Source organism: Caballeronia sp. LZ043, assembly GCF_031451075.1.
Lineage (GTDB): Bacteria > Pseudomonadota > Gammaproteobacteria > Burkholderiales > Burkholderiaceae > Caballeronia.
The window spans coordinates 207,991-265,661 of sequence record NZ_JARUXT010000002.1 but is presented as its reverse complement, the minus strand read 5'-3'; the positions used below and the strand labels follow the sequence as shown (position 1 = coordinate 265,661).

Here is a 57,671-nt window from a genome sequence, read left to right as displayed (position 1 = left end):
CGCGCGGCTCGCGCAGACGAGCATGCGCTGCAGCGGATGACGCGCCGCCTCGCCTTTCTTGTAGACGGCGCTCTGCATCAGCCGATCCTGCCGGTGTATTGTTCGAGCTTCGCCCACAGCGTGTCGCCGAAGCGCTTCTTCCAGTCGGCATAGAAGCCCGCGCTCTTCAGGCGATCGCGGAACGCCGCGTGATCGACTTCGTTGAACTGCAAGCCGTGCCCCTTCAGTTGTGTGATCAGCGAATCATTGAGCGCCTTCACGTCGGCGCGCTCCTTGAGCGCGGCGGCGTTCACATTGCGGCGCACGATCTCCTGCATGTTCGGCGGCAGCTTTTTGAAATTCGCCGTGTTGCCGAGGAACCAGAAGCCGTCCCACATGTGATTGGTCAGCGCGCAGTATTTCTGGACTTCATAGAAGCGCGTGGTGTCGATCAGCACGAGCGGATTCTCCTGCCCGTCCACCACGTGCGTCTGCAACGCCGAGTACACCTCTTCGAGGCTCAGCGTCGTCGGCGACGCGCCGAATGCGCGAAACACCGAGGTCCACAAGGGGCTCGACGGCACCCGGATCTTCAGGTCCTTCAACTGGTCGGGCTGCGTGATCTGGCGCGTGCTGGTGGTGATCTGGCGATAACCGCCGTCGAAGATCTTCTCGAAGGCGAACAGCGGCGTAGCGTCGATCTTCTGGCGGACGTAGGCGCCAAGGTCGCCGTCCATCGCTTTCCACACTGCGTCATAGTCCGGAAACGCGAAGCCGACGCCGCTGATCTGCGCGTCCGGCACCATCACGCCGAGCGAGAGCGGCGAGTACGTCAGGAAGTCGATGGAGCCCGCCCGCAGCTGCGAAAACATGCTGACATCCGAGCCCAGCTGCGCATTGGGAAAGACCTGCAACTCGACGCGCCCGTTCGATTCCTCGCGGATCTTCTGCGCCATCTCCTTGACGCGCACGGTCATCGGATGCGTGACAGGCTGGAAGTTTGCGTACTTGAGCCGGAACTCCGCCGCGCTGGCCCTGCCCGACCAGCCCGTCATGGCGCCGGCGGCGGTCGCCGCGGAAACGGTCTTGAGGAAACTGCGCCGCGTCACTGATTGCATGTCGTCTCCATTTATTCTGTGGCGATGCAGCCTGCAAAACCGCAGCCCGTCATCGCCTTCCGATGGCAACCGCTTTGTTGTATGACGAAGTTATCATATAAGTTGGTACGGCAAATCTACGGTATTTCCCGTAGTTGCGATGCGGGTACGTGCGGATGACGGACGTGCGAAAGCGACGCGCTGACCTTGCGGCCCGCGCGTCGCGTGTTTGAGCGTGAAAGTGAGAGAGTGAGCGAGGAGCGCGCCGCCCGGCGTCACTCGCCCGTCCAGACCGGCGGCCGCTTCTCCGTGAACGCCGCGACGCCCTCATGAAAATCGCGGCTGCCGTAGCACTCGCGCACGAGATCGTCGCCTTGCAGCGGCAGAGCGGCGAGCATGCGCGAGATGGATTGCTTGGTCACGCGCATCGTGACTGGCGCATTGCGCGCGAGCCGATCCACATGCGCGGCGGCACGCGTATCGAGCTGATCCGGCTCGCAGCTTTCGAACACAAAGCCCGCGGACAGCGCGTCATCCACGTTCAGCATGTCGCCCAGCACGAGCATGCGCTTGGCGCGCCCGATGCCGAACTCGGCGACGAGCCGCGCCGTATTGCCGATCGCGAGGCAGTTGCCCAAGGTACGCGCGATGGGCACGCCGAACTTCGCGTTGGGCGTTGCGATGCGCAGGTCGCAACAGGCGGCAATCGCGAGCCCGCCGCCCACACACCAGCCATCGACGATGGCAAGCGTCGGCATCGGCAATGCATCGATGCCGCCGAGAATGCGCTCGATGCGATGCTCGTAGTTCACGCCGTCCTCGCCGCTTTCGAACGCGCCGAACTGCCGGATGTCGGTGCCCGCGACGAAGGCCTTGCCGCCCGCGCCGCGAAACGTCACCACGCGCACGTCACGTGACGCGGCGAGGCGTTCGCAGATCGCTTCGAGTTGCTCGTACATGTGCCAGGTCATCGCGTTGTGCGCGGCCACGCGGTCGAACACCACGTGCGCCGCCGCGCCCTCGATGACGAGACGGACGTCGCCGTCGCTGCTTGCATCGGTCTGAGTCATGCCGTGTCCCCGTTGTCGATGATCCGCTTCAGCCGAGGCGCGCCACCACCGCGCCGCCCACTTCGCTCGTGCTGGCCTTGCCGCCGAGATCGCCGGTATGCGGGCCGTCCTTCAGTACGTCGGTGATGGCGGCGAGGATCGCGTCGTGCGCCTGCTGCTCGCCGAGAAACTCGAGCATCATCGCGGCGGACCAGATCATGGCAATCGGATTGGCGATGCCCTTGCCCGCGATATCCGGCGCCGAGCCATGGACCGGTTCGAACAGCGACGGGAAGTCGCGTTCCGGATTCATGTTCGCCGACGGCGCGATGCCGATCGTGCCCGTGCAGGCCGGACCCAGGTCCGAAAGAATGTCGCCGAACAAGTTGGTGGCGACGACCACGTCGAAGCGGTCCGGGCTGAGCACGAAGCGCGCGCACAGGATGTCGATGTGCTGCTTGTCCCACGTCACGTCCGGATACTGCGCGGCCACTTCGGCGGCACGCGCGTCCCACCACGGCATGCTGATCGAGATGCCGTTGCTCTTGGTGGCCACGGTGATTTTCTTCGCGCGGCTCTGCGCCAGGTCGAAGGCGAACTTGAGCACTCGTTCCGAGCCCTTGCGCGTGAAGATGGACGTCTGCGACACGAACTCGCGCTCCGTGCCTTCATACATCACGCCGCCCACCGACGAATACTCGCCCTCGGTGTTTTCCCGCACGATCATGAAGTCAATGTCGCCGGCCTTGCGCTTCGCCAGCGGCGAAGGCACGCCTTCGAACAGGCGCGCGGGCCGCAGGTTGATGTACTGGTCGAACTCGCGGCGGAACTTGAGCAGCGAACCCCACAGCGAAATGTGATCCGGCACCTTCGCGGGCCAGCCCACCGCGCCGAACAGGATGGCGTCGCAGGCTTGCAGTTGCGTCTTCCAGTCGTCGGGCATCATCTGGCCGTGGGCTTCGTAGTAATCGCAACTGGCCCATTCGATATGCTCGTATTCCAGCGCAATGCCGAAACGCTTGCTCACGGCATCCAGCGCGCGCAGCGCTTCGGGCATCACTTCCACGCCGATGCCGTCTCCCGGAATCACGGCGATGCGATAGGACTTGCTCATGCTGCTCGTCTCCTTGATGGTTCGATGGTGGCCATTCTAGTCGCCGCGCGTCCGCGCTTCGACCGCATAACGGTGAAGTGATTCTGCACGAAGTGTGAATAATCGGCTGACGGTGCCGGGGCGCGCCCGCGCTAGAATCGGCACGTTCCTTTCATCAGGCAAGCCATGACGCGCCGCTCCGACCGCATCCAGTTCGACCTGAAGACGCTGCGCCTGTTCGAGGCTACCGCGGAACTGGGCGCGATCACCAAGGCCGCCGAGCGCCTCGCGCTGGCGCCCGCTGCCGCATCACGGCGCATCAGCGAAATGGAGACGCAACTCGGCGTCGCGCTGTTCGAACGCCGTCCGCACGGCATGACCCTCACCGACGCAGGCCGCGCGTTGCTGGCTCACGCGCGCAGCATGATCCACACCGCCGAGCGCATGCATGAAGATGCCGCCGCGTTCCGGCAAGGCGCGCGCGGCGTCGTGAAGATCGCGGCGTGCACGTCGGCGGTCTTGCAGTTCCTCGCCGAGGACGTGCAGCGCTGCCATGCGGCGCATCCGGGTATCGACATCGACTTGCAGGAAGCCAACAGTCACGGCGTGATGCAGGCGCTGACGCGCGGCACGGTCGATATCGGCATCTATGAAGCCTCGCTCGGGCGGCTCGATCTGCCGACGCGCCCGTATCGCGAAGACCGGCTGGTCGTGCTGACCACCGCCGATCATCCGCTCGCCGCGCACACCGAAGTGCGCGCCGCCGACCTGCTCGACTGCGACGTGATCGGCCTTACCGTAGGCTCGGCCATCTCGATCGCGCTCAGCCGTCTCGCCAGCCAGATGGACCGGACCCTGCACATGCGCATTCGCGTCGGCAGCTTCGACAGCATGACGGCGATGGTCGCGGCGGGCGTCGGCATCGGCGTGATGCCGCTGGGCGTGGCGCGCGTGCTGGCCGACGGGAAGCGCTTCCGCATCCTGCCGATCGAAGGCACGTGGCCGGTGCGCCAGATGCTGCTGTGCCATCTTCCCGCCGATGAGCTGTCGTCCTCGACGCTCGCCGTGCTGGACCTGCTGGCGCAGCCGGTTTCGCAAAAGGCGAAACCTGCATAAGCCAATGAGCGATGGCGTGAGCGCGTGTTTGTCCTTAACGTAAGGACTTTCCGCTCGCAAGAAGCGGAGCGTTCCCACTGTCATCGCCGGAGCTTCATGACTTCAACTCCCGTACGCATTGCGCTCAGCATCGGCGACCCCGCCGGTATCGGCGCGGAGATCATCGCGCGTCTGCTGGCGGATCCCGCCACGCGCCAGCGCGCCCACGTCACGCTGATCGGCAACCGCGACGCCCTCGCCCGGGGCGCCGCCGCCGCGAACGTGCCGGTTCCGCAGGCCAGCGACTGGCTCACAATCTTGCCGTGGGCCGGCAGCGACACCGTGTTCGAGCCGGGCGTCATCAGCGAGGCGAGCGGCCGCTTCATGCTCGATTCATTGCGGCTCGCCGTGCAGCACGTCACCGAAGGCCATGCCGATGCCGTGTGCTTCGGCCCGCTCAACAAGAGCGCGCTGCGCGCCGGCGGCATGCAGGAAGAAGACGAGATGCGCTGGTTCGCGAAGCTGCTGGACCATCGCGGCGTGTGCGGCGAACTCAACGTGCTGGACCCGCTGTGGACCGCGCGCGTGACCTCGCACATTCCATTGCGCGAAGTGTCCGAGCGGCTTTCGCCGGAAGCGGTGGCGGACGCCATCGGCATGCTGACGGCGGCGCTGCGTGCGGCGGGCGTTGCGCAACCGCGCATCGGCGTGTGCGGCCTCAATCCGCATAACGGCGATCACGGCAACTACGGCAGCGAGGAGACCGACATCATCGAGCCGGGCATGCGCCTCGCCGCTGAACGCGGCTGTGCCTCCACCGGCCCCTATCCCGCCGACACCATTTTCCTGCGCGCCCGCGCCGGCGAACTCGACGGCATCGTCACGATGTATCACGACCAGGGGCAGATCGCGACCAAGCTGCTCGGCTTCGAAGTGGGCGTGACCGTGGAAGGCGGCCTGCCGATCCCGGTGACGACGCCCGCGCACGGCACCGCATACGACATCGTCGGACAGGGACGCGCGAGCGGGACCGCCATGGCGCGCGCGTTCGATCTCGCCTGCCGCATGGCGCACTCGACGCAAGCCGCCACCGCCTGAGCAAGGCAATGTGAATAGAAGGGCCGGCGGCGCACGCACGCGCCGACACGGCCATCGCATCTGGAGGAGACATGGTTTCGCAATCGCTGCGCGCCCCGCGCACGCAGGTTCAGAAAGTGGTGCTCGCGCTGCTCTGCGCGATGTCGTTCATTCTTTATCTCGACCGCGTGAATCTCGCCGCGGCCGCCGGGCCGATCAAGGCCGAGCTGGGCTTGTCAAACACCACGCTCGGCGTCGCGTTCTCGGCGTTCGGCTATACGTATGCGATCTTTCAGATCGTCGGCGGCTGGCTCGCCGACCGCATGGGCGCGCGCCGCACGCTGTTCGTCTGCGGCGCGATCTGGGTGGTCGCGACCATCGCCACCGGCATGGTCGGCGGACTGGCCTCGCTGTGCGCGGCGCGTCTGTTGCTCGGCATCGGCGAAGGCGCCGCGTTGCCCGCGCAAGCGCGCGCCATCGCCAACTGGTTCCAGATGAAGGACCGCGGCTTCGTGCAGGGCATCACGCACTCGTCGTCGCGGCTCGGCAATGCCGTCGCGCCGACGCTTATCGCGCTGCTCGCCACGCTCTATTCATGGCGTCTGTCGTTCGTCATCGTCGGCGTGCTGACGGCGATCTGGATCGTCGTGTGGGTCTGGTACTACCGCGACGACCCGCGCGCGCACCGGCGCATCAACGAAGCCGAACTGGCGCTGCTGCCGCCCGCCGCCGATCCTTCGCAGGCGCGCGCCGCGACGCCCTGGCGGCGCATCTTCGGCCGCATGTCGCCGACCATCTTCGTGTACTTCTGCCAGGTATGGAGCAACACGCTGTTCTTCAGCTGGGTGCCGCTGTTCTTCCTGCATGGCTATGGACTCAACCTGAAGGAGTCGGCCATCTTCGCGTCGGGCGTGTTTCTCGCGGGCGTGGTCGGCGACGTGACCGGCGGCTTCCTCAGCGACCGCGTGCTCAAGCGCACCGGCAGCCTCAGGAAGGCGCGTCAGGGCGTGATCGCGTTCAGCCTGCTGGGTGCGCTCGGCTTCATGATCCCGGTGATGCTGAGCCGCGACCTGACGGTGGCCACCACGTGTTTGTCCGGCGCGTTCTTCATGCTCGAACTGACGGTGGGCCCGATCTGGGCCGTGCCGATGGACATCGCCCCGCTCCACGCCGGCACCGCGAGCGGCATGCTGAACACGGGCGCCGCGCTCGCGACGATCATCTCGCCGGTCGTGTTCGGCGTGGTGATCGACGCCACCGGCAACTGGAGCCTGCCGTTCGTGGGCTCGCTGCTGTTCCTGCTGCTGGGCGCGTTGATGACGCTCAGGATTCACCCGGACCGCACGATCGACGATGCCTCCGAGCGGCACGGGCTTAACGGCGGAGATGCGGCTACGGTCGTGGGGCGGTCGGGCTGAAAGCTGAAGGCTTCAGCCGTCGGCGATGAGCCGCCCGAACGCCTCCCTGACAGCATCGCAGAAGGTATGCGCGACGGCCGGAATCGGTTGCGAGGCGTTGGTCACGATGTAGAAATGGTCCGGCACGGCAGGCGTGAAGGGCTTCACCGCCACGCGCGGCCGGGCATAGGCGGCAGTCACCGGATCGATCAGCGCCACGCCCGCGCCGTTCGCCACCAGCGCGACGATCGCTTGCGACAGTTGCGCCTCGATCACGAGGTCGCGGCTCACGCCTGCCTCCACGAACACGCGGTCGATGGCGCTGCGTGCGTCGAAGCTCTGCGGGAATGACACGAAACGTTCGCCGCGCAAGTCGTCCGGCTTAAGCGACGCGCGCCGCGCCAGCCGATGTCCGCGCGGCACGATGCAGCGCATGACGGCGTTGCCGAGCCGCTCGCTTTTCACGGCGGGATGCGGAATGGGCTCGGCGATCAAGCCGACATCGCATTGTCCCGACGCGATCTTCTCCACCACCGTCGTGGCGCTATGTGCGAGCAGGATCACGTCGATGCCCGGATAACGCTCGACGAAGCGCGCGATCACGGCCGGCAACAAGTCCAGCGCCACCGCGGGCGATCCCGCCACGCGCAAGGAGCCGCGCCGCATGGCGCGAATCTGCTGCGCGGCCTGCGCGATCCGGTCCATGCCGACGAACGCCCGCTCCACTTCCTCGAACAGCACGCGCGCTTCGGCCGTTGGCGCGAGCCGGCCCTGCTGACGCTCGAACAGCACGAAGCCCACGCGTTCTTCGAGATCGGCAATGAGACGGCTCACGGCGGGTTGCGAGATATGCAGCGATTCGGCGGCGCGCGTCACGGTATGCCTCAGCATCACGGCGCGGAACGCTTCGATCTGGCGGATCTTGAGGTCGGAGGAGGTCATAACACTGGATTATAGGTGACGGACAAATCGACATTTGACGGCGTATTTTGCCGCCGTCAGAGTTCGTCCTTGATCCGTAAAAGCAGGCAGGAAACCTCATTCATGCAGGACAAACCGGTCCATAACACGGCGCGCCGCTTCGATCACGTCGTGGCGGGCGGCGGTCTCGTGGGCATGGCGATCGCTTACGGACTCGCCCGCGCGGGCAAGCGCGTGGCCGTCTGCGACGGCGCGGACTCCACTCATCGCGCGGCGCGCGGCAACTTCGGGCTCGTCTGGGTGCAGGGCAAGGGCGGTCGCTGTCTGCCCTATGCGCAGTGGTCGCGCCAGTCGTCGGAACGCTGGGGTGCATTCGCGGCGCAACTGCGGCGCGAGACCGGCGTCGATACCGGCTTCGAGCGGCCTGGCGGCATCGAGCTTTGTGAAACCGCCGAGCAACTCGAAGCAGGTGCAAACCTGCTCGAATCGATCCGCGCGCAGGACCCGTTACTCACTTACGAGGTGCTCGACCCTGCCGCGTTGAAGGCGCGTGTGCCGGCGGCGTCGGACCGGCTCGCGGGCGCGCTCTACTCTCCCCACGATGGCCACGCCAGCCCGCTCTACACGTTGCGCGCCCTGCAGCAGGGCTTTGCGCTGCTCGGCGGCACTTACCTGCCGCGCAACGAAGTGCGCGAGATCCGCCCGCGCGCGGACCGCTTCGAGATCGATACATCCGGCGGCACGCTGGAAGCAGAACGCGTCGTGCTCGCTGCCGGGCTCGACAACCGCCGCCTCGCGCCGATGGTCGGCATGCACGCGCCCATCACGCCCTTGCGCGGACAGATCATGGTGACCGAGCGGCTTGCGCCGTTTCTCGACTATCCGACGCTGGTCGTGCGGCAGACGCCCGAAGGCTCGGTCCTGCTGGGCGATTCCGCCGAACCGGTCGGGTTCGACGACGGCCAGACCCGCGCCGTCATGGCCGACATCGCGCGGCGCGCGCGCACGGCGTTTCCGTTGCTTGCGCACGCGCGCATCGTGCGGGCGTGGGGCGCGCTGCGCATCATGACGCCCGACGGCCTGCCGGTCTACGAGGAATCGCGCGCGCATCCGGGCGCGTTCCTCGCCATCTGTCACAGCGGGGTGACGCTGGCTGCCGCGCACGCGGACGTCATCGCGCCATGGATCGCGGGCGGTGCGCCGCCCGCGCTGATTCACCCTTTTGTCGCCACGCGCTTTTCGAGTTCCGCCGATGTCCACGCTCTTTGAATCCCTCGCCACCGGGCCGACGCCGATGGTGTCCGTCGACCTCGACGGCACGCTCCGGCGCGTGCCGCCGCATTACACGGTGGCGGCGGCGCTGCTCGAAAGCGGTCTCGCCGCGTGCCGTACCACGCCGGTCAGCGGCGCGCCACGCGGCCCGTTCTGCATGATGGGCGTGTGCTTCGACTGTCTCGTCGAAATCGACGGCGTGCCGAACGTGCAGGCCTGCATGACGCGCGTGCGCGACGGCATGCGGGTGCGCGCAATGGACGGCCGGGCGAGGCTCGCATGACGCAACTGTCGACGCAGCCGCTCTGCGACCTGTTGATCGCCGGCGCGGGACCGGCGGGCATGGCGGCGGCCATCGAGGCGCGCCGGGCGGGTCTCCAGGTGATCGTCGCCGACGAGGGCGAAGCCCTGGGCGGGCAGATCTACCGCAACCTCGGGCACTCGCCGCTCGCCGACGCCCGCGTGCTCGGCGACGATTATCTGGCGGGGCGCGATCTGATCGAACGTTTCGACGCCAGTGGCGCGAGGCTGCTGTCGCGTGCGTCCGTATGGCAGATTGCCTTCGAGGACGGCCGCGCGGTCGCCATGCTGACGCGCCGGCCGCACGGCGCCGACGCCGGCGGCACGCTGGACATCGCGGCGCGCGCCGTGCTGGTCGCGACCGGCGCGCAGGAGCGTCCGTGGCCGGTGCGCGGCTGGACCCTGCCCGGCGTGATGGGCGTCGGCGCGGCGCAGACGCTGCTCAAGTCGTCGGGGCTCGCGCCGTCGCGGGATGCGGTGCTGGCCGGATGCGGACCGTTGCTGTGGCTTTTCGCGTCGCAGTTGCTGAACGCGGGACGCCAGGTGCGCGCCATCATCGACACCACGCCGCGCGATGCCTGGCGCGCCGCCTTTCCGCACGCCCTGCCCGCGCTCGCGGGCGCCGACTATCTGCTCAAGGGCGTCCGCATGATGCGCGCGGTAAAGCGCGCGGGCATTCCGGTGCATCGCGGCGCGCGCGTGGTGTCCATCGAAGGCGAGGCTCATGCGGAGCGCGTGCGTTTCGTCGACGAACATGGCGTGCCGCGTGCCATCGACACATCGCTCGTGCTGCTGCATCAGGGCGTGATTCCTTCCACACAACTGGCGCGCTCGCTCGGCTGCGAGCATCGATGGGATACGGCCTCGGCCTGCTGGCGGCCGCGCACCGATGCACGCGGGCGCAGCAGCGTCGAGCGTGTCTGGATTGCCGGCGATGGCGCGGGCATCGGCGGCGCGAAGGCGGCGGCGCTCGCGGGCACGCTGGCGGCGCTGGAGATCGCGCGGGAACTGGGCGTGCTGGACGCGCCGACGCGCGATGCGCGCAGCCGCCCCGCCTTGCGTGCGCTGAAGCGGCACCTTGCCGTGCGGCCGTTGCTCGATGCGCTCTACACGCCACGCGCCGCGCTGCGCCGTCCCGCCGACGACGTGATCGTGTGCCGCTGCGAGGAAATCACGGCGGGCGAAGTGCGCGGCATCGCGGCGCTCGGCTGCCAGGGCCCGAACCAGATGAAGGCATTCTCGCGCTGCGGCATGGGACCGTGCCAGGGCCGCTGGTGCGGCACGACGGTCGGCGAACTGATCGCGCAAGTGCAGGAGCGTCCGGTTGCCGAGGTCGGCTACTACCGCATCCGCGCGCCGATCAAGCCGGTCACGGTGGACGAGATTGCCGACTCCATCGCCCTCGACGAAGACTTCACGCGCGGCGAATTCCCAAGTTGAGCGCACGGCCCGAACATTCAATCAACGACACCACCCACACGGAGCCCACATGAAAATTACCCGCGCCCGGACCTTGCTGAACGCTGCCGCGTTTGCCCTGATGGCCACGGCCACGCTGGCCCAGGCCAAGGAATGGAAGACGATCCGCGTCGGCGTCGATCCGACCTATCCGCCGTTCGAATCCGTCGCCAAGGACGGCAAGGTGCAGGGCTTCGACATCGACCTCGGCAATGCACTGTGCGCGCAGCTGAAGGCGCAGTGCGCGTGGGTGCAAAGCAGCTTCGACGGCCTGATCCCCGGTCTGCAGGCGCGCAAGTTCGACGTGATCCTCTCCTCGATGGCGGCGAACGAAAAGCGCCGCCAGCAAATCGATTTCACGGACCGGCTGTATCGCAACCAGACACGCCTGATCGCGAAGGCAAGCGACCATCTGCTGCCCGAGGCGGCCAAGCTGTCCGGCAAGCGCATCGCGGTCGAGCAAGGCACGGTGCAGGAGACCTACGCGCGTGAAAAGTGGGCGGCGGCGGGCGTCGAAGTGGTTGCGTACCCCAGCTATGACCAGGCCTATGCGGACCTGACGGCCGGACGCGTGGATGCGGTGCTGATGGACGCCGTGCAGGGCCAGCTCGGCTTCCTTTCGACGCCGGCGGGCAAGGGCTACGCGTTCGCGGGCAACGTGGTGTATGACGCGAAGATCATGGGCGACGGCGACGCCGCCGGCGTGCGCAAGTCGGACCCGGACTTGCGGGACGCGCTGAACGGCGCGATCGCGCAGATCCTGAAGGATGGAACGTATCGCAAGATCGAGGCGAAGTACTTCGATTTCGACATGTACGGGAAATGAGGCACGCCCGCAGGTTTGCCGATTTTCGATAACGCCCGACGCACTGCCCTGCTTGACATGGACTGATCGCGATCAGTCCAGGAGCCGCCGTGTTTCCGTCCGCGCGTCATCGGTGCGATCCGCAAGGCTTCGTGCAGGCGCTGGCGCGGCCGTTGATCGAAGCAAGACGTTGCGCCCGCATGGAGATTGCCACGCTCAACGCAAGCGTGCGCGGCATCGAGATCGGTACGGCGGATGGGCGCGGCATCCCCGCGGACCGCGTGGTGCTCGCGGGCGGGCCGTGGTCGGCGCAACTGATCGCAGGGGAACGCCCCGCGCTGCTGGAACGGTTCTCGGCGAGGCGCTTCGCGTAGCGCGAACGCCCCTGCCGCGCGGGCTCGTTCAACGCTCAGGCCAGCACCGCCGCCCCCACCTTCGTCTTCCAGTCCGACATGACCTGGTGCGAATTGAGCGCGTGATTCAACAGTCCCTGCACGCTCTTGATGGCCGCCTTCTGCTTCGTGGTTTCATCGCTCGTGTGCAGGATCACTTCCTTGCGCTCGCGCGCCTTGAACGAGAAGCCGGAATCGCGCATGTACTTCGCCGCGTAGTGCTTCAACGCGGAAAAGTAGTCCGTACCCGCGTCATAGCTGCGCTGCGAGGTATCGCCGAGATCGTTCACCATGCGGATCATCGTCATCAGGCTGCCGCAGATGCCGGTGTTCAGCGTGAGCATCGGGATGATCGCGCTGGCCTTGCAGCCCTCCTTGAAGAACTCGGTGAAGCGCGCCGTGTCATGCACGAGGCCGCCACGGTCCTTGGCCGCCGGCGCGAAGTTGCCCGTCTGATAGTTCTGACGCGGCTCGCGGTCGTACATCTGCCGCGCGAGCTTCAGGAAATCGCCGATACGATGCGCTTCCGCCAGACGCATGATGGTCTTGACCAGCCATTCGATCGCCGTCATCACCGCGCTGACGAGCGCGCCCGCGCCCGGCAGGAAGATCTGCGCCGACAGGCCGCCCACGCCCTTCAGCACGTCCTTGACGCCCGCGCCGATATCCATCTCCATCTCTTCTTCGATGGCGCGTGCGAGTTCGGCCGGATGTCCTTCGCGCAATTCGAACTTCTTGCGCAAGGACACCATGGAGAACTTCTGGGCCACGGCCGCGAAGGTCTTGGCGAGCCCGGTGAAGATCTCGATGCCCGAGCCGACATACGGCGCGGACGCCTGGCAGATCGCCACGACCGCCTTCTCGATCAGCGCCTTGATCGCGCTGCCGGCCAGCGACGCGGGCCAGTCGCCGTCCGCCAGCATCTTGGTGCGCAGGGTCTCGATGACGCCGACGATCTTGTTGTACACCCATTGCTTGAACTTCTGCCACTGCTCGGCAAGCTTGAACGGCGTGTCGGGTCTGAACGCTGCGCCGAGCACCCTGTCGTCCTTCTGGTTGGTGCCGTCCGTCGATGCAATCGTCTTGCCGAGACCGAGCGCCCCGCCGCCTGCGCTGATGAACGTCGATGCATTCTGGCTCGGCAGCTTGCCCATCCCGACCGACTTCGAGGTCATCTTGTTGCCGGTCGCGCTGAAAATGGCGTTGCCGCTGTCGCCAGACAGCTTGGTCGGATCGTTCTTTGAGATGTCGAAGGTCGTGCCGAGCGAAACCGCCGTGCCCGCCACGCTCAGGCCTTCGAACGCCATGCTTGCGTAGTTCGCCGCGCTCAGTTCGACCGAGATGTTGGAGAGCAGGTACAGCACGCCGAAGCGCGCATGCGGAATCTCTTCGCTATCGATCTTGGCCAGCGCCGCCGCATGCCCGACCGACGGCGCCACCGCCACGCTCTTCTCCAGCGCCTTGAAGAGATCCGCCATGAAGCCCTTGCTGGCCTTGTTGCGCTCGCACTTGCTCCACATTCCATGCTTCTCGCGCAGATAGACCTTCATCTGGTTGTAGAGCAGGTGCGCCGCGTAGCGTTCCTGATCCGGCGACTTGTTGACCTGCGCGTAGAACGCCTTGTAGCACTCGTCCATGGCGAGCGTAGACGAACTGCGTTTCGAGAACGTCAGCGAAGTCTTCTTGATCCATTCGTCGGGGCTCGGCAAGGCGCCCAGCGTGGGCGTGAGCGACGAAATCCTCGGAAAGCTGGCAGGCATGTTCATGACAGGACCCGTTGGTCAATGATTGTTGTCTTGTTGATGGAGCGAACCCATGGAGCGAACCCATGGAGCGAACCAGCGTCATTCGATGCCGAGCATCGACAGATAACGGGCCATGTCGCCTTCGCTGCGCACGACTTCGCGCATCAGTTCGGGCAGCGGCATCTTGCCCCAGGCCACCGCGCGCCACAACAGGAAGGGCGTCGGGCTGTGCGGTTCCTGCTCGGCGAGATAGTCCGCCACGAGTTCGAGCAACTGATACGCATGCGCGCGGCTTTCCACGCGCGAGAGCGGGACGGCGCACTCCACGCTCAGCGGCATCGCGGGAGCAACGGGCGTCGTCGGGAGTTCGTGCAACACGGTGTCCATGGCGTGCTCCTGCGAGGCAAATTGAGTGTGGGCGAGTGCAGCGCCGACATGGATCGGCTCGGCCGGCGCCGGCCGCGCGTTGTCGCCGAGCAGGCTCGTCACCGCTTGCAGCACGCGTCCGAGCGTGTCCGCGACGCGCCCCAGATGCGGCGCGTCGTGTCCCAGCCGCTCGTCGAGCCGCGCGCTGAAGGTACGCCACACGGCCTGCGCGGTCTCTACCTGCTGATGCAGCGACACCAGCGCCGCGAGGTTGCCGGCGCGGCGCACGTGCTTGTCGAGCAGATCGCGCGTGAGCGTGGCGCCCTCGCCCGCCTGCGACGTGATGACGTGCTGCCATTCGTCGAGGTTCACGTACTCCGGCTCGCGATCCTCGATCATCAGCAGCGGCAGATGCACGGTGAGCACGAGCGGCAAGGCTTCGTTGAGCCACGCGAACGGCGCAGTGCGCGCGTCGGCGTCGCCGGGTTCGAGTTCGGGCCATGCGTGCGGCCAGTAGCGGTCGGCAAGCGCAATCATCAGCCGCGTGCCCGCGATCAACCCCTCGACGCGATGCATCCGCGTCCACGCCTCGCACAGCCACGCCGCCAGCTGGAAGTCCTTGCTGCGGGTGGCGAGCGCCTCGGAGCACAGCGCCGCGACGCGCTTCCAGTCCGCCTTGACGAGCGGCCGTTCCCATTCGCCCATCGGCAGCGTGGCGTCGTCGTGACGGCGCGCATCGCGGATCTGCTGATACACCGGGTCATAGCGCAGCGACACGCCCGCGCCGTGGTTGTCGTCGTCGTTGCTGACCGGTTCGAGCAGCGCGTCGAAGTCGATCACGACCGTCGCTACGGTTTCCATCGGATAGGCCTGTTTCATAGTGCGCTCCATTCGGGTGCCCGAACCGGGAAGCTGCCGGGCCACGGCAGCGGCGTCTTCTTGCCCGCGGGCATCAGCGTGACGCGCATGAAGAGGCGCCCGCGCGCCTGCTTCGGCAACAGCGAAAGATCGGCCGGGTTGGCCGTGCTCAACGGGAATTCGAGGCGCAGCAGTTGCGACATGCGGTCGCCGCGCGGCCCCGCATCCGCCACGCGCTCACGGTTCACGAACGAGATCAGCGCCCACGGATCGTTGAACTGCCAGGTCAGCGTGCGGCCATCGGTGCTGTAGCCGCGTTGCTGCGGATCGGCGGCGGCGGCCAGCGGCGAGTCCTTCGCGAAGTGCACCGTGAGCACGACCGGCGTGCCGAAGTCCCAGTGCAGCGTGCGCGGCGTGTCGTTCATCGACAGGCTTTGCGAGCCGGTCGTGAGCGTCCAGTCGATCATCTGGTTGCCGGCCACTTCGGCGTTGCGGTTCACGCGGAACTCGACGTTCAGGTCATAGCCGTTGGGTGCGCCGTCGTCGGACGGATAGAGCGGCGCGAGCAGCGTCTTCACCTGATCGAAGTTGTCGATGAACTGGCGCACCTTGTTGTTGGTCAGCGACGCCGTGGAGCCCGAGGCATGGAAGGTCTCCGACACGGCGTCATAACGCTTCAGCACCTGCCCCAGTTCGCCGAAGTCCGCGACGGTCGGCGTGGCCGCGTTCGCGCGCGCCGCCACCGGCTGCATGCTGGCGCTCTCGAACGGCAGGCGGCCCGCGACGCTCTCGTTGAACGCGCTCGCGAAATTGCCCCATTCCTGCCGCAGGTCGAACACGTAGCCCGAGCGGCAGCGCGCCAGCAGACGGTCATAGAGACGCGCATGCAGGGTCGCGAAGTAATCGTCGCCGCCGCCGCTCGACACGCGGCCCGAGAACTTCGACATGCAGCCCGCGCCATTCGGATCCGCCGCCACCGACAAAGCAAATTGCTCCAGACGCAGGAGGCTGCTGTTCGGGTTCTTGAGCCGATAGCGTTCGAGATCGCGTTCGATGGCCTGCCAGCGCTGCGCGAGCGGCGAAGCGGCATCGGCGCTATCGAGCGCGGCGAGATAGGTCGCGGCCTGCTTGCCGAGCGCCAATGCGCGCTGCGCCTGCTGATCCAGATACGGCGCGAGACCGGCCGCATCGTTGACGCCGAAGGCCGCTAGAATCGGCGCACGCGTGCTGTGCGCGGTGTCCGGCAGGTCCTGACGCGTCGCGTACAGCTCGGATTGCGAGAGCCCCTCGTCGACCCGCTGAAGGTGCTGCATCGCATCGTCGGACACGAGCGAATTCAGTTCGTCGATCTGCGCGCTCGCGCCGAGCTCCGTCAGCAACGCGCCGATGCGCGCGATCCGCGCGCGCGCCGCGTCGAAGGCGGCGGTGTCGGCATCGCTCAGCGGCGCTGCGGGACCGATGTTCGCCGCCGACGCCGTCTGCGCAATCAGCAAGCGCGCAAACTGCTGGTCGAGCGCCGTCTCGACAGCGGGACGCGCCGTCGCCGGCAGGTTCACGAGGCCATCGGTCAGGAAGCGCTTGCGCATGTCGCCGAGCGCGAGCGCCTGATCGAGCTGCGTGCGGTCCCAGACGATCGCGGTGCCATCGACGAGCGTCGGCAGTTCGCGGTCGCGCGGCGCGATCATGAACGGCTGGTTCAGCAGGTTCGACAACGCATCGCGCAGCGCAGCGCGGCCCGGCGACACCGTGTAGCGCGCGTCCTTGTCCGACCAGACCACGCCGCTGTCCGCGCCGCCGAAACGCAGCGCCAGTTCGCTGCGGAAGGCCTGGAAGCCGGTGTCGTCGCGCTGGCGCATCTGGTTCGCGAGATCGGCGCCGAGCAGGCGGTTCTGCGCGATACGCGAGAGCGTGCGGTCATACACCGCGCCCGGCATGAACTGCGCCTGATGCAGCCAGCCGCCCTTGCCCGAGGCCAGCAGTTCGCGCTGCGTATCGACGCCCGCCACCACCGCGCGATAGCCCGCCGCGATACGCGTGATGTCGCCGGCGTTGCCATCGGCCATGCCGAGTCCATTCAGATGCTCGCTGATGCCGCGTTCCGCCGTGAGCAGCGGATTGTTCGCGAACAGGCCGTTGTCGAGTTGCTGCGCGCCCTTGTCGAGGGTGCAGCGGAACGCCTGGCGCACCGCATTCACGTCGACGCCCGCATCCGTGCTCGCCACGCCGTCGCGGCCCGCACGGGCGCGATGGAAGTACGGCACGCTGTCCGCGACGCTGCCCTGCAACTCCGCGCCGAGCGCATAGCGCACGACGAGCCGCAGCGCGTCGGCGTTGCCCGACGAGGGCTGCTGCAAGCGTTGCAGCGCCTGCAGCGCGGCGTCGAACTGATCGACGTTGTTCACGTACAGCTGAAGCGCGCGCATCTGGGGCAGATCGTCGATGGCGAGGCTCGCGGGCGCGAGCGCATCGCTGCGCGCGCCGGCGGGCGCGGCGCAGTCGTCGCCGATGATCAGTTGCCCCGTGCTCGGGTCGCGTCCCACGCCGGTCAGCGTGCTGACGCGCGCGACCATCTGGCGTTCGAGCGCGGCCACCGCAATCTCGCCGAACTCACGCTCGAAGCGCTCTTTCACGCGCGCGTTGAGATCGTCGATGAAGGCCCACGAGCCCGGCATGAACACGGTCCACCCCGTGCCGGTCTTGATGTTCTGATTCAGCGCGATCAGGCCGAGCGCCTTGCGCCGGTACCAGTCGGCGGGCATGTCCTGGCCTTGCTGCGCGGCGGCGGCACGCTCGGCCGCATCGCGATGCAGCGAACCGAGCGCCGCGACGAGTTCGCCGTTGCGATGACTCAGCTGCGCCGTCGCCACTACCAGTCCGATGCCCCAGCCGCCCAGCAGCGCCACGCCGCCCCAGCGCAGCGCGCGATTGAGCACCGGCCGCGTCAGATGCTGCGACCGCGAAGGACGCGTGAGGCCGTACTCGGAGAAGATCTTCTTTTCGAACAGATCGCGCAGGAACGCGGGCTGCAACATCAGGTCGTTGATGTGCGCGTTCGGTTCGCGGCGGCCATCGCCGAGTTCGTGTTCTGCTTCGGGCGCTTCGTCTCCCGGCAATGCTTCCGGTGCGGCGGTCATGGCGTCCTGAGCCACGCTCCACTGCGCGAACTCGCTCGCATCGCCGGTCAGGTAGATGCCGCGGAAGAAGAACGGCTCATGGTACGCGCTCGCGCGCAGCAGTTCATCCACGTAGGACTGAAGCTGCGCACGCATGGCGTCGATGCGCGAAGGCAGTTGCAGGAACTGGCGTGCATCCAGATGCGCGGGATCGAGCGCGAACAGTTCCGCGCTCGCATCCGACACCGAACGCATCACGCTGTTCATCGCGGTATCGACCCAGCCGGGCTGATACGTGGTCGAGAGATCGTAAGGCGACGACCAGCCGAGCATGCTGGCGCGCAGCGGCTCCGGCAACGCGCGCGCGAAGGTCGCGAAACCCGGCAGCGCATCGCAACCGGTCACCACGACATACACCGCGAAACGCATCGCGAAGCGGTTCTGCGCGAGCCACAAACGGCGATGCGCAAGCTTCGCGTGGCGCACGAGTTCGAGGCGCGCATCGGTGTCGTCGGCGAGCAGGGTTGCTGCGGGCACCGTGATGACCACCGAATCGAACGGACGCTGCGGCCGATAATTCCGGCACAGGCTCAGGAACTCGTCCCACGGCTTGCCTTCGTCGTCATCCGGCGAGCCGAGATAGGCCGCCTTGATATCCACGACGATGCCGCGATCGAAGAAGTGCCACGAGATGCCGTCGGTAGCCGCGAGACTCGACGCATCCGCGCCGAGCACGCTCGCCACGCCCGCCTGCGCGATCGGCAGCGGACGCGGATCGTCGCCTTCGTTGAGGATCATCACCCACGGAATGTTGTAGCGTTCCGCGCGCGTGGCGATATTGCCCTCGATCAGTTCGACCGCCTGCCGGAACGCGCTGCGCAGCGAATCCGAGCGCAGCCGCACGATCTTGCGCTCGGCCTGCGGCTTCGCATGCGAACCATGCAGCGCGAAGTAGACCACCGCGCCGAGCACGGCCAGCACGACCAGCGTGAGCACGCCGATCGACAGCAGAAAGAGATTGCTCGTCAGCATGGCCGCGCTCCTTGCTGCGCGCGGCGCGCCGTGTTCATCGGGGAAATCAGGCGCTTCATTGGCTCACTCCCGCGACCGGATCGGCATGCAGCGCTTCGCGCACGGGCCACGACTGCCACAGCCACAACAACTCCGACACCGCGAGCAGCGACACCGCCGCCAGCATGACAATCACGGCCCAGCGGCTCACGGTCGGCAGCTTGCGCGGCGCGACGTGCGACAGCGTGTTCGCATACGCGGCCTCGGACAGCACGCGGTCGCGCCCGCCGAGATCCGCGCGGCGCTGATACACGAACTCATACAGTTCCTCGCGATAGCTGCGCAGGCGCGCGGCGGCATCGGTGCCGCGAAAACGGCCCTGGAAGCCCATCGCCAGCGTGAACAGATACAGCCGCGCGATATTGCGGCGCGACGGCTCACGATCCGACAGCAATTGCTCGATACGGCGAAACACCAGGTCGCCCGCAACATTGGTGCGGAACAGCGTCGATTCGAGCAGATACGCGGTCCAGCGCTCCTGCCCGGCCCACGGGGTGTTGAGCAGCAGTTCGTCGGCGAGGACGGCCTTCAGATAGCGCGCGTCCGACACCGTCTCCATCTCGAAGCGCGTCGTGTCGCGGCGCGATTGCAGCGTCTGGATTTCGAGCAGATTGATCAGGTGCCGGCTCATGCCTTGCGCGGCGAGGTCCGGATCGGCGTCGGGCAGTTCGGAGAGGCGCGCCTGAGCCTTCACGAGTTCATCGAGAAAGGTACGGAACTGCTCCGTGACGACGTCGTCTTCTTCGGGTTCGGGTCGGTTGCGTGCCATGCTTAACCTGCTTTCGTCTCTGCTTTCATCTATGTGGATGCGCTGCGCGTCAGCCCTTCACGAACAGCAGCATTTCCTGCGGGCGCTGCGCGCTCGCGCCTTCATTCGGGTTGCCGATCACGAGCAGTTCGCTGGCGAGCACCAGCGCCGGCTCCGCCATCAGCTCGAACAGCAGATAGCCCGAGCCCGAGCGCAAGCCGAGATCCTCGGCATAGTCGATCCCGCGTCGAGCCGCGCCGAGCACACGCCGGCTGCGCAGCGACGCATACACCGACTGCGAGCCGATCACCGCGCCGTCCATCCACGCGAGCAGGTCGCGATCCGACTGGCCGCGCAGGCCCACGACGAGCCGCTCGCCGATCCAGTCCGGATCGAGCGCCAGTTCGAACGCGCCATGACGGAACTCGAACTTGTGCTCGCGATATTCCTCGTTCACTTCGGACATCGATTCGCGCAGCGAGCGCAGCAGCGGCGTGAAGACGCCCAGAGGATCGGCGTGATCGTAGTCGGGCGGCGCGGGCGGCAGGCCGCCGGGCTTGAGCGTCGCGAGCGAGCCGTTGAGCGCCGCGAGCGCGTGATACAGCCCGAGCGGATGCAGATGCGGCGTGCGCAACACGGCTTCCGCGAGCGGCAGCGCGCTCATCAGGCTGCGCAGGCGGTCCTTCAGTTCGAGCTGTGTCAGACGGTCATCGACCTTCGACGAAGGATTCGCCGTCTGACGCGCGACGAAGGCGGCCTTGCCGCGCAATTGGCCCAGCAGCGATGCAACGCTCGTCCACAGCGGATTGTCGCGGGCGATTTCGAGCAGCGGCGGCTGATGCTCACCGAGATGCACGACTTCATTGTCCTTGTAGAGCGAGCCGAGGCGCAGCCACACGTGCATCGCGGAAGGCACTTCACCTGCCGAGAGCGCGAGGTTCGGCACGAGGCGCGGGATATCGGCGGGCGGGGCATCGGAGACCTGGTCGTCCACCGGCTCGCCGGACGTCGAACGGAAGCGGCGCACCTGCGCGGCGCGGCGCATCGCGCCTGCACCCGGCAGCGTCAGATAGAAGTCCAGCGGCCCGTTCGACAGCTGCTCCGCGAACGGCTCCAGCGAAAGTTCGAGGCGCGCGCCGTCGCTGTGCTGCGCGTCGTAGGTGACGGCGGTGCCGTCGGGCAGGATCGCGTCGAGTTCGAGCACGCGCAGCAGGCCCGCGGGCAGCAGGCCCTGATCGAATCTCAGTTTGCGCACGCCCCAGCTGAACGGCGCGGCGGCGAGCGTCTGCCACGCGACGAGCGTATCGACGCGCGCAGCCATCTGCTGGAAATGCTGCGGCGAGAGCAGCATGCCCTCGTACCACTCGATACGCTCGGTCACCGCCGGCGTGCGGTCATGCATCATTTCGAATCCGTCACGATAAGGTTGTTGGCATTCAGCTGCACGACCATGCGGCCGCTGAAGCGCTCGATCCGCACGCGATGCGCGCCCGGATCCCGATAGTTCGCGAACACGAATGCGCCCGCGACGCGCGGCCCCGCAAACGTCTCGCCGTTCACCTCGATGCGAAAGCCCGGCACGATCTCCCAGCTTTTGTAGCGCAGCGCCTTCGGGAAGGTGCGCGCGAGATCCTCGCGGCCCGCGAACCACTTCGACGCGGGCAGTTCCGCGATGCGCGCGAGCATCGCCTCGTCGCTGACGAGCACGATGTCCACCGCGACCGGGCTGTTGTTGTTGATGTCGTCGCTCGCGTCGAGCGTGACTTCCGACCACTTCGCCTTTTCGCCCGACAAGCCCAGCGCGCCGCAGCCCGAAAGCGCGGCCGCCAGCAGCAGCATCACGATCAGATTCACCTTCTTCATCTTGCTCCCACTCCAATTCCCAGCAGCACGATCAGCGAGGCCACCGTCATCAGGCAGCCGGTCGCGAGCGCGAGCTGGCCGCGCGTGAACGTGAAGCGCAGTGTCGTATCGAGGCGCGCCACGCCGCCCGTCGCCTCGACCGCCGCATGGCGCTCCGAAGGCAGGCCCGCCGACACCAGCGCGATCACCATGCACGCCGACAGCAGGCTCAGCGCATTGCGCGGCCCTTCGCAGATGAGGTCGAGCGTCACGAACAGCACGCCGGCCGCTTCCACCGGCAGGTGCAGCATCGACAGGACGATGCCCATGTAGCCCACCGACGCCACGCCGCCCTGTCCCGCCGACACCAGCGCGGCGATCACCGACGCCGCGCAGACGATCAGGATCTCGCCCGCGCCGAGCGGCCGGTTGTAGAGGTTCGCGACGAACACGGCGGCGAGCGCGTAATACAGCGCGGCGCCGGCGCGCACGAACACGGAGCCGAACGGCACGACCAGTTCCACGACGCCGCGCGAGAAACCCAGCCGCTGGCTGAGCGCTTCGATGGTGTGCGGAATCGGCGCGGTCGCGCTGCCCGACGTGAGGCCGACCAGCAGCGGCGCCTTCAGCTGGCTCAGCACCTGCATGAAGGGCTGGCCGGCGCGCACCGCGATGGTCACGAGCGCCAGTCCGCCGAGCGCGCACGAGGCCAGACCGAAGCACACGAGGAAGCTGCTCATCGCGTGGAGCGTCGCGGCTTCGGTGTTCGCCACCAGATGCGCGGCGACGCCGAACGCGAGCACCGGCAGCAGCAGATTGGCGCGCGCAATGATGGTTTCGAGCGCGCGATACACGCCTTCAAACACGCTGCTCAGCGTGCCGGTCTGTTCGCGCGACAGCGCCGCGAACGCGAGGCCGAACAGGATGGTCGCGGTGAAGATGCCGAGCGAATGACCCTGCGCGAGCACGCGATAGAAGTTGTCCGGAAAGATGTCGCCGACGCCGACGAAGCTCGCACCCGCTGCGGCCGCCGCGCCGTGGTCGAACAGCGCGACCTGCACGTCCTCGGCGCTGCTGGCGCTTTGCAGCACGAGGCGGCCGAGTTGCGCGCGCGCTGTGGCGGACAGGTCCTGACCCGGGCCGGCCATCACGCCGATCAGCGTGCCCGCCACGCTGCCCAGCACCACGAGACCGAACGCGACCAGCAGCATCATGCCGATGCGGGTACGCGGACGCGGCAGCGCGATTACCTGGCGCAGCCCGAAGAAGGTCGCGACGACGAGCAGCGGAATCGCCGCCATGTTCACCACCGCGAGATACATCTGGCCGACGAAATACGCCGCCGCGCCGGCCGGCTCCGCAAAGACGCCGCACAGCGCGCCCACCGCGATACACACGATGAGCCCGAGCGTGCTTTGCGAGAGCGTATGCAGTGCCTTCATTGCGGGCGGTTCCAGCCGCGTTCGCACGCGTAACGGACGGTGGCGCGCGCGAGTTCCAGCGTGCTGTCGATCAGCGTGACCGGCGGCTTCCCGATGCGCCGGGCCGCCAGTGGAATCTCGGTGCAGGCCATCAGCGCCGTGCCGATGCCCTGTTCCGCGAGCAGCGTCAGCGCGGCTTCGAGATGCGCGGCGGCGGCATCGAGATCGCCGGCCTTCACTTCGCGGATGCAGTCGCGCACCAGCGGCTGCATGGCCGCGTCCGGCACGACGGGTTCGATGTCGAGCTCGGTCAGCGCCTGCTGGTAGAAGCCCGACACGAGCGCGCCGCCGGTCGCCAGCAGCGCCACGCGGCGCGCCGTGCGCGGCACCGCCGCCACGCAGGTCTGCGCGATGTGCAGCACCGGCGCGGCGCTGCGCGCGCGCATCGGCTCGTACCAGTGATGCGCCGAGTTGCACGGAATCGCGATCAGGCCCACGCCGTTGCGGTTCAGCAGGTCGATGCCGTCCAGCAGCGCCGGCAGCGGATCGGCGCCGTTGTCGATGATCGCGCTCGACCGGTCGTCGATATGCGGCAGGTTCGCGACGATCATCGGCAGATGGTCCTGGTCGCGGCTTGCCTGCGTGAGCCGCACGACCTTGTCCATGAAGTCGACCGTGGCGAGCGGTCCCATGCCGCCGAGAATGCCGATCAGTGCCATGACGGTGGGCTCCTGGATTCCTAGATCTTCAGCGGACGCGGGCAGATCACCGAAACCGCCGCCGCGTTGCCGATCACCAGCACCAGCGTGCGCAGCATGTCGCAGATCGGATCGACGGCGAGGAACAGGATGAACGCGGCTTCGAACGGCAGTTGCAGGTACGAGCAGGTCATGCCGACCAGCGACACCGTGACGAGACCCGTCATGCCCGCCGACGCGAAGCCCGCCAGCACCGACGCGAGCAGCACCGTCACGATCTCGACCACGCCGAGCGAATGCCCGTACAACTGCGCGATGAACAGCGTCGCGCACACGTAGTACACCATCGGGCCGACGCGCAGCAGCGAAATGGTCAGCGGCACGAGCAGCTCGACACGCGAGCGCGCGAAGCCCAGGTCATCGACGAGGCTCTCGATCATGCTCGGCATGCAGGCGGCGCTGTTGCGCGTGGCGAGCGCCAGCGCGAACGGGGCGCGCAGTGCGTCGAGGGTCTTGCCGAGGCTGTGATTCGAGCGCTTCCAGATGATCGCGGCGGCCAGCACGATCAGCAGCGCCGTCGCGATGACGAACGCGATCACGAATTGCAGCATCGCGTGCAGCGGGCCGACGCCCGACTTGCCGAGTTGCGTCGCGCTCATGCAGAACAGGATCAGCGGCAGCGGATAGCTGAGCCAGTGCATCAGCTTCTGGCACGCGTGATAGACGGTTTCGAGCGACTGGCTCAGGCCCACCGAAATGCGCTCCGGCACGCGGCCCACCGCGAGGCCGAACAGCAGCGCGAACACCAGCGCCTTGAGTGCGTCGCCGCTGGCGAGCGCCGCGAAGATGTTGGTCGGCACGAGGCTCGACAGCACGTCGGCCAGGCTCAGCGTCTTCTGCGGCAGGTCGGCGCCGTAGAGGTTCATGACCGTGTCGCTCGACGAGCTGTCGCTGCCCACCATCAAGCCGAAGGTCTGCATCGTCGCCGTCGAAATGTTCGCGCCCGGATGCATGACCAGCAGCACGATGGCGCCCACCGCGGCGACCGTCGCCGACGCGCCGAGGAACACCGTCAGCACGCGCACCAGCAGGCGCGAGGTGCCGCCGTCGCGGAACAGGCGCTGCAGGCTGAAGATCACCGCCGAGATCATGAAGGGCAGCGTGGTCATCTTGAGCAGATCGACATAGATGTCGCCGAGCAGGCCGAGCTTCTGTGCTTCGGCGGGCATCAGCAGACCGAACGTGCCGCCGAGCGCCAGGCTGCCGATCACCACCCACGGGTTGAGTACGAATGCGTAGATCCTGCTGGAATTCATGGCTTTCTCTTAGGGAAGTCTTATGGTCTCGTCGCGTACCGCCAACGCTCAGTGGTCCGTCGCCTGAAGTACCGAACTCACGTTCAGCTTCACGCTGCGTTCCGAGAGGAACTGGTTGATGAAGGACAGCAGCGCCGGGGCGTTCACATTCACGCCGATGGCGAGCGTATCTTCGAGGTCCTGCAAGGTCACGACGCGCAGGCGCAGCGAAGCGGTCGGATCGACCTTGAGCACGCGCTTGACTTCGAACTCGTCGCGGTATGCGGCAGTGATTTCGCCGGCATTGAGCGCCTTCAGCACGTCTTCCCAGGTCGCGAAGCTGCGCACCTGCGCATGCGGGAAGTTGTTGACCACATAGCCCGCATACGACGAATTCGCGACCACGCCGATGGTGCTGTCGTAGTTGCGGATCACTTCCGGCACCGAGCGGCCGTGCGCCAGTTGCGCGAACTTCACGCGGTTCAACAGCAGCGCGCGTTCGAGGCGCAGATAGGGCGTGCTGAAGGAGATCACCGTCGCGCGCGTCAGCGTGCGGGAGAGCTTGCTCACGGCGATGTCGGCCTGGCCGCGCGCCAGCAGATCGACGACTTCGTCGAAGGTCTTCGCGTCGCGGTTGAAGCGGACCTTCACGCGCAGCTTTTGCGCGATGTCCTTGGCCAGATCGATGTCGAGGCCCGTGAGCGTGCCGTTTTTCTCTTCGAAGAACGGCGGCTGATCGACGCTCAGCACCGCGACCACCAGTTCACCGCGCCCGATGATGCGTGCGAATTCCGGCGCGAGCAGGCGTCCGTCCGGCATCTGCACGAGGCCGGTCGAGGTGAGTGCCTGCGGTGCGGCGGGTGCGGCTGTCGTTACGGGAGCGGCGAGCGGAGGCGTTGCAGCGAACACGCTTGCCATGGCAAACAGCATCGGCACGGCGGCGGCCAGCGCGCCGATGCGGCGAAGGTGTGTCGAAAGCAGGCGGATGAAGGTCAACGGCATGAAAGACGGTCTCAATTGGAAGAAGCAGAAGCGCTCGACGCCGCGGACGGATCCTGCGGCGGCAACAGGTCGGTGGGCGCGGACGCGGCGATGGCGGGCGTTGGGCTTGCCGACACCGCCGCCGGATGCCCCATGCGCGCGCCGATCTCGACGCCCAGCAGGAACAGCAGCACACACAGCAGCAACGCGCTCGCCGCGGCGATTGTCACCATGCGCGAGGTCATCGAAAAAACGTATTGCATCGTCGGTCCTCAGGCGGTCATCGTCGTGACCTGGGCGGGCGCGACCACCTGGATCACGCCGGCCCACATGCACATCAATTTCGAAGAGTTCTGCAACGCGGGCAGCGAGCCGATCAGCACCGTCGGCGAACCCGGCGCCCACGGCGCGGTGGTGGCGGGCACGCACGGCATCGGCGTCAGCGCGCCGAGCGCGGCGGCCGTCGCGGCGGCCACGACCGGATTCGCCATCGAGGTGCAGGTGCCGAACGGCAGCACGTTGACCATCGGCACGTTGTCCATGATGGTCGCCGCCGGCGTGCCGCACAGCACGCGGTTCACGGGCAGCACCTGCAGCGTGCCCGGCGCCGCGCCAAAGCTGCATTGCAACGTCGCCCCCGCTGTCACCTGGATTCCCATGTCCCTGTTCCTCGTTCTCGTGCGGGCCGATCAGCCGCGCACCCACTTTTCCAGCTTGTTCACCAGACGCGGACCGCGCGCGCCGTCGCCGGGCTGCGCCCCGGCCTCGACCGCGCGCCATTCGCCTTGCGGCTTGCCGAGCTTGTAGCTGCGCTCGTGCGTCACCGCGCCGTCCGGCGCGTAGCGGCGCGCCGTGCCGTGCAGCAGTCCCGCGCGATACGGCAGGCTCGCCGCGAGCCCGCCGTGCATGTCGTACTCGCGCGTCTCGCCTTCGAACTGGCCCCGCGCGTAGCGCACGCGGCGCGTGACCACGCCGTCGTGCATGAACACCGCTTCGCCGTCGGGCTTGCCCGCTTCCATCTTCATCCGCGACGTCACCAGACCCGACGGCGCATACGTCACGCTCTCGCCGTGCAGCACACCGAGCACATAGTGCTGACGTGCCGCGAGCCGCCCGTCCTGATACAGCGACATCACGCCGTCCAGCCTGCCGCCGCGATAGTGCGACGCCTGCACCGGCGCGCCTTCCGCGTCGAAGGTCTGCGTCGGGCCGTCCAGCACGCCGTGCGCGTACATCGCGCGCAGCAGCGTCGTGCCTTCCGGCGTGCACTGCATGGCCTCGCCATGCGGCACGCCGTTCGCGAAGTGCATGTGGCCGACCCGATTGCCGAGCGCATCGCGCGTTTCGACCAGGGTGGTGTCCACCGCAGCGGCTTCCTTCATCACACGCCTCAGTTCAACTGCACGACGCCGCCCTTCAGGGCCAGCTGCGCCGATGCCTCGACGGTCTGCGTCGCCGAAGCCTTGTGCGAAATCATCGCGCCCTCGGTGCTGAGCGTCGTCGCCGCCTTGCTGGCGTGCGTCGTGCCCGCTTCGGTCGCGAACGAGGTTCCGGCCTTGATACTGACGGAGCCTGTCACCTCTATCGTCAGATTGCCGCCGACCTTGAGCGTGTAATTGCCATTCACCGTGTGGGCGTGGTCGCCGCTCACGGTGTGGGTGAACTTCGCGTCGTTGGTATGCGCTTCGTCGCCGGTCACGGAGAGCGTGCGCTTGCCCTTCACCGAGTGCGTTTCGTTGCCTTCGCTCACCGCCACCGTGCGGTCGCCCTTCGACACCGTGTGGGTTTCCGCGCCCGCCTTGACCGTCGTGGTCAGCGCGTTCTCGATATCGACCTTCATGTCCTTCTGCGCGTGGAAGAACAGCTCTTCGGCATCGAGCTTGTCTTCCATGCGGATCTCGTTGCCCGCCGCGCCGTTCTTCGACGAGCGCGAGCGGATCACGCTCTGCGTCTGGTTGGCCGGCAGCGTGACGGGCGGCGCGTTCTGGCCGTTGTAGACGCAGCCGGTGACGATGGGCCGGTCCGGATCGCCGTCGACGTAACTCACCACCACTTCCTGGCCGATGCGCGGCAGGAACAGGTGTCCCCAGCCCGCGCCGGCCATCGACTGCGCCACGCGCACCCAGCACGAGCTGTCTTCGTTCGAGCCTGCGGAGCGGTCCCAGTGGAACTTGAGCTTCACGCGACCTTGCGAGTCGGTCCAGATTTCCTCGTCCGACGGCCCGACGACCTTCGCCGTATGCGTACCGGCCACCAGCGGACGCCGGCTCGCGTGCGGCGCGCGGAACGGCACGGTGGCCGGGAACACGTCGAAGGTATTGCGATACGACGCGTTCGACGCCGTGTGCCGCACCGCGCGCACCACATAGCTGGTGTTGAGCGCGGCGCTCGGATGGCCGCTCAGCGTGAACTTCGCGCCTGCCGCGAGGCTGTAGCAGCCGCCCTCGCCATGGCCGGTCTGCGCTTCGAGCGTATGCGCCTTCAGGTGCGTGCCGATCAGCGCGCCGCCGCGCGTCGTGTCCGTGTACTTGCCCGGAAATAGGTAGCGCGGCGCGGTCTGGATGGTCGAGCTGCCTTTGTCCGTCGTCAGCAGCGCGACGTCCGGCGCCGTGTAGTCGTAGTCGCCCGTGATGTGCTCGCCCGCCGTCACGCCCTGCGACATCGAGAAGCGGCCCAGATGCTGCGCCTGCGACACCTGGCTCTCGGGCATGTAGTAAAGCGTGCTCACGGGGCCGTCGAGGTGCGCGGAGGTGTCGTCGGCGAGCACCAGCGTGTGCTGGTCCGCCGCGAACTCGAAGAAGAAGAAGATGCCTTCCTCTTCCATCAGCCGCGACATGAACGCGAACGGGCTCTCGTCGTACTGCACGCAATATTCGCGCGCCGTGCTGCCCGCGCTCTTGGTGCGGTCCGCGAAGGTCACCGCATACGTGTTGAGCAGCTGCTTGATGATGTCGAGCGGCGTCTTGTTCTGCCAGATCACGCGGTCCTGGCCGAGCGCGAGCAGCCACAGGCGCGGCGCGAGTTCGGCGGAATAGAACGCGTGATTGCCATCCGCGCCCGCATGCGCGAAGCGCGTCACGATGCCATTGAAGCAGCGCGGCGTGCCGCTGCCGTCCTTGAGCGTCACGGTGACGCTCTTGCCGACGATCTGCGCCGCATCCAGCGACATCTCCGTCGAACGCATCCGCAGGTCGAAGCGAAACAGCTCCGACAGCGCCTCGTGTCCGCCGAAACCGTCGAGCAGCAGCACATCGGCTCCGAACGGCGTGGAGACGGTGGCGAAGCTGTTGGTCTGGGTCGGCGTGGACATGCGCTTACGCCTCCGCCGGGGCGAAGCGGAACACGATCTCGTCCGCCGCCGACAGCGTCAGATGCACGCCGCCGAACGGCTCGGAGATCGAGATCCGTTCCAGCACCTGTTGCGCGAGTTCCGGCAAGACGGCCTGCGTCAGGATGTGATCGACATTGCGCGCGCCGCTGTCCACTTCCTTGCAGCGTTGCGCGATCAGCGTGGCGACGCTCTCGTCCCACGTCAGCGGCGCATGATGATTGCGCTCGAAGCGCTTCGCGATGCGCTCCAGCTTGAGCGTCACGATCGCGTTGATCTGCGCGTCGCCCAGATGGTAGTAAGGCACCAGCACGAGCCGGCCGAGGAACGCCGGGCTGAACTGGCGCAGCAGCGCCGGGCGCAGCTTCTCGATGATCTCTTCCGGCGGCGGACGGCGGCCGCCCCGGCAGGCGTCGGTGATGACGTCCTGCGCCGCGTTCGAGGTGAGCAGGATCAGCGTGTTCTTGAAGTCGATCGGCACGCCTTCGCCGTCTTCCATCACGCCCTTGTCGAACACCTGGAAGAAGAGTTCCAGCACGTCCGGGTGCGCCTTCTCCATTTCGTCGAGCAGCACGACGCTGTACGGACGGCGCCGCACCGCTTCCGTCAGCACGCCGCCGCGCCCGTAGCCGACATAGCCCGGCGGCGCACCCTTGAGCCCGGACACGCTGTGCGCCTCCTGGAACTCCGACATGTTCACGGTGATCATGTTGCGCTCGCCGCCATACAGCATGTCCGCGAGCGCAAAGGCCGTCTCCGTCTTGCCGACGCCGCTCGGCCCCACCAGCATGAACACGCCGACCGGCTTGCCCGGATCGTCGAGATCGGCGCGGAAGGTGCGCACGCGGCGCGCGATGGCGTCGAGCGCTTCGTCCTGCCCCACGACGCGTTCCGCCAGCTTGTCCTGCAGATACAGCACGGTATGCAGTTCGTCGGCGAGCATGCGGCCCACCGGAATGCCGGTCCAGCCCGAGATGACCTTGGCGACCGTCTCCGAATCGACGCACACCGGCACCAGCGGCTCGTCGTTCTGCACCGCTTCGAGACCCTTCTCCAGACGCGACAGATTGGCGGTCAGCGACTCGGCGTCGTCGCCGTCCTCGTGCGCGGCGGGCGTGTCCTGCTCGACGAAATCGCGGATCTTCTTGCGCCACGCGAGGATTTCATCGACAGCGCGCTTTTCGGTGGCGAGCTTGTCGGTCAGGCGCGCGCGCTGCGTGCGCTCCTCTTCCAGCGTCTTCGACAGCGCCGCGATGGCTTCCGCGCGGTCCGTGCCCGTCGCCGCTTCGTGGCGATAGATGCGCAACTGGTTCTCGGCGGTATCGATGGAGCGGCCCAGCGCCTCGATGTCCTCCGGCACGCCGTTCTGGCCGATCGCGACGCGCGCGCAGGCCGTGTCGAGCACGCTGATCGCCTTGTCCGGCAACTGCCGTCCCGAGATATAGCGATGCGACAGCTTGACGGCGTCGCGCACGGCGTCGTCGAGAATTTCCACGCCGTGATGTTCTTCCAGCTTGCGTACCATGCCGCGCAGCATGTCGATGGCGACCGCCTCGCTCGGCTCCTCCACCTTCACCACCTGGAAGCGCCGCGCGAGCGCCGGATCGCGCTCGACGTACTTCTTGTATTCGGCCCACGTGGTGGCTGCAATCGTGCGCAGTTCGCCGCGCGCCAGCGCCGGCTTGAGCAGATTGGCGGCATCGCCCTGCCCTTCGCTGCCGCCCGCGCCGATCAGCTGATGCGCCTCGTCGATGAACAGGATCACCGGCACCGGCGACGCCTTCACTTCCGCGATCACGGACTTGAGCCGGTTCTCGAATTCGCCCTTCACGCCCGCGCCGGCCTGCAACAGCGCGAGATCGAGCGAACGCACCGAGACGTTGACGAGCGCGGGCGGCACGTCCCCCTGCACGATGCGCTGCGCGAAGCCTTCGACCACCGCCGTCTTGCCGACGCCCGCCTCGCCCGTGAGGATCGGGTTGTTCTGGCGGCGGCGCAGCAGCACGTCGATCAATTGACGGATCTCGCTGTCGCGGCCGCGGATCGGATCGATCTTGCCTTCGCGCGCGAGACCGGTCATGTCGACGGTGAACTGGTCCAGCGCCGACTGCCGGCCGTTCGCGTTCGGCGCCATGGTCGGCATGGCTTTCGCCGTTTGGGCATCGGGTGCGGCTGCGGGCGTTTGTGCGCCGCCCGCATCTTCCGCCGATCCCGCAAGAATCGCCGCGAGCCGCTCGCGCAGGTTCGCGCGCGGGATGTTCAGCAACGCGGGCGCGGATTCGAGCAGCATGCCGCGCAGGCTGTCCACTTCGAGCAGCGCGAGCGCCAGCGTGCCCGAACGGATCTGCTGTTCGCCGAGCAGCATCGAGCTGAGCAGCCACGCTTCCTGGAACAGCGGCGAAAAGTTCGGCGACAGCGCGGGCGTGCGGCCATTGCCGCGCTTGAAGGCATCGACGGCTTTTTGCAGCTGCGCCGTCAGCGTCTCCGGCTTGATGCCGAAGTGCCCGAGGATCGCCTTCAGGTCGGGGGCGTCGGCTTCGAGCAGCACCAGCAGCAGATGCTCGACATCAACGTTGTAATGGGTCTGGCGCACGCACAGTTGCGCGGCCTGCTCCATGGCGAGCTTGCATTCGGGATTGAGACGGCCCAACAAGGTGCGGATATCGATGTCCATGCGCTTCAGGAGTTCGTCGGCGCGGCTGCGGGCGTCTCGCGCAGGGCGAGGCGCACCGGAGCCGGCGCGTGATCGGACCCGCGCGAACCGCCGAGCCACGAGGTCCAGCCGAGGCGGGACGCACGCGGGCCGCCGGCCTCGCAGGCAGTGCGTTGCGGCGCGAGATGCAGAACGAAATGCACCTCGAGGTCCTGCTGGAGATACGCGCGCGTCAGCCAGGCAGCGAGCGCGTGAAGGCGTCCGCCGGGCAGGAGCGCGTCGAAGTGTTCCTTCGACAGATCGGGAAACACGAGACTGATGCCGCTCGCCTGATCCCACGTCCGCTGGCCGAGCACGGTGTAGGACGTGAGACGCGGCGCACCCGAGCCGGCGCGCGCAAGGCGCAGCGCATCCGCGCGATCCAGTTCGCGCCAGCCGCCTTCGAACTGCGTGCCGCGCACGGTCAGGCCGAGCCGGTCGGACAGCAGCGCGACGAGACCGCTCATCGAACGCGGCGCGGCGCTCATCAGGCCCGCGTGACGCATCCAGAGCCGCACGCCTTCCGGGCCGCGCACGCCCGCGCGCAAGCCGAGATTCGACAGTGCGTCGAGCGCCCCCGCCAGCGCCGATGCATGCGGCGAACGCCAGTTCAGACCCGGCGCGTGCTTCTTGCGGCTGCGGTACAGGAACGACAGGAAGCGGTGATTGAAGATGTCGAGCAGGTCGGCGGTCGCGTGATCGCGCTTCGCGCGGCGTTCCAGCACGAGTTCCGTGAACGACACCGGCAGCGGACCGTTCGCGCCCGCCAGCGTGAGCACCGGCGTGGTCAGCGTCCAGGCGGCGCGCGGCGTGTAGTCGGGCGTGGCGGCATCGGCTGCGGTGTGCGCCTGCACGCGCCGCACATCGCTCGGTTCGAACGCGAGCGACACATGCCCCGTCAGCCGCACGCCTTCGCCAAGACCGTTGCCGCGCCCGAGCGGACGCGCGGACGGCACGGCGCGTTCCAGGAGACTGATCGCCTGGAACAGATCGAAACGCTGCGGATTCGCCTGGAGACGGGCGATCAGAGCAGCTGCTGGCAGCCGGTCATCGGCTCCCATTGCTTCCATGTCTCGTCTCCGCGGCGCACGACCAGCCGCACGAATGAATTGACCGAGGTGTACATCGCGAAGAAGCGCGCGAGCACGGCGCCCATCAGCAGCGGCGAGCCGCCCACGAAGGTGTCGGGATCGAACTCGACCGCCACTTCGGTGCCACGGCAATAGCCCCGCCACGCGTCGCTGCCGACGTGCGCCGTCACGCTGCGCGCCTCAACACTGCGGATGCCGCGAATCTGTTCCTGCTCGCGGGTGGTTTCGGCGGCGAACAGGCGCAGCATTTCCTGCAACTGCGCGCGGCCCGTCGCGCCGCTCACCAGCGAGTGATAGTTCAAAGTGAGCAGCGAGATCAGGCGCCACAGCGTTTCGCTGCCGAGCGCCGGACTGCGCTGCGCGGTGGGCTCGTACAGGCAGCGCACGCGGGCGTTCTGCGAAACCTTTTCGACGAACATGCGCGCGCCGATCGGCACGTGTTCCGCGAGGCGCCGGTTGGTACAGAGCACGTTCGCGTAGACCACCGGCGCGCCGGGTTCGGCGAGCGCGCTGGCCGCGTTGACGAAGCTCAGGAAGGTGTCGGTGCCCTGCACGTTCTCGCGCAGGCTGTGCTCGCGCCGCGCCGACCAGAACACGGTCTCGCCATCGGCTTCGACGTGGTCGATCGCGGAAAAGCACGGCACGGTTTCCGCGCGTTCCAGCGAAGGATCGGACGCGACGACCGAGACCACCGAATGAATCTCGGTGATCGACTCGCGGCGCTGATCGGCGACGAGGCGGTATTCGTAATGACGCTGATCGACGACGATCGGCTCGCTCGTCTGCGAGAACAGGTTGATGACCGGCGTGCAGCCCAGCTGGAAATTGCCCGCGTTCAGCATGCCGAGACCGCGCGGCGCGCGCGTCAGGTGCAGGATGACTTCGCAGCTGCGGCCACGGCCGAGACGCCCTTGCAGATGATGCAGGTCGAAGAAATGGAACTTGCGCGGGAACGCGAAGTATTCCTGCATCAGCGCGTAGGCCGGTTGCGCGTTCGGCGGACGCGGCAGCACGTCGTCGTGTTCGCCGTAGCCCACTTCGCGGAACGCGCGCGCGGGCAGCAGCGTCGCGGCGCGCGCGGCTTCGGGCCGCACCGAGACATCGGCGACGCCGGACACGAGCAGCTCGTAGAGCGGCATCGTCACCATCCAGTCGCCATGCAGATGCACGCGCAACTGCGTCAGTTCCAGTTCGCTGAAGTCCGCGCCGCCCGTGCATTCGAGCGTGAGACGCAGCGTAGCGTCGTCGCCGAACTGCGCGCGGCTTATGACGAGCGGCCACAGCGTGGTATCCCACGCGGTGCGGAAGCGGCACACGTCGCCGCTTTCGGTATGGGCCTGCAAAGACGTATGGCGCGGCACGGCGAAACCGGCCGTCACCTTGCCCTGGCTCGGATCGAGTTCGAAGTGCGCGACCGTCATCGACGGCACCGGCTGCACGAGCGTCGGACAGACGTTGTCGAGCAGCGCCGACGCCACTTGCGGAAACTCCTGATCCAGGTCGCGATGCACGCGCGCGGCGAGAAACGCCGTGGCCTCGATCAGGCGTTCGGTATGCGGGTCCAGCGATTCCGTGCCATGCAGCGCAAGCCGCGCCGCGATTTTCGGATAGCGGCGCGCGAAGTCCGCGCCCTGGATCCGCAGATAGGACAGCTCGCGCTTGTAGTACTGAAGGATGTCGTCGGGGGCCATGTCAGACCGCTTCCGCTTCGCGGACGGCGAAGGCGTCGCCGTCGGCGGCCAGTTCGAAGGCCACTTGCTGGACGTTGCGGCCGGCGCGCAGCTCGCCGCCCACCGAGACCACGGCGCGCGCGTCGAACTTCACGCTGACATTGACGAGACGCGGCTCGAACCGCGCGATGGCTTGCTTCACCGCGGCGGCGATGGCCTCGCGGTCGAACGCCGATTGCAGCGAGCGATCGGAGAAATCAGGCAGGCCGTAGTCGAGCACGGTGCCGTCGCTGGCGGCGAAGGCGTCGAGCGTCAACGGCGAGCGCGTATTGAACAAGCGGCCGAGTTCGCGCGCGACCGACTCCCGCAGCGCATCGGCGCCCGAGAGCTGCGCCTCGCCGTCGCCGGCGAGGCAGTCGAACAGAGGCATCGGTGAACCGCTTGCTGCCGGCATGGCGCGCGTACTCCAGAAAACCACGACTGCGCGGCACGCTTCGCTGGTGCGAGGCGCGCCGCGTTGGGACAGGATCAGCTTGCGGCAGGCGCAGCGTCGGCGTCGGCGGCGACATCCCAGCCGAACGACGTCTTGCCCTTCTGCGTCGAGTCGGTCTTCTGCTGCGTGTAGACCGCCGTGATCTTCGAGTAGCCGATCGCGAATGCATCGCTCGGCTGGCCCGCGCCCGACGTGTTGACGTTCGAGATCATCGCGTCGGTCAGCACGTAGGTCATCAGCTCCATGAACTTGCCGTTTTCCGTGCGGCCGATGCTGATGGTCGCGTCGCCCAGCTTGTCGCCGGCGGCGCACGCGCGGTACAGCGACGGCGTGGCCAGGTCGGTGATCTTGGTGCAATGCACTTCGCTGAACATCGCGCGGCCGAGCGTACGTTCGGTCGCCGAGGGATCCGGGTTCATCGGCAGCTGGATGCCGAACGAATAGCTGCTGAGGATGATCTGGTCGGCGTGGCCGGTCAGCGCGCTGTTGCCCTTGATCTTGTCAATCTTGAGGAGAATCGTATCCATGACCAATTGTTATCAATGAAGTGGAATCGGGTCGGCGCGCGGCATGAACCGCACGCCGTGCCATCACGCTGCGGCTGCGGGCAGTTCCGCGACCAGGCGAATCGAAGCGGTCAGCTCTTCCATCTGGAAGTGCGGCTTCAGGAAGCAGGTGGCGCGATATGCGCCCGGCTTGCCGGGCACTTCCGTCACGTCCACGCGTGCTTCGCCGAGCGGGAAGCGCGCCTTCTGCGCCTGCGAAGCCGACGGGTTCAGCAGCACGTAGTCGGCGATCCAGTTGTTCAGATACGACTCGATGTCGCTGCGCGTCTGGAAGCTGCCAATCTTGTCGCGCATCATCACCTTCAGGTAATGCGCGAAACGCGAGGCCGCGAGCACGTACGGCAGACGCGCGGACAGTTGCGCGTTGGCGTTGGCCGAGTCCTTGTTGTAGACCTTCGGACGGTTGGTCGTCTGGCCGCCGAAGAAGGTCGCCGAGTTCGAGCCCTTCGAGTTCACCAGCGCGATGAAGCCGAGGTCGTTCAGTTCCTTCTCGCGGCGATCGGTGATGGTCACTTCCGTCGGGCACTTGAGGACGATGTCGCCCTCGCCGGTCTTGAACGCGTGCGCCGGCAGGCCTTCCACCTTGCCGCCGCCTTCCACGCCGCGGATCGCCGTGGACCAGTTGTACTTGGCGAAGGCATCCGTGATGCGCAGGCCGAGCTGATAGGCCGAGTTGGCCCACAGGTACTTGCCGTGCTCGGTGCCGTCGACGTCTTCCTCGAAGCTGAAGCTGTCGACCGGATTCGTCTGCGCGCCATACGGCAGGCGTGCGGCATACGAGGGCAGCACGAGCGACACATAACGCGAGTCTTCCGAATCGCGGAAGCTGCGCCAGCCGGCGAGTTCGGCGCTTTCGAAGACCTTCGACAAATCGCGCGTCACGCCGAGTTCGGTGAACGACTTCAGGTCGAACAGGCTCGGCGCCGCTGCTGCGACGAACGGTGCGTGCGCGGCGGCGGCCACCTTCGAGATGCGCTCGAGCAGCGCGATGTCCTGCGGATGACGGCCGAACGTGTAGTCGCCGATCAACAGCGAGTACGGCAGGCCGCCGAACGTGCCGTATTCGTCTTCATAGACCTTCTTGAAGAGCGTGCTCATGTCGTGATCGACCGCGGTTTCGAGGTCTTTCAGCAGTTCCTTCTTGGTCACGTTCAACAGGCGCAGCTTCAGCTGCGGGCCCGTTTCCGTGCCGTAGACCATGTCGTGCAGGCCGGTCCACGACGCTTCGAGCGCCTGGAATGCCGGGTCGTGCATGATCGCGTTGAGCTGGTCCGTGAGCAACTGGTCGATTTCGGCGACGCGCTCGTTGATCATCGCGACGACGCTCTTGTCCGGGCTCGTGCGCATGCCTTCGTCGAGGATCTGCGATGCGAGCTGGCCAATCAGTTTCTTCGCGTAGCCGCTTTGCGACGGCTCCACGGCCATGTTGCCTTCCTGGACGATGCGCTCCAGGAGGCTCAGTTCGGCGGTGGCCGCGTCGAGCGTCCGGGCTTCGCTGCCGGCCGCGCCGGCTGCAGTCGTGCTTTCCATCTGAATCACCTTTGCAAGTTCGTTGCGCTCACGATCGGACGCTTCTCGTCCCGATCGCGTCTGCTATGCGGGTTGGGGCCTGAGGCCTGTGGCTGTCTCAGGCGCCCGGCGTGGCGCTGGCTTGCGCCTGGCTCTGAACCGCCTTCAGTTCTTCGCTGCTCAGGACGATGCGCTCGAGCATGGAGTCGAGTTCGTCGTTGCCGTCGAGCTTGCCGAGCAGATCGCGCAGTTGCTGGCGCGCTTCAAGCAGCTTCGCGAGACGCGGAACCTGGTTGACGATGCTTTCGGGATGGAAATCGGAGAACTGTTCGAACTTGAGTTCGACCTTGAGGTTGCCCTCGCCCTTCATCGTGTCGGGCACGGACAGGTCGAGACGCGGGGCGATGTTGCCCATGATCTCGTCGAAGTTGTCGCGGTCGATCTCGACCAGGCGACGCTCCTTGAGCTTGGGCAGCGGCGTTTCCGGCTGACCCGAGAGGTCGGCCAGCAGGCCCACCACGAGCGGCAGCTCGCGCTTTTCGGTGGCATCGCCGACTTCGACGTCATAGGTGATCTGGACACGCGGCGGACGGTTGCGGCCCACCCACTTTTGCAAACTGTTCGACATGGATCTCTCCGGAGACGCTTGACTCTGTTTAGATGACTGACTACCCGCATTGCCCGCGAGCCTGGGTACGACGTGCAAAAGCCGGTGGAGAACGCAACGTTGTGGTGCAAAGGACGCGCGAACGCCTTCCCGCTGACGCTGGCTAACGTCAGCGCGGGCATGTTTCTTTAGCTTTCGTGGAACCGGACTACCCCACACGAAGGGTCGAGCGAGCCTTGCGCGAACAGCAAGCCGCCATGAAGAACACCGAAAAGCAGAGTCAGCGCTCGTCCCCGTTTCCTCAAGGGCCATGAGCACTACCCTGGTCGGAGGTAATGGCCTGCATGGAGGAAAAATTACTTGCTTGAATCAGGCGGAAGTGTGTCTCGTGAACGTTTGTTTGCCTGATGATTTCGGCAGCATTAGAGCACAGACTTTTTACGTCTACAAGACGGAAAACCGTGAGCCGATAACTTTTTTTAGCGCATCGGTATAAGCGCTTGTGGGTGGGTTGCTTATGCGCTGAGGCAGTGCGTCATTGTAATTTCTTACCTTGGACGCGGCACGCGGGGCCGCTGTGGCGGGGCTTTCGGGGCCTGCGCGAGCGTCAGGGGCGGAGCTTGATTCACGCATTTCTAAAAACCGTCTGGTTGAATATCGATTATCCAGTCAGAGCGCGCTTTCAAGAGAAAGCCTGCGGTGTTAGATTTATTATCTCTGCGAATCTGATTAATCAATAATCGATGCATTAGACGCGGTACGACAGGTAACTATTTCTTTTAACAAAGTTGTCATGTGGCCGGAAAGCCTGAGATAACCCGTGTCATGCGATCGCGCCTGACCGTTGTTTAGCACGTGGCGCATGCTTGTTTCCCAAGCGTGGCAAGGACGTGCGGTGAGTCTTTGTTCATATGATGCTACGCAAACGCGACGCAGACTTCGTAACAATGCCGTAAGCGCTTTAGCAGTGGATGCTTAAGTGCGCCGAGCGTCGCGCTAAAGCACGTGCAGATGTGTCCGGTCAAGCAGATCCACCTGGTCGGAGCTACCGCGTGAAACCTTATATCCTACGTTTCCAAAGCCGATTTAATCCGTTCGATTTCACACACAGCAATGAAGCCGTGACCGGCGCGTTCCTTCGCGATGCCGGAAGCTATCAGCAGAGTAAGAAGCGGCACACTCGTGCGTTTTGTAAAGTGCGCCGCCCATGCATGAATCGGCAAACGATTGCCTTGCGCGCGTCCGGGTTGTGAAGCAGTTCAAGGCAGGCGGATGAACGGACTATTCAGGAATGGCGAGTTCTTGAAGCGGTCGGGCAGCGTGTCGCGCAGCAATTCCTGGAGCTTGCTTGCGCGCGACACCTTGAGCTCCGTGATCATCGACAAGGTGGATCCGGGCGGAACGGAGACGTCCTTGTTGAAGAGCGGATTGAAGCCGGTGAACGACACGACCGGCAGCACCGTCACCTGGCCGAACGGCGGCGGCGTCTCGGTGATCGGGCCATTCGTGATGACCGCGACGGTCGTGCCGGTGACATCCAGTCCGCTGTAGTTCGGCACTTCGAGGCTCGCCTGGGTCGGCTTGAAGCCGAGGCCGGTCATCGAGAGCGTGATGGGCGATGAGGTCTTGTTCAGGATATCGACCTTTTCGGTGATGCGCGAACTGAGCGACCCGGATGTGTCGCCCTCGACGGTATAAACCACGCCGCCCACGACCGTGGCTGCATTGGCGCCCGTCACATAGCCGAGCATCAAGCCTTGCACGTGGATCTGATTCGCACCGACGTGCGCATTGGAATGCATGTGGCCGAGATCGAGGAAACTCGACGGCCCCGAGGGATAGACCAGGATGCGCCGTCCATCGACGGTCCATTCGAGGGTTCTCAACAACTGCACGGGGTCGCTGGGTAGCGCGAGGTTATAGATGGGATCATCGCGCGTGACCTTCAGCGTGGAATTGTTGCTGGAGATGCTGACACTTTCCGCCAGCACTTCGCTTGAAAACGCCATCAACACGCACGCACACAGCAGAGTGGGTTTTGCTCGCATTTCAACCTCCGTCGTCAGGCTCGGTCCCACGAGACATGACGGGGCGATGGGCACGCATCGTCCCGTCCGCTTGAGCCGTTCGAATCGGTTGAGGAAGAAGGCGGCCTACCGGGTTGAATCGGCATCCTATCGGAAACGTTAGCTCACGATTTGCAAATTACAAGGTGCCGACATAACTTTTCAATCAGCCTGTGAATGAAGTGCAGAATGGGAGGTGCGTTGAATGAAATCTCGCCCTTGCATTGCACCGATCGACTCATGGCACAACCTGAAAGACACTCCAGCATGTTCGAGCCGTACCTGAAGCGATGGGAGCTGACGATAGACGGCGAACCCTTCTCTTCCCGGAATGCCTGTCTTGTTCCGGTACGCCACCGTGATACACCTGCCATCCTCAAGATCTCTTCCGAGCCCGAAGAACAGGCAGGGGGCGCAGTCATGGCGTGGTGGCGCGGCGACGGCGCAGCGCCCGTGCTGGCTCACGACAGCGAAGCGTTGCTGATGGTGCGTGCGCAAGGCTCAACCTCGCTGACCGAGATGGTGAAAGAAGGCCGCGATGATGAGGCGACCCGCATCCTGTGTGCCGCCGCTTCACGCCTGCACGGGCCTCGTTCAGAGCCGCTTCCTGCGTTGGCGCCGTTGAAGCAATGGTTCAATGCCTTGCTCTCCGGAGCCAGCACTCATGGCCGCCTGTTCGAGCACTGTGCGCGTACCGCCGACGAACTACTGCGCCTACCACGCGATATCACGGTCCTGCACGGCGATATCCATCACGGCAACGTGCTCGCCTTCGGGCCGCTCGGCTGGCTCGCGATCGACCCGAAAGGACTGCACGGCGAACGCACCTTCGATTACGCCAATCTCTTCTGCAATCCCGACGCCGAGAGCGCGCTGACGCCGGGCATCTTCGCGCGGCGCATCGATCAAGTCGCCGATGCGGCGAATCTCGAACGACGACGTCTGCTGCAATGGGTGCTCGCATGGACCGGTCTGTCGACGGCCTGGATACTCGAAGACGGCGGCCACCCGGGCAGCACGCTCGACGTGGGAAGACTCGCCGCAGCCGCGCTCGGCATGATCGATTGACGGTCTCCAAGGGCACGCAAAGCCGCCCCGCCCTGCAAGCTCCATTCTTTCCCGTTTACAATCCTGCTTCCCCAAGACTCGCGGACAGGATCCATGGAATCGATGCTTGAGCGGCTGTCGGAAACGGTGGCCGCGGCAGAAAGTCTCGAACAACTCACCCGGCCACTCCTCGAAATGCTCGAGATCGTCACCGGTCTGGAGTCTGTCTACCTGACGTCCATCGATGAGGCCGCCGGCATCCAGACCGTCGACTTCGCGCGCAACTCCGGCGATCTCGACATCAGCGAAGGCCTCGAAGTGCCGTGGTCGGACACATTGTGCCGGCGCTGCATCGACGAAGGACGCCGCTTCACCTCCAATGTGAGCGAGATCTGGGGCGATTCCCAGGCGGCGAAGGCGCTCGGCATCGAGACCTACGCCAGCGCGCCGGTCTGCGGCAGCAATGGCGCGGTCATCGGCACGCTGTGCGCCGCGAGCCGCCGCAGCAAGGCGATCGGTCCGCGCGCGCGCAGTGCGCTCAACCTGTTCTCGAAGATCATCGCCCAGCACGTGGAACGTGAACGCCTGATGGGCGAACTGCGCCGTTCCAACGAATATCTGACACGCTTCGCGCTGACGGACGCGCTCACCGGACTGCCCAATCGCCGCGCCATGCAGGACGAACTCGGGCGGCTGCTCGCGCGCGCGGCCCGCGACGGCTCGTATGTGCTCGTCGGCATGATCGATCTCGACGACTTCAAGAAGATCAACGACGAGTTCGGCCATGCCGCGGGCGACAGCCATCTGAAGCAGTGCGCCAACCTGGTGTCCGGCGTCACGCGCGACACGGACATGCTCGCGCGCATCGGCGGCGACGAGTTCGCCTTCGTCGGTCCAGGCGCTCTCGATGCGGACGAAGCGCATCGCATCGCCGAAGACATCCGCGCGCGCATCATGGAAGCGGGCAACGGTACGAGCGCATACGGCGAACACGCCGGGTTGAGTGTCGGCGTGGTCGCCGTGCGTTTCGTGACCGCGGATCAGGCCATCGCGCTCGCCGATACCGCCATGTACGAAGACAAGCGTGAACGCAAGCGCCGCCGCCGCGAAGCCCAGGCGACGCAGGAGTAACGCGGTCATGACCATCAAGGCCGTGGTCTTCGATGCATTCGGCACGCTGTGCGAGATCGGCGACCCGCGACGGCCTTATGCGCGGCTCTTACGGCTCGCGCAGCCGCAACCGGACCGGCTCGAAGCGCGCGCGCAGCTGATGAGCGCTCCATTGTCGCTGCGTGATGCAGCCACAGCACTGAATGTCGGGCTCGACCGTATCGATGCGCTGGAGCGCGACCTCCAGGCGGAACTCGCGAGCATCCGTCTCTATCCCGAAGTGCCGCGCGTGCTGCGGGCCTTGCGCGCGCAGGGTTATGCGCTGGCTGTCGCGTCGAACCTGGCGCTTCCCTATGCGGCGCCGTTGCAGGCGCTGTTGCCCTTCCCCCTCGATGCGCATGCATGGTCGTTCGAAGTCGGCCATGTCAAGCCCGACCCGCGCCTGTTCGACTTCGTCTGCCGCACGCTCGACGTGCGCCCGAACGAGGCATTGATGATCGGCGACACCTATGCGGACGACTATCTCGGCGCGACCCGCAGCGGGCTCGCGGCGCTGCATCTCGACCGTGGCGCCCAGCCGCGCGCCGGTTCCATCCGAAGCCTCGACGCGGTGCTCGAACACCTCGCCATCCCGCTCGACTGAAAACGCCACACTGTTGGCGCGCCGCTGACCGGAAGACGGCGAATGGTGGTTGCCGGCCCACACGACCGCGTGCTTCATGCACGGAGAGCACGGCGAGCACGGCCCGCGCGAATGGCATAACAAATGCATCGGCTCCTGCAAGCGACCGGCCGCCCATGTGTTCTCTTTTCAACCTTGCCAGGAGCGCAACCATGAACCTATTGACCATCAGCGACATTCCCGTCGCCGTCGATCTCGACAGCCAGCAGATGAAGGACATCCACGGCGGCCGCATGAAGCTGCCCGGACAACAGCCCAAGGGCGCGATTCTCGTCTCGCCCGACGGCGAGCCGGTCTCCGTGTACGTCGACGGCTCGCTGCAGAACTCGGTCAGCGACGGCTTCTATCACCTGTGAGATCGAAGCCGGATGGTGCGCCGTCCGGCTTCACACCTGCTCGCGATCCAGACGTGCTTCTGGCGCACGCGTCTCGACCGGCGCGGCGTGCTCACTCGCCGCCTCATGCAGGTTGCTGCCGCTCGTTTCCGGAAGGAACACGGCCGCGATGAACGCGACGCCATACGCGCACAGCGCGCACGTCCCCATTGCAGTACCGAGCGGCAGGTTCGCGGCAAGCAGCCCGACCGTGGCCGGCACGACCGATCCGAACCCACGCCCGCCGCCCAGACAGAATCCCTGACCGCTCGCGCGGATGGTGGTCGGGAACAGTTCGGCGAAGGTCGGCAGCATGCCCGACGCCAGCGCGCCCTGAAACGCACCGAGGAAGAAGCTGAGAATGACGGTCACGCCGGCGCCGATCGGCGCGAGCAGATAGATGGCCACGTTGATGGCCTGCAGGACGAGGAAGGTCATGAACGCGGGCCGCCGGCCCAGCCGGTCCGAGAGCAGCCCGTACAGCAGCGGACCGACCAGCGACCCCAGGATATTGCACGCCAGATACCCCGCACTCGATCCGACCGACAGATGCAGCGCGGTGCGCAGGTACGTGGGCAGCCAGGTGATCATCACATACGCGCCGCCGAAGATGCCGGTCGCCATGATGACGGCGGCCAGCGTGCGGCGCAGATGGCGGGTCGCGAAGATTTCCCAGAACGGGCTGGCGGAGACGCCGTTGGCGCGGGCCACCTTGGCTTCCGCATAGACGCCCGATTCGGGCACCAGCCGGCGGATGAAGAACACGAGGATGGCGGGCACCACGCCGAGCGCGAAGAACACGCGCCAGCCGAACTGCTCGGGAAACAGTGACGCGATGACCGGCAGCAACGCCACCGACAACGCATAGCCCAGCGCATAACCGCTCTGCACGGCAGCGGCGACCCGGCCGCGCAGCACGGGACGGATCACTTCGCTGATGAGCACGCCGCCGACCGCCGCTTCACCGCCGTAGCCCAGGCCTTGCAGGAAGCGGATGCCGAACAGCACCGGGAAGGTGCTGGCGAAGGCTGCCGCGATGGTCGTGATGGCCACCCAGACGATGGTGAATTGCAGGATGCGCACGCGTCCGATCTTGTCGGCGAGAATACCCGCGCCCCAGCCGCCGATCGCGGTGCCGATCAGCGCCGCCGTGGCCAGATAGCCCACTTGAGGATGCGTGAGCCCGAGGGTGGCGATGAGCGCGGGGATGACCAGCGAGAAAATGCTCGAATCCATCGAATCGAGACCGAATCCGGCGAAACACGCCCAGAACGTTCGCCGCTCGACCGGCTTGAGGCTTGAGTACCAACCCAGACGCATGCTTCCCTCTTGATCTTGCTTGCAAACGGCGGACGTTAGCCAGATCGGGGATCGTAAGCAGGCTAGGGTTTACCCATGGCAAAGAGCGCAGCGGCAAGCAGCGGCACAGGGGTGTGCCGCTGTTCGACGGCATGAGAAGGGATTCCGGCATCGCACCAGGGCCCGGAGCGATGTCCTTTTTGCAGCGTCGTCCGATAAACAAAACTGATGGCATTGGCTGCACATCGGAAGCGGGAAGCGGGAACGACACGATCCCGCGCAACCGTCTACGCGATCACTCGTCGAGCGCGTCGCGGCAAACGGAAATGAAGATGTCGCGCAGCCACTTGTGCGCGGGTTCGCGGTCCATCCTGGGGTGCCACATGGCGGAGACCACGATCTCCGGCGCAAGCACCGGCAGTTCGAAAGCGACGAGGCCCTCCGCAAGCGCGGCCGCACCGGGCAAGCGTCCGCGCATCAGGCTGCGCGGCACTTGCGCGAGCACATCCGAGTCGCGGGCGATCCGTAACGCATCGGGAAAACCGGGCACGACGGCCACGATGGACCGCCTGAGCCCGAATTCGGCCAGCGCCCGGTCGATAGGGCCTTCGAAGTCGGCCTTGCGCGAAGCAACGACATGCTGGCAGGCAGCGTATGCCGCGGGCGTGACGGGATCCCGCAGCAACGGATGGCCGATACGCGCCACGCCGACGAAGCGATCCCGGAAGATCGACCGGGTCCGGACTTCGGGTGCGGATTGCCCGAGCACTCCGATCTCGAGATCGACCTGCCCTTCGCGCAGCGACACCGCGTCCTTCACCACGCGGGGAACGAAACGAAGCCGCACGCGCGGCGCCTCCCGCGCGACCGTGGTCACCAGCGCCGCGGCAAGCAGTGCGATGAAGCCTTCGTTCGCCCGCACGACGAAGGTCCGCGCAAGCGTGGCGGGATCGACCTCGGTGGCCTGCGGGCCAAGCAATGTCCGGGCATCCCGGGCGACATCGCGCACCCGGTCCTGCATCGCCATGGCGCGCGGCGTCGGCACCAGTCCGTTGCCCGCGCGCACCAGCAAGGGATCTCCGGTCATCGATCGGAGGCGGGCAAGCGTACGGCTCATCGCGGAAGCGCTCAGGCCGAGGCGCCGCGCCGCAGCCGTCACGCTGCATTCGTCGAGCAAGGCATCGAGCGCCGGAAGAAGATTCAGGTCGATATCGGTCATGACTGCGTTCGGTGGATTGCACGGCCGGCGTGGCGCGGCGTGCAACACCATTGTGCACGCCACGCGTCTGGCGCACGACGGCAGCGGCGCCGATACTGGACGCATCCTCACCACCGGAAACACTCATGAGCGATGCAAAATCCCCACGACCCTCGATCCTGCTGATCGGCGCCTCGCGCGGCCTGGGCCATGCAATGGCGGAGGAATTCGTGAAGCGCGGCTGGAACGTCGTCGGCACGGTGCGCGGCCATGCCAGAACGGCACTGCACGCCCTCGCGGATGATCACCCGGAGAACGTGACCATCGAATCCGTCGACATCACGGATCCGGACCAGTTGGCCGCGCTGCGCGATCGGCTGGCCCCACGACGTTTCGATGCGCTCTTCGTGAATGCGGGCACCGCCAACGAGCAGCACGAAGATACGATTGCGGAGATCACGACGGAAGAGTTCATCAGGGTCATGGTCACGAACGCGCTCAGTCCCATGCGCGCCGTTGAAACCCTCGAGCCGCTCGTCGAGGAAGGCGGCTTGATCGGCGTCATGTCCTCGGGACAGGGCAGCGTGGCGGGCAATGAGAAAGGCGGGCGTGAGCTCTATAGAGGTTCGAAGGCCGCGCTGAACATGTTCATGCGCAGCTATGCCGCCCGGCAAGCGAACAGCCAACGCTCATTGCTCCTGATGGCGCCCGGCTGGATTCGCACGGACCTGGGCGGACCGGACGCGCCATTCACGATGGCCGACGCCATTCCCGACGTGGTCAGCGTGATCATCGATGCGCAGGGGAAGCCGGGGCTGCGCTATGTCGATCGCAACGGCAAGACGGTTGCGTGGTGACGGCGGCAGGTCTCACCGCGCCGCCGTCCGCGCCCCCGTCAGCACCGTCTTCGTCACATCGGGAATCGCGTCCAGCGCCTGCTCGCTGAACGGGAAGCGGGTCCAGGTCTTCTGCGCATAGACGCGTGTGGTCGCGCGATACCACGGCGACGCCGGATCTTCGGATACACCGGTCGTCAGCATCGTGTCCGCCTGCGGACCGTCCGCACCGAAGCTCACGACCTGCATATAGCTGTTGCCATGGGCATCGCTGTCCAGCGACTCACCGGTCTTGTTGAGCGGCTGCATCGCGCACGCCACCGTGAAATAGCCTTGCAGATCACAGCCGCCGTACAGCGGAATGCGCCGGGCTCCGTCGCTGATGTAATGCATCTCGCCGCGCGTCGCGTCGACGGCAAAGCCATTCGCACGCAACGCGAGCACCGCGCCGCCGAGCGCATCGCCAAGCGCCCGCACCGTCGCGGGATTCGACGTGTCGAGGCCATCGGGCGTGGTGAGCGGATGCGCGGCATCGAAGGGCGTCGTGTAATGCTGGAGCGCCGGCATCGACGCGGCGCGCTGCCAGAACGCATCCCACAGATTCGCGCCGCGCGCATTCACATTCGCCGTGCCATCCCATTGCCGCAGCGCCGCGCAGGCAGCGCGAATATCCACCTCCTGCGCCTGATCCGGCTTCGCCGGGTCCGCCGTCACGCGCACGATGGCCGTCTTGCAGACCGCATCGGTCACGGGCTTCAGGAACAACTGCGCGGACATCGACGTACTGGCCAGCACCGTCCGCTCCAGCGCCGCGCGATCGACCCCGCCGGGTGCAGACATGGCCTGCGCGGCGATGCCATGTCCCAGGCGGGTGCGCAGGGACTGCACCGTGCCCGTTTGCCCGAGCACTTGTGCGTAGCCCGTCAGCGGTGCGTGCGGATTCGTCAGCCAGTAGCTGCCGTTGAAGTTGCCGACATAGTCCGCGCGCCGCAACTCAGGCATCGATGCAACCGGCATGCGGCCCGTGCGCACTGCGCCGGACAGCTTTTGCGCCGTCCAGTCGCACGCCGCGCGCGAACCGTCGAGGAACGGCACGCCGGGCAGGCGCGCATCCACCGCGCGGCCCGCAGGCGTCGTGCAGGCGTTGGCAAGCGCATCCGTCACGCCCGGCACGGCGCCGATATCCGCGAACCAGACATCGGCGCTACCGCGCCCGATGGCGAACGTGTTGACCCATGGCATCGATGCCGCGTGCTTCTGCGTCGCGATGAAATCGTCGAGCGAGCTGGCCTGATTCCATTGCAGGAAGTTGGAGAAGGTGCCGGGGTTGTCGGCGTTGACATCGGCGAGTGCGAACGCATGCTCGCCGTTCCACGCCAGCGCCGGCGACAGCGACGACAGATCCGCCACCGGCCCGAAGCGCGTCCGGTACAGCGTGCGCGTGACGGGCGCGAGCGCGCCGGTCTTCATGTCGCGCACCTGCACGGTGACGGGCACGGCGCGCATCGCTTCATCGCGGCCTTCGTAGCGATAGTGCGTCGGCGCGCCCGGCACGAGCGACAACTGGAAGATGCCGAAGCGCCGCGCGCTCGACACCGTATGCGTCCACGCAATGTTCTCGTTGAAGCCGATCATCACCATCGGCACGCCGAGGAACGCCGCACCCGCCGCATCCATCTGCTGCGGAATGCGCAGCTGCATCTGATAGAACCGGTCCGGACCTTGCCAGAACCAGTGCGGATTGCCGAACAGCAGACTCTGGCCGTCCTTGGTGCTGGCCGCACCGAACGCCAGCGCATTGCTGCCGATGCCGGCCTGCCCGCCTATTGCGAGTCCATTGGCGCTGGCGAGCGTCGCTACCTCGCCGCCCGTCGCTGCTGCACCCGCAGCCCCCGGCGGCTGCGCCCGCGCGATGCCGCGCAGGAACGGCATCGTGCCGCCCGCCAGATTCGCGGCGATGAAACGTCGATACAGATCGTCGGTATCGATATGCGTGACCCAGCGCGCGCCCGCACAGCTTGCATGCGCGCCCGGAAAGTGTCCCGCATGAAGCTCGTCGATATAGCGGTTGTAGCCATCCGCATAGCCCGCGACGAGCGCACGTTCGCGCGGCGGCTGGGCATCGCGGAAACGCGTCACCGCGTCATGATCGATCACCGAGCGGAAGAAGAAATCGGCATCGAGATTGGCGGGCCGGCCGAAGGTCGATGGCCCCGGCGGATGCCCTTCCGCGCCGAAGTTCGCCGACCGCTCGCCGCGCCAGGTGACGAAGGCATCGGACAGCGTGCACAGCGCATCCTGCGCCTGCGCGAAGCCGACGCCATAGCCGAGGCTGCCCCAGTCGGCGGCATCGATATGCGGCACGCCGTCCGGGGTCCGCTTGATCGTCACGTCGTAGGCCGCGCCGGATGCTTGTTCCGCCGGCGTATGACACCCCGACACCAGCACCAGCAGCACGGCGCCGCCACACATTGCCGCCAGCTTCCGGGCGGTCTTCGAAATACTCAGCACAGGCATGTTCGCGTTACGTGGTTCTTTGCAGCACTGCGGGGAAATGTGGGGTTCAGGCGGCCGCGTCGAGCGAATGCTGCGCGAGCTCGCGTCCGTCGCCTGTCGCGGCGATCTGGCCGTAATCCAGCTTGATATAGCGGTCCGCCAGCGAGAAATAGCGGTCGTCGTGCGTGATGACCAGCACGGTCTTGCCGCGCGCCTTCAGGTCGGGCAACAGCCGCCGGTAGAACACGTCCTTGAAGGCCGGATCCTGATCCGCGGCCCATTCATCGAACACATAGAACGGACGGTCTTCCAGATACGCCACCAGCAGCGCAAGACGCTTGCGCTGGCCCTGCGAGAGATCCGTGGTCGAGAACCGGCCGTCGCGGATCGTCACCTTGTGCTCCAGATGCAGCAGTTCGAGCAGCTCCTGCGCCTGCGCGTCGAGTCCGTCGATGGCAAAGCCATGCAGTTCGTCGAACAGGAAGAAGTCGTTGAACACCACCGAGAAATGCTGCCGATAGCGCTCGCGGTCCGCCTCGTTCACCGGCCGGCCGTTCAGTTCCACCGTGCCGGTCTCCGGCGCATACAGGCCCACGATCAGCTTGGCCAGCGTGGTCTTGCCGCTGCCGTTGCCGCCGATCAGATACACCAGCTCACCCGGCTTGAACGCGAGGTTCGCGGGACCGAGCTTGAACACTTCGTTCTCTTTCTCGCGGAAATAGCTGTGCGTGATGTTGTTGAGCGCAATGCTCTCGAACGCGGTTGCCGCTTCCGAGGGCTCGACGTTTTCCTTCGGCAGGTCGCGGTTCACCTTGTCGATGCGTTCCAGCGCGACCTTCGCCGAACTGAGCGACGGAATGGACGACAGCAGGCCTTCAATCGGCATGATCATGTACAGGAACACGACCGCATAGCCGGACAGCACGTGCACGTCCACCGCATGAAAGCGCGTCAGCACGAACAGCACGCAGCCGATGAACGCCAGCAGGATCATGCTGCCCCAGCTGGCCGCCGCCGTGTACAGCACATAGCCGCGCGTACGCTGCACGCGCACGGCTTCCACATTCGCGGCGATGGCGTCATCGACGAACGCGGTCCTGCGGCGGCGATGCAGCTTCAGTTCCTTGGCGCCGTCGAAGAGCGCGCGGAAATGCTTGACGAGATCGTCCTCGCGATTGCGCGAGCTGCGCAGATGGAACATCGCGCGCGTGTTGGCCAGATGGAAACCGAGCGAGCCGATCACCACCGTGACCACCGCGAACACCAGCACCTGCCACGACAGAAAGCCGAGATAAGCCAGGCAGCCGATCACGATGGAGCCGTTCATCGCGAGCGAGGGCAGGCTCAGGAAGAACACGACGATGGTGTCCAGGTCCGAAGTCAGCACCGTCAGCGCGCTGGATGCGCCTTGCCGTTCGAGGTTCTGGTACGAGGCCTCGGTGACGCTGTGAATGGTCCGCATGCGCAATGCGGCCTTGGTGTTCTGGCCGAGCTGCACGAAGGCGGTCTGCGACAGCGTGCGCGTGACGAGCACCGCGAGCGCCAGCAGCAGGAACTGCCAGCCCAGCGTGGGCAGCCGTTCGGGCGTGGCGCCGAGCGCCTGGTTGATGATGGCCACGAGACCCGCATTCGCGAAGCCGCCGACGACGCTGATGATCAGCGCCAGCAGCAGGATCCAGCGCGACTGTCGGATCAAATTCAGGAGCAGGGACATGTCGATCCTCAAAAACTTGTTATCTGTTCGGTGTTCACGTGCGCACCGTCACAACTGCGCAAGGATATCGCGCATTGCGCCGGCCATCGCCGCGTCATCGGCAACGGAGTGTTTCAGCGCGTCCAGCGCGGCCGCGAGTTCATGCAGCGGCTGATTGCGCATCAGGTCGGCGAGCGGCGCGTCGATGCCGAGCTTCGCCCGCAGCGCGGACTGCACCTGCATCGCCGCGAGCGAATGGCCGCCCAGTTCGAAGAAGCGGTCGGAGCGGCGCACCGGCGATACGTCCAGCACGCCCGACCAGACTTCGGCCAGTGCGGTTTCCATCTCGCCTTCGGGCGGATCGGCCAACGCAGCCGACGACGACACGCCCGGCGCAGGCAGCGCATGCCGGTCTATCTTGCCATTCGGGTTGAGCGGCATGCGGTCGAGCACCGTCACGGCGGCGGGCACCATGTAGTCCGGCAGGCTCGCGGCAAGCTGGTCGCGCAGTTGCCGCCCATCGAGCGTCGCGCCCGCCGCCGCCACCGCGTACGCCAGCACGCGCACGCCGGTGGGACCATCGCGGGTGATGACCACCGCTTCCCGCACGTTCGGCTGCTGCGCGAGCAGTGCTTCGATCTCGCCCAGTTCGACGCGAAAGCCCCGCACCTTCACCTGATGGTCCGTGCGACCGAGATAGGCGAGCGTGCCGTCCTCGTTCCAGCGGACCACGTCGCCGGTGCGATACAGCCGTGCGCCCGGCGTGCGCGCATGCGGATCGGCGATGAAGCGGGTCGCGGTGAGTCCCGAGCGCCCGAGATAGCCGCGTGCAAGCAGCGCCCCGCCGATACACAATTCGCCCGCCGCGCCCATCGGCACCAGATTGAGTTGCGCATCGAGCACGCGCAGCGTGCGTCCGTCGAGGGGCGTGCCGAGCGGAATCTGCGCGGGTAAGGATGCGTCGTTGCGCACGTAAGGCGTACAGTCGAACAAGGTTGCCGTCACGACTGCTTCGCTCGGACCATAGGTATTCGCCAGCGCCACATGCTCGAGACCCGCCGCGCGCCATGCCCGCACGCCATCGGCGGGCATGGCTTCACCGCCCGCATGCACGCGCCGCAGCGTGCCACAGCGCGCACGCACTGCGTGCGCGCCGCGTTCGGCAAAGTCCTGTGCAAGCGCGTTCCAGTACGCCGTGGTCAGGTCGGCGACGGTGATGCGCTGCTGCGCCACCTGTTCGAGGAAGCGCTCGCTGCTCCATAGCTCCGGTCCGCGCAGGATCAGCGTCGCGCCGGCGGCGAGCGTCGGAAAGACCTGTTCGACGAAGCCGTCGAAGTTGAAGGTCGAGAATTGCAGCACGCGGTCCCGCGACGTGATGCCGAACATGCCGATCGACACGTCCGTATGACGCGCCAGCCCGTCGTGCGTGATGCCGACGCCCTTCGGCCTGCCGGTCGAGCCTGATGTGTAGACCACATAGGCGAGGTGCGAAGGCACGATTGCAGCGGGCGCTGTTGAAGGCGTTGCACCGTCCTCCGTCATGCGATGCACGTCCAGTGTCCTGACGCCGAGGCGCGCGAGCGCATCGACCGGCACATCCGAGGTCTCTTCCGTGGGCGCGGTCAGCGCGACCGCAATGCCGCTGTCCTCGATCATGAACGCGAGACGCTCCGCCGGATACGACGGATCGAGCGGCACATAAGCACCGCCCGCCTTCAGCACGCCGAGGATCGCGACGATCATCGTCAGCGAGCGCTCGAGCAGCACGCCCACGCGCGCTTCGGGTCCGACACCCGCCGCGCGCAGATGACGCGCGACGCGTTCTGCGCGGCGGTCGAGCGTGCCGTAGTCGATCGATTCGTCATCGAGCACCAGCGCCTGCGCATCCGGCGTGCGCGCGGCCTGTTGCGCGATGCGCAGATGCACGGGCGCGGACGCTGCGACATCGGGCGCGCTGCCCCAGCCTTCCAGTTGCGCGCGCTCGCCGGGGGCCAGCATGTCGAGCGCTCCGAGCGGTGCATCCGGCGCGGCGATGAACGCATCGAGCAGCGCCGACAGATGCGCTGCCATGCGGGCGATCTGCGTGGCATCGAAGATATCGCTCGCGTAGTCGAAGTCGATGCGCAGCGCTTCCTCGCCCGCCCTGCCTTGCGTGACCGACAGCGTCAGCGGATAACTCGTGCGGTCCTCGTTGCGCAAGCCGGAGAACTGCAACTCGCGCGCGCCGGAAGCATGCAGGATGTCATCGACCGGATAGTTCTCGAACACGACGATGCTGTCGAACAGCGCCTGTCCGCCTTCGATGCGCGCCCAGCGCTGGATGTCGTAGAGCGCGACGTGTTCGTGCTCGCGCGCCGCGACGCCCTGCCGCTGCACGCGTTCGAGCCACGCCGAGACGCTCGTCGCGGGATCCGGCGCGCCGATCACCGGAATGGTGTTGATGAACAGGCCGAGCGTGCGGTCCGCGCCCGCGAGCGCTTCCGGACGGCCCGCGACGGTCGCGCCGAAGCTCACCGCGCGCTGCCCCGTATAACGTTGCAGCAGCACGAGCCACGCGGCCTGCACCAGCGTATTCGGCGTCACGCGGCGGGACTTCGCAAAGCGGCCGAGCGACGCGGCACGCGCGGCGTCCCACGTCAGCGCATGCGTGCCGTATGAAGCGGCGCTCGCTGCATCGGCGCGTGACGGTGCGGGCAATGCATGGCTCAGCAGCGTCGGGCCTTCGAGTGCGCCGAGTTGCTCGCGCCACCAGGTCTCGCCGACAGCCTGCGGCCGCTGGCCCAGCCACGCGATGAAGTCCCGATAGCGTCCCGGCACGCCGGTAGCCGGTCGTCCCTCATAAGTCGCCAGCACTTCGGCGAGCAACTGCGCGGCGCTCCAGCCATCGAGCAGCGCGTGATGGAACGTCCACACGAAATGATGTCGATCCACGTCCGTGCGCAGCACGTCCACCCGCCACAACGGCGCGCGCGCCAGATCGAAACCCTGCGTCACGCGCGCGGCGGCGAAACGGTCGAGACGCGCATCGAGTGTCGATGCTTCTTCGTTACGCCAGTCCTCGGTGAAGAACGGCGTCGCGATGCTGCGCGCCACCCATTGACGCGGGGCATCGTCGAAGGAGAGAAAACCGGTACGCAAGGTGTCGTGACGCGCGGCAACGGCAGTCCATGCCGCTTCGAAACGCGCGCCATCCAGCCGGCCGATATCCACGCGCAACTGGTTCACATAGGCGCCCGGCTGCTGTCCGAGCAGGCTGTGGAACACGATGCCCGTCTGCATCGGCGCGAGCGGATACAGGTCCGCGACGTCGGCGGCACGCACGGGCAACGCATCGAGACGCGCCTGGTCGATGCCCGCAAGCGGCACATCGGAAGGCGTCAGCCCGGATGCGCCGCTTTCGCAGTGCGCCAGTACGGCCAGCAGTTCGCGCTGCAGCGCGTCGGCGAGCGTCGTCAGCGTGGCTGCGTCGTAGCGGTCGCCGCGCGGATGCAGCAGCGTGAGCGACAGTGCGCCCCGATGAACCTGCGCCGAAATTTCGAGCGCATGCGTCGCGCGATTCAGTTCGCTCGACGTGCGCCCGCTCGCCTCCGTGGCGAGTTGCCAGCCTTGGCCGGGGTCGTCGTCGTCGAACTGGCCGAGATAGTTGAACAGCACCTCCGCGTGACCGATGCCCGCCAGCGCCGCGCGGCTCGACGGCGTACCGAGATACTTGAGCAGATTGAAGCTCAGGCCGCGATGCGGCACCGCGCGGCGCGCTTCCTTCACGCGCTTGAGCGCCGCGCCGGGCTCGCCGGTCGGCGCGAGTTCGAACGGATACACGCTCGTCAGCCAGCCGACCGTGCGGCTCAGATCGGCGTGGCCGGAGAGCGGCTCGCGTCCGTGACCTTCGAGGTCGATACGCAACGCCGCGCTGTCGGAGAACGCGCACAACGCGCGGCCCGTGGCGAGCAGCAGCAGATCGACGAGTTGCGTCCGATAAGCCGCCGATGCGTCCTGTTGCATACGCCGCGTCGTCGCGCGATCGAACTGCACGACGGCGCGCTGCGGCACGCCAGATGCGTGCGGCATGCCCGGCGGCAAGGCCGCGCGCACTTCGGCGAGGCGTTGCCAGTGCGTGAGGTCGCGCTCGACGTCCGGTGTGCGCGCCGCTTCGTGCAGCTGGCGTGCGAAAGCCTGACACGAGGTCGTGCGTTCGGGCAGCGTTGCCGCTTCGCCGCGCACGCGTTGAGCGTGAACACGTTGCAGGTCGTCGATGAGAATGCGCCATGACACGGTATCGACCACCAGATGATGGATCGCGATGAACAGCCGCCACGTGCCGTCTTCGATGCCGAGCGCGATCGCGCGAAGCAGCGGGCCGTGCTCGATGTCGAGGCTGGCCTGCGCCGCGTCGCAATGCTTCCCGATCTCCGCGAGCGCCACGTTTTCAATGACGTCGAGGGACGGCGCGGCTTCATCCTCCGTGGCATAGCGTTGACGCCAGCCCGAATCGCACGGCTCGAAGCGCACGCGCAGGCTGTCGTGATGCGCGACCACCGCGCTCAGCGCGTCTTGCAGCGCGCCGGTATCCAGCGCGCGGCCCACGTCGAGCAGCACGGCCTGATTGAAGTGATCGCGCGCCGCGAATGCTTCGCTGAAGAACCACGCCTGGATCGGCAGCAAGGGAACAGGCGCGCTCGTGTCCACAGTCGAATCCGGCAGCGCGGCTTCGGCGGGCGACGCACCGAGCGGCGTGACGACGCTCGCCAGTTGCGCGATGGTCTGCTGCTCGAAGATCTGTCGTGCGCTGAGGCCGAGGCCCGCGCGACGCGCACGCGCGACGATCTGCAAGCCCATGATCGAATCGCCGCCCAACTCGAAGAAGTTCTCGTGACGTCCGATGCCCTCGCGCCGCAACAACTGCGACCAGATTCCGGCGAGCGTGATTTCGGTATCGCCCTGAGGCGCTTCGGAGAGTGGCGCCGCGACGATCTCCGGCGCAGGCAGCGCGCGCCGGTCGATCTTGCCGTTCGGCGTCAACGGCAACGCATCCAGCACGGTCAGCCAGGAGGGCACCATGTAGTCGGGCAGCGTGGCGCCGAGCGCCGCGCGCAGGGCGGCCGGGTCGAGTGGCTGTCCCGCTGCTGCCGTGACATACGCTGCAAGACGTCTGGACGCCGTGCCGTCGGCTGCATCCAGCGCGACGACGACCGCCTCGGCGACACCGTCCTGCATGCGCAGCCGCGCCTCGATCTCGCCGGGTTCGATCCGGAAGCCGCGCACCTTCACCTGCTCGTCGAGGCGGCCCAGATATTCGAGCTGACCATCGGCGCGCCAGCGCACCAGATCGCCGGTGCAGTAGAGGCGCGCGCCGGGCGTGTCGGAAAACGGGTCCGGCACGAAGCGCGCCGCGCTCATGCCGGGCTGGCCAAGATAGCCGCGCGCCAGCGCCGCGCCGCCGATATGCAGTTCGCCCGGCACGCCAGGCGGCACCGGGTTCTTGCGCGCATCCAGCACCCAGGCGCTGCGTGCGCCGACGGGCTGGCCGATCGGCGCATAGGCGCTGTCGAACGCGGGCTCATCGGCTTGCCAGACGGTCGGCGTGATGACCGTTTCCGACGGACCGTAGGCGTTGAAGACGCGCTGCGGCGCGAGCCGTTCGCGCACGGCATCGAAGCCCGCGCGCGACCACGCCTCGCCGCCGACGATGCAGGTCCGCACGCTCACCGCGCCCGCCGCCGTTTCGCGCGCGAAGGCATCGATATAGGCCGGCGGCACGTTGAGCGAGGTGACGCCGTGCGCGCGGATCTCATCGACCAGCCGCCCGGCCGACCACACTTCGTCGTCGCGCATCAGGACCGAAGCGCCGTGCGTGAGCGGCACCCAGAGCTCTTCGGCGGCGACGTCGAAACTGATCGACGCGAAATGCAGGCAGCAATCCGACGCGTCATAGCCGAACAGTTCGCCGATCGCCCGGCAGTGCGACGCCAGCGCGCCATGCGCCACCGCGACGCCCTTCGGACGGCCCGTCGTGCCCGATGTGTACACGACATATGCAAGATTGTCAGGATGCAGGGCGGGCGCGGGATCGGTGTCGGGTTCGCCGGACAGGTCGAGCGTGTCGAGGTTCAGCACGGGCACGCTACAGGCGTCGCGCATGTGCGCTTCCGACGCATCGTCGACGAGCAGCAGCGCGATGGCGCTGTCGTTTGCCATGTGCGTGAGGCGCGCGGGCGGGTACGCCGGGTCGAGCGGCACATACGCGCCGCCCGCCTTCAGGATGCCGAGCATCGCGGCCGTCAGGCCGGCGGTCCGCGACATGGCCAGGCCGACACGCACTTCGGGACCGACACCCTCGCGCATCAGACGCGCCGCCAGACGGTTCGCGCGACGATCGAGTTCGGCATAGGTCATCCGGCCGTCGATGCCGGTGACGGCGAGCGCGTCCGGTGTGGCCTGTGCGCCGGCGGCGATGCGTCGGTGAACGAAGTCGTCGGCTTCTTGTGCTTGAGTGGAGCCGCTGCCCCATTCGCGCAGTTGCCGCCATTGCGCCGCATCGAGCAAGGCAATTTCACCGATGCGCTGCGCCGGGTCATCCGTCAGCGCTCGCAACACGTTCGCGTAATGCGCGCCGAGCCGCTCGATGCTCGCGGCATCGAACAGTTCGTCGGCGTAGATGAACTCGGCCTCCAGCGTGCCGTCCGTCGATTCGATGATGTTCAGCGTCAGTTCGAACAACGCCGCTTCGTCCGGCAGGGCGTAGGGCTCGATGCTCAGGCCCGGGAGTTGTTCCAGCACGCGCCAGTCGCTGCGCTGATGGTTGAACATCACCTGGAACAGCGGCGTGTGGCTCAGGCTGCGT

45 protein-coding genes (1 of these 45 running past the window's edge) are annotated in these 57,671 nt (G+C 66.6%); 13 read left to right on the top strand and 32 right to left on the bottom strand.

The features are described 5' to 3' along the window. The 4 genes from QCE64_RS14555 to QCE64_RS14540 all read right to left on the bottom strand — a co-directional run. A protein-coding gene (locus QCE64_RS14555) for a TRAP transporter large permease subunit (protein WP_309920868.1) crosses the window boundary here: on the bottom strand, positions 1–78 show its 5' end (the start). The gene continues 1,809 nt to the left of window position 1, outside the view; only the first 78 of its 1,887 coding nucleotides appear in the window; it begins with the start codon at positions 76–78; the stop codon falls past the left edge of the window. Next, a complete protein-coding gene (locus QCE64_RS14550) occupies positions 78–1,097 on the bottom strand; it encodes a TRAP transporter substrate-binding protein (protein WP_310004474.1) in 1,020 nt (339 codons plus the stop codon). Before QCE64_RS14550 ends, QCE64_RS14555 begins: the two co-directional genes overlap by 1 nt. Before the next feature lie 254 nt (positions 1,098–1,351). Next, positions 1,352–2,146: an enoyl-CoA hydratase/isomerase family protein gene (locus tag QCE64_RS14545; RefSeq protein ID WP_309932084.1), complete on the bottom strand. Its 795-nt coding sequence runs from the start codon at positions 2,144–2,146 to the stop codon at positions 1,352–1,354. 28 nt (positions 2,147–2,174) lie between these two features. Then, the gene (locus tag QCE64_RS14540; RefSeq protein ID WP_309920859.1) at positions 2,175–3,239 is read right to left on the bottom strand and encodes a tartrate dehydrogenase; all 1,065 of its coding nucleotides are present in this window, start codon (positions 3,237–3,239) and stop codon (positions 2,175–2,177) included. A gap of 165 nt (positions 3,240–3,404) precedes the next feature. Here QCE64_RS14540 and QCE64_RS14535 point away from each other — a divergent pair, with 165 nt between their 5' ends. The 3 genes from QCE64_RS14535 (at position 3,405) to QCE64_RS14525 (ending at position 6,808) form a co-directional block, all read left to right on the top strand. Beyond that, positions 3,405–4,334: a LysR family transcriptional regulator gene (locus QCE64_RS14535; protein ID WP_309920855.1), complete on the top strand. Its 930-nt coding sequence runs from the start codon at positions 3,405–3,407 to the stop codon at positions 4,332–4,334. Positions 4,335–4,430: 96 nt separating this feature from the next. Then, a complete protein-coding gene (locus tag QCE64_RS14530) occupies positions 4,431–5,411 on the top strand; it encodes a 4-hydroxythreonine-4-phosphate dehydrogenase PdxA (RefSeq protein ID WP_309920852.1) in 981 nt (326 codons plus the stop codon). Positions 5,412–5,482: 71 nt separating this feature from the next. Next, entirely contained in the window at positions 5,483–6,808 is a 1,326-nt protein-coding gene (locus QCE64_RS14525; protein ID WP_310004472.1) for an MFS transporter, read from the top strand. Positions 6,809–6,820: 12 nt separating this feature from the next. Here the strand turns inward: QCE64_RS14525 and QCE64_RS14520 are convergent, their stop codons facing one another. Next, entirely contained in the window at positions 6,821–7,729 is a 909-nt protein-coding gene (locus QCE64_RS14520) for a LysR substrate-binding domain-containing protein (RefSeq protein ID WP_309920845.1), read from the bottom strand. A gap of 102 nt (positions 7,730–7,831) precedes the next feature. Between QCE64_RS14520 and QCE64_RS14515 the strand changes: the two genes are divergently transcribed. The 5 genes from QCE64_RS14515 (at position 7,832) to QCE64_RS14495 (ending at position 11,917) form a co-directional block, all read left to right on the top strand. Beyond that, a complete protein-coding gene (locus QCE64_RS14515) occupies positions 7,832–8,977 on the top strand; it encodes an FAD-binding oxidoreductase (protein WP_310004469.1) in 1,146 nt (381 codons plus the stop codon). Continuing rightward, positions 8,961–9,263 (top strand): (2Fe-2S)-binding protein, encoded by a 303-nt coding sequence (locus tag QCE64_RS14510; protein WP_404987376.1) that lies wholly within the window; start codon positions 8,961–8,963, stop codon positions 9,261–9,263. The genes QCE64_RS14515 and QCE64_RS14510 overlap by 17 nt, the downstream gene beginning before the upstream one ends. Next, on the top strand, positions 9,260–10,720 hold the full coding sequence (locus QCE64_RS14505; protein ID WP_310004467.1) for an NAD(P)/FAD-dependent oxidoreductase: 1,461 nt from the start codon (positions 9,260–9,262) through the stop codon (positions 10,718–10,720). Before QCE64_RS14510 ends, QCE64_RS14505 begins: the two co-directional genes overlap by 4 nt. A 49-nt stretch (positions 10,721–10,769) precedes the next feature. Then, complete coding sequence (locus tag QCE64_RS14500; RefSeq protein ID WP_310004466.1) at positions 10,770–11,564, top strand: ABC transporter substrate-binding protein; 795 nt, start codon at positions 10,770–10,772, stop codon at positions 11,562–11,564. 89 nt (positions 11,565–11,653) lie between these two features. Beyond that, positions 11,654–11,917 (top strand): hypothetical protein, encoded by a 264-nt coding sequence (locus QCE64_RS14495; RefSeq protein ID WP_309920833.1) that lies wholly within the window; start codon positions 11,654–11,656, stop codon positions 11,915–11,917. 35 nt (positions 11,918–11,952) lie between these two features. Here the strand turns inward: QCE64_RS14495 and QCE64_RS14490 are convergent, their stop codons facing one another. The 22 genes from QCE64_RS14490 to QCE64_RS14385 all read right to left on the bottom strand — a co-directional run bounded on the left by QCE64_RS14490 (position 11,953) and on the right by QCE64_RS14385 (position 40,077). Further along, the gene (locus tag QCE64_RS14490; RefSeq protein ID WP_309920831.1) at positions 11,953–13,701 is read right to left on the bottom strand and encodes a hypothetical protein; all 1,749 of its coding nucleotides are present in this window, start codon (positions 13,699–13,701) and stop codon (positions 11,953–11,955) included. Positions 13,702–13,779: 78 nt separating this feature from the next. Continuing rightward, a complete protein-coding gene (gene tssA / locus QCE64_RS14485; protein WP_310004463.1) occupies positions 13,780–14,925 on the bottom strand; it encodes a type VI secretion system protein TssA in 1,146 nt (381 codons plus the stop codon). Beyond that, on the bottom strand, positions 14,922–19,049 hold the full coding sequence (locus tag QCE64_RS14480) for a type VI secretion protein IcmF/TssM N-terminal domain-containing protein (RefSeq protein WP_309920825.1): 4,128 nt from the start codon (positions 19,047–19,049) through the stop codon (positions 14,922–14,924). The genes tssA and QCE64_RS14480 overlap by 4 nt, the downstream gene beginning before the upstream one ends. 55 nt (positions 19,050–19,104) lie before the next feature. Continuing rightward, the gene (locus QCE64_RS14475; RefSeq protein ID WP_309932076.1) at positions 19,105–19,857 is read right to left on the bottom strand and encodes a DotU family type IV/VI secretion system protein; all 753 of its coding nucleotides are present in this window, start codon (positions 19,855–19,857) and stop codon (positions 19,105–19,107) included. A 49-nt stretch (positions 19,858–19,906) separates the two neighbouring features. Further along, complete coding sequence (gene tssK / locus QCE64_RS14470; protein WP_309834272.1) at positions 19,907–21,241, bottom strand: type VI secretion system baseplate subunit TssK; 1,335 nt, start codon at positions 21,239–21,241, stop codon at positions 19,907–19,909. Next, complete coding sequence (locus tag QCE64_RS14465; RefSeq protein ID WP_309920817.1) at positions 21,238–21,699, bottom strand: hypothetical protein; 462 nt, start codon at positions 21,697–21,699, stop codon at positions 21,238–21,240. Before QCE64_RS14465 ends, tssK begins: the two co-directional genes overlap by 4 nt. Further along, complete coding sequence (locus QCE64_RS14460) at positions 21,696–23,120, bottom strand: cation:dicarboxylate symporter family transporter (protein ID WP_309920814.1); 1,425 nt, start codon at positions 23,118–23,120, stop codon at positions 21,696–21,698. Before QCE64_RS14460 ends, QCE64_RS14465 begins: the two co-directional genes overlap by 4 nt. Continuing rightward, positions 23,117–23,818 (bottom strand): amino acid racemase, encoded by a 702-nt coding sequence (locus tag QCE64_RS14455; RefSeq protein WP_309920811.1) that lies wholly within the window; start codon positions 23,816–23,818, stop codon positions 23,117–23,119. Before QCE64_RS14455 ends, QCE64_RS14460 begins: the two co-directional genes overlap by 4 nt. A 20-nt stretch (positions 23,819–23,838) precedes the next feature. After that, complete coding sequence (locus QCE64_RS14450; RefSeq protein WP_309920808.1) at positions 23,839–25,113, bottom strand: cation:dicarboxylate symporter family transporter; 1,275 nt, start codon at positions 25,111–25,113, stop codon at positions 23,839–23,841. Between the two features lie 48 nt (positions 25,114–25,161). Next, on the bottom strand, positions 25,162–26,094 hold the full coding sequence (locus tag QCE64_RS14445; protein WP_404987375.1) for a substrate-binding periplasmic protein: 933 nt from the start codon (positions 26,092–26,094) through the stop codon (positions 25,162–25,164). 11 nt (positions 26,095–26,105) lie between these two features. Further along, positions 26,106–26,336: a hypothetical protein gene (locus QCE64_RS14440; protein WP_309920805.1), complete on the bottom strand. Its 231-nt coding sequence runs from the start codon at positions 26,334–26,336 to the stop codon at positions 26,106–26,108. A gap of 9 nt (positions 26,337–26,345) precedes the next feature. Continuing rightward, entirely contained in the window at positions 26,346–26,732 is a 387-nt protein-coding gene (locus QCE64_RS14435) for a DUF4280 domain-containing protein (RefSeq protein WP_309920802.1), read from the bottom strand. A gap of 30 nt (positions 26,733–26,762) precedes the next feature. Then, on the bottom strand, positions 26,763–27,455 hold the full coding sequence (locus QCE64_RS14430) for a toxin-antitoxin system YwqK family antitoxin (RefSeq protein ID WP_309920800.1): 693 nt from the start codon (positions 27,453–27,455) through the stop codon (positions 26,763–26,765). 8 nt (positions 27,456–27,463) lie between these two features. Next, positions 27,464–29,383, bottom strand: a complete 1,920-nt coding sequence (tssI, locus tag QCE64_RS14425; protein WP_310004461.1) for a type VI secretion system tip protein TssI/VgrG — start codon at positions 29,381–29,383, stop codon at positions 27,464–27,466. A gap of 4 nt (positions 29,384–29,387) precedes the next feature. Further along, the gene (gene tssH, locus QCE64_RS14420) at positions 29,388–32,075 is read right to left on the bottom strand and encodes a type VI secretion system ATPase TssH (RefSeq protein WP_309920795.1); all 2,688 of its coding nucleotides are present in this window, start codon (positions 32,073–32,075) and stop codon (positions 29,388–29,390) included. Positions 32,076–32,080: 5 nt separating this feature from the next. Continuing rightward, on the bottom strand, positions 32,081–33,163 hold the full coding sequence (gene tssG / locus QCE64_RS14415) for a type VI secretion system baseplate subunit TssG (RefSeq protein WP_310004459.1): 1,083 nt from the start codon (positions 33,161–33,163) through the stop codon (positions 32,081–32,083). Then, a complete protein-coding gene (gene tssF / locus QCE64_RS14410) occupies positions 33,118–34,875 on the bottom strand; it encodes a type VI secretion system baseplate subunit TssF (RefSeq protein WP_310004457.1) in 1,758 nt (585 codons plus the stop codon). Before tssF ends, tssG begins: the two co-directional genes overlap by 46 nt. 1 nt (position 34,876) lies before the next feature. Next, the gene (gene tssE, locus QCE64_RS14405; RefSeq protein ID WP_310004455.1) at positions 34,877–35,308 is read right to left on the bottom strand and encodes a type VI secretion system baseplate subunit TssE; all 432 of its coding nucleotides are present in this window, start codon (positions 35,306–35,308) and stop codon (positions 34,877–34,879) included. 74 nt (positions 35,309–35,382) lie between these two features. Continuing rightward, positions 35,383–35,874 (bottom strand): type VI secretion system tube protein Hcp, encoded by a 492-nt coding sequence (locus tag QCE64_RS14400; RefSeq protein WP_309920785.1) that lies wholly within the window; start codon positions 35,872–35,874, stop codon positions 35,383–35,385. 63 nt (positions 35,875–35,937) lie between these two features. Beyond that, complete coding sequence (gene tssC, locus QCE64_RS14395; RefSeq protein WP_309920780.1) at positions 35,938–37,443, bottom strand: type VI secretion system contractile sheath large subunit; 1,506 nt, start codon at positions 37,441–37,443, stop codon at positions 35,938–35,940. A 97-nt stretch (positions 37,444–37,540) separates the two neighbouring features. Then, complete coding sequence (tssB, locus tag QCE64_RS14390; RefSeq protein WP_309920777.1) at positions 37,541–38,050, bottom strand: type VI secretion system contractile sheath small subunit; 510 nt, start codon at positions 38,048–38,050, stop codon at positions 37,541–37,543. Between the two features lie 1,238 nt (positions 38,051–39,288). Further along, on the bottom strand, positions 39,289–40,077 hold the full coding sequence (locus QCE64_RS14385; protein WP_309920775.1) for a hypothetical protein: 789 nt from the start codon (positions 40,075–40,077) through the stop codon (positions 39,289–39,291). A 285-nt stretch (positions 40,078–40,362) separates the two neighbouring features. Here QCE64_RS14385 and QCE64_RS14380 point away from each other — a divergent pair, with 285 nt between their 5' ends. From QCE64_RS14380 to QCE64_RS14365, 4 genes are all read left to right on the top strand, one after another. Then, a complete protein-coding gene (locus QCE64_RS14380) occupies positions 40,363–41,163 on the top strand; it encodes an aminoglycoside phosphotransferase family protein (protein ID WP_310004453.1) in 801 nt (266 codons plus the stop codon). A gap of 93 nt (positions 41,164–41,256) precedes the next feature. Further along, positions 41,257–42,273, top strand: coding sequence for a sensor domain-containing diguanylate cyclase (locus tag QCE64_RS14375; protein WP_310004451.1), 1,017 nt, complete (start codon positions 41,257–41,259; stop codon positions 42,271–42,273). 7 nt (positions 42,274–42,280) lie between these two features. Next, a complete protein-coding gene (locus tag QCE64_RS14370) occupies positions 42,281–42,895 on the top strand; it encodes an HAD family hydrolase (protein WP_310004449.1) in 615 nt (204 codons plus the stop codon). A gap of 191 nt (positions 42,896–43,086) precedes the next feature. Continuing rightward, complete coding sequence (locus tag QCE64_RS14365; RefSeq protein WP_309920766.1) at positions 43,087–43,290, top strand: hypothetical protein; 204 nt, start codon at positions 43,087–43,089, stop codon at positions 43,288–43,290. Between the two features lie 30 nt (positions 43,291–43,320). Here the strand turns inward: QCE64_RS14365 and QCE64_RS14360 are convergent, their stop codons facing one another. Together QCE64_RS14360 and QCE64_RS14355 are read right to left on the bottom strand one after the other, a co-directional pair. Further along, a complete protein-coding gene (locus QCE64_RS14360; protein WP_309920763.1) occupies positions 43,321–44,628 on the bottom strand; it encodes an MFS transporter in 1,308 nt (435 codons plus the stop codon). 274 nt (positions 44,629–44,902) lie between these two features. After that, positions 44,903–45,826: a LysR family transcriptional regulator gene (locus QCE64_RS14355; protein WP_309920759.1), complete on the bottom strand. Its 924-nt coding sequence runs from the start codon at positions 45,824–45,826 to the stop codon at positions 44,903–44,905. Positions 45,827–45,951: 125 nt separating this feature from the next. On the opposite strand from QCE64_RS14355, the gene QCE64_RS14350 reads away from it, so the two are divergent. Beyond that, a complete protein-coding gene (locus QCE64_RS14350) occupies positions 45,952–46,662 on the top strand; it encodes an SDR family oxidoreductase (protein WP_310004447.1) in 711 nt (236 codons plus the stop codon). Between the two features lie 12 nt (positions 46,663–46,674). Here QCE64_RS14350 and QCE64_RS14345 read toward each other — a convergent pair whose 3' ends face one another. From QCE64_RS14345 to QCE64_RS14335, 3 genes are read right to left on the bottom strand one after another with little or no spacing between them, the layout of a single operon-like run. Beyond that, positions 46,675–49,158 (bottom strand): penicillin acylase family protein, encoded by a 2,484-nt coding sequence (locus tag QCE64_RS14345; RefSeq protein ID WP_310004445.1) that lies wholly within the window; start codon positions 49,156–49,158, stop codon positions 46,675–46,677. Between the two features lie 46 nt (positions 49,159–49,204). Then, on the bottom strand, positions 49,205–50,851 hold the full coding sequence (locus QCE64_RS14340; protein WP_310004441.1) for a cyclic peptide export ABC transporter: 1,647 nt from the start codon (positions 50,849–50,851) through the stop codon (positions 49,205–49,207). Between the two features lie 48 nt (positions 50,852–50,899). Then, positions 50,900–57,664 carry a non-ribosomal peptide synthetase gene (locus tag QCE64_RS14335; protein ID WP_310005774.1) on the bottom strand — a complete coding sequence of 2,255 codons (6,765 nt, stop codon included), beginning with the start codon at positions 57,662–57,664 and terminating at the stop codon, positions 50,900–50,902. Positions 57,665–57,671: the final 7 nt, after the last annotated feature.

Coding starts and splice junctions, on each gene's coding strand:
- QCE64_RS14445 (WP_404987375.1), bottom strand. CDS start 26,094: ATGCCGTTGACCTTCATCCGCCTGCTTTCGACACACCTTCGCCGCATC.
- tssI (WP_310004461.1), bottom strand. CDS start 29,383: ATGTCCACGCCGACCCAGACCAACAGCTTCGCCACCGTCTCCACGCCG.
- QCE64_RS14515 (WP_310004469.1), top strand. CDS start 7,832: ATGCAGGACAAACCGGTCCATAACACGGCGCGCCGCTTCGATCACGTC.
- tssC (WP_309920780.1), bottom strand. CDS start 37,443: ATGGAAAGCACGACTGCAGCCGGCGCGGCCGGCAGCGAAGCCCGGACG.
- QCE64_RS14340 (WP_310004441.1), bottom strand. CDS start 50,851: ATGTCCCTGCTCCTGAATTTGATCCGACAGTCGCGCTGGATCCTGCTG.
- QCE64_RS14540 (WP_309920859.1), bottom strand. CDS start 3,239: ATGAGCAAGTCCTATCGCATCGCCGTGATTCCGGGAGACGGCATCGGC.
- QCE64_RS14510 (WP_404987376.1), top strand. CDS start 8,961: ATGTCCACGCTCTTTGAATCCCTCGCCACCGGGCCGACGCCGATGGTG.
- QCE64_RS14380 (WP_310004453.1), top strand. CDS start 40,363: ATGTTCGAGCCGTACCTGAAGCGATGGGAGCTGACGATAGACGGCGAA.
- QCE64_RS14550 (WP_310004474.1), bottom strand. CDS start 1,097: ATGCAATCAGTGACGCGGCGCAGTTTCCTCAAGACCGTTTCCGCGGCG.
- tssA (WP_310004463.1), bottom strand. CDS start 14,925: ATGAAACAGGCCTATCCGATGGAAACCGTAGCGACGGTCGTGATCGAC.
- QCE64_RS14535 (WP_309920855.1), top strand. CDS start 3,405: ATGACGCGCCGCTCCGACCGCATCCAGTTCGACCTGAAGACGCTGCGC.
- tssB (WP_309920777.1), bottom strand. CDS start 38,050: ATGTCGAACAGTTTGCAAAAGTGGGTGGGCCGCAACCGTCCGCCGCGT.
- QCE64_RS14545 (WP_309932084.1), bottom strand. CDS start 2,146: ATGACTCAGACCGATGCAAGCAGCGACGGCGACGTCCGTCTCGTCATC.
- QCE64_RS14355 (WP_309920759.1), bottom strand. CDS start 45,826: ATGACCGATATCGACCTGAATCTTCTTCCGGCGCTCGATGCCTTGCTC.
- QCE64_RS14475 (WP_309932076.1), bottom strand. CDS start 19,857: ATGGCACGCAACCGACCCGAACCCGAAGAAGACGACGTCGTCACGGAG.
- tssE (WP_310004455.1), bottom strand. CDS start 35,308: ATGCCGGCAGCAAGCGGTTCACCGATGCCTCTGTTCGACTGCCTCGCC.
- QCE64_RS14465 (WP_309920817.1), bottom strand. CDS start 21,699: ATGAAGAAGGTGAATCTGATCGTGATGCTGCTGCTGGCGGCCGCGCTT.
- QCE64_RS14505 (WP_310004467.1), top strand. CDS start 9,260: ATGACGCAACTGTCGACGCAGCCGCTCTGCGACCTGTTGATCGCCGGC.
- QCE64_RS14520 (WP_309920845.1), bottom strand. CDS start 7,729: ATGACCTCCTCCGACCTCAAGATCCGCCAGATCGAAGCGTTCCGCGCC.
- QCE64_RS14385 (WP_309920775.1), bottom strand. CDS start 40,077: ATGCGAGCAAAACCCACTCTGCTGTGTGCGTGCGTGTTGATGGCGTTT.
- QCE64_RS14350 (WP_310004447.1), top strand. CDS start 45,952: ATGAGCGATGCAAAATCCCCACGACCCTCGATCCTGCTGATCGGCGCC.
- QCE64_RS14480 (WP_309920825.1), bottom strand. CDS start 19,049: ATGCTGACGAGCAATCTCTTTCTGCTGTCGATCGGCGTGCTCACGCTG.
- QCE64_RS14345 (WP_310004445.1), bottom strand. CDS start 49,158: ATGCCTGTGCTGAGTATTTCGAAGACCGCCCGGAAGCTGGCGGCAATG.
- QCE64_RS14490 (WP_309920831.1), bottom strand. CDS start 13,701: ATGAACATGCCTGCCAGCTTTCCGAGGATTTCGTCGCTCACGCCCACG.
- QCE64_RS14375 (WP_310004451.1), top strand. CDS start 41,257: ATGGAATCGATGCTTGAGCGGCTGTCGGAAACGGTGGCCGCGGCAGAA.
- QCE64_RS14365 (WP_309920766.1), top strand. CDS start 43,087: ATGAACCTATTGACCATCAGCGACATTCCCGTCGCCGTCGATCTCGAC.
- tssK (WP_309834272.1), bottom strand. CDS start 21,241: ATGATGCATGACCGCACGCCGGCGGTGACCGAGCGTATCGAGTGGTAC.
- QCE64_RS14370 (WP_310004449.1), top strand. CDS start 42,281: ATGACCATCAAGGCCGTGGTCTTCGATGCATTCGGCACGCTGTGCGAG.
- tssF (WP_310004457.1), bottom strand. CDS start 34,875: ATGGCCCCCGACGACATCCTTCAGTACTACAAGCGCGAGCTGTCCTAT.
- QCE64_RS14460 (WP_309920814.1), bottom strand. CDS start 23,120: ATGAAGGCACTGCATACGCTCTCGCAAAGCACGCTCGGGCTCATCGTG.
- tssH (WP_309920795.1), bottom strand. CDS start 32,075: ATGGACATCGATATCCGCACCTTGTTGGGCCGTCTCAATCCCGAATGC.
- QCE64_RS14500 (WP_310004466.1), top strand. CDS start 10,770: ATGAAAATTACCCGCGCCCGGACCTTGCTGAACGCTGCCGCGTTTGCC.
- QCE64_RS14525 (WP_310004472.1), top strand. CDS start 5,483: ATGGTTTCGCAATCGCTGCGCGCCCCGCGCACGCAGGTTCAGAAAGTG.
- tssG (WP_310004459.1), bottom strand. CDS start 33,163: ATGGAAGCAATGGGAGCCGATGACCGGCTGCCAGCAGCTGCTCTGATC.
- QCE64_RS14450 (WP_309920808.1), bottom strand. CDS start 25,113: ATGAATTCCAGCAGGATCTACGCATTCGTACTCAACCCGTGGGTGGTG.
- QCE64_RS14360 (WP_309920763.1), bottom strand. CDS start 44,628: ATGCGTCTGGGTTGGTACTCAAGCCTCAAGCCGGTCGAGCGGCGAACG.
- QCE64_RS14400 (WP_309920785.1), bottom strand. CDS start 35,874: ATGGATACGATTCTCCTCAAGATTGACAAGATCAAGGGCAACAGCGCG.
- QCE64_RS14440 (WP_309920805.1), bottom strand. CDS start 26,336: ATGCAATACGTTTTTTCGATGACCTCGCGCATGGTGACAATCGCCGCG.
- QCE64_RS14530 (WP_309920852.1), top strand. CDS start 4,431: ATGACTTCAACTCCCGTACGCATTGCGCTCAGCATCGGCGACCCCGCC.
- QCE64_RS14435 (WP_309920802.1), bottom strand. CDS start 26,732: ATGGGAATCCAGGTGACAGCGGGGGCGACGTTGCAATGCAGCTTTGGC.
- QCE64_RS14430 (WP_309920800.1), bottom strand. CDS start 27,455: ATGAAGGAAGCCGCTGCGGTGGACACCACCCTGGTCGAAACGCGCGAT.
- QCE64_RS14455 (WP_309920811.1), bottom strand. CDS start 23,818: ATGGCACTGATCGGCATTCTCGGCGGCATGGGACCGCTCGCCACGGTC.